Below are 54226 nucleotides of genomic sequence, written 5' to 3'. Positions count from 1 at the left end.
AATATCGGCGTTGTTGCTGCCGCACCTGACGCTGGTGGTCTCGCCATTGCTGGCGCTGATGCAGGATCAATTGGCGTTCCTGCAACGCCACGGCATTTCAGCGGGCAGCATTGATTCGGCGCAGAGCCGCGAAGACGCCAATGACGTGATGGCGCGTGCTCGAACGGGTGAATTGAAAATCCTTATGATCTCGGTGGAGCGCTTGAAGAACGAGCGCTTCCGCAATTTTTTGCAGCAGGTGCCGATCTCCTTGCTGGTGGTGGACGAGGCGCACTGTATTTCCGAGTGGGGCCACAATTTCCGTCCCGACTACCTAAAGCTGCCGGACTATCAACGGCAGTTCAACATCCCGCAAACCTTACTGCTGACGGCTACTGCGACGCCGAAAGTCATCGTCGATATGCAGAGCAAATTCGCCATCGCTCCAGAGGATGTGGTGACCACCGGTTTCTACCGGCCCAACCTCAATCTGTTGGTGGAACCGGTGCGCGGTCAGGACAAACGTCGGCGTCTGGTTGAGTGGATGAGCGAGCGCCCGGGGCAGCCCAGCATCGTCTACGTGACCTTGCAGAAAACCGCTGAACACATCGCCGAACACCTTGAACGCAACGGCATTCAGGCCGAGGCGTATCACGCCGGTTTGCCCCACGATAAGCGTGAAGCGATCCAGAAACGTTTCATGGCCGGGCAGTCCAATTGCATCGTCGCGACCATCGCTTTCGGCATGGGCATCGATAAGAGTGACATCCGTAATGTGGTGCACTTCGACCTGCCTAAATCCATCGAAAACTACAGTCAGGAAATCGGCCGCGCCGGGCGAGACGGGCAGCCCTCGGACTGTCTGGTGCTGGCCAACCGCGACAGCCTCAACGTGCTGGAAAACTTTGTCTACGGCGACACACCGGAGCGTGAAGGCATTCGTTATGTGCTCGACGAACTGAAGGCTTCGTTGCCGGACGGGCAGTGGGAGTTTTTGCTCGGGCCGTTGGCGGATCAAAGCAACATTCGTTCGTTGCCGCTGAAGACATTATTGGTGCAACTGGAGCTGCGTGGCTTGATCGCGCCGCGCTACGCCTATTACGCCGAGTACCGCTTCAAATACCTGGTGGAACCGGACGCGCTGCTCTCGCGTTTCGAGGGTGAGCGCAGGGATTTTGTCGCGGCGATTATCCAGACCTCCAATCGCGCACGCACATGGGCGACGGTGAGTTTCGACGCGATGTACGAACAGTATTCAGCCGAGCGTAATCGCGTGGTGACGGCGCTGGATTATTTTCAGGAGAAGGGCTGGGTCGAGCTTGAAAGCAAGCAGATGACCGAGGTCTACAGCCTGCTGCACAGCGACTTTGACAGTGACGTGTTGAGTGGCGAGTTGCACGATTACTTCACTCGACATGAACAGACCGAAGTGGCGCGGATTCACGCGATGCTTGAGGTTTTCGCCACCGAGCGGTGTTTGGGTTATCGACTGGCCGAGTACTTCGGTGACCACGATGCGCCCGAGCGTTGTGGGCATTGTTCGGTGTGTCATGGGCAGGTTGCACGCTTGCCGGCGCCGCCGGAATCGCCGCCGCTTGTGGATAGAAACTTCGCGGCGCTGTGTGGTGATTTTATCCACAGGCATGAACAACACACGGGCGTCATGCCGACAGCGGAACGGCTGACGCGGTTTTTGTGCGGGATCAGCGTGCCGCTGTTTACCAAGCTCAAGGCGCGGACGATTCCCGGGTATGCGGCACTGGAAGAATACCCCTACGCCGAGGTGCGCAGCTGGGCGCAAGACCACCTCTAACCCTTGTAGGAGCTGCCGAAGGCTGCGATCTTTTGATGTTGATTTTTTCAAGATCAAAAGATCGCAGCCTTCGGCAGCTCCTACATGAGTTCATCAAGACAAGGGCTCTATCCATCCGCTGAATGTCGATCATCACGGTAATAAACTTCAAAAAACGTCGTCGGCTGACTATGGTGAGACCAGTCTTTGGATCGCCAACAAGAGAACAATATGAGCCAGACATCCTTCGATATTCAGCAGGCCGCCGTGATCGGCGCGGGCACCATGGGCCGTGGCATCGTCATGTGCCTGGCCAATGCCGGCGTGACAGTACAGTGGGTAGATAACAACCCACAGATGCTTGAGCAGGCACTCGTCACCGTTGCCGACACCTATGCACACAACGTGCGACAGGGGCGGATTGATCAGGCCGAGGCTGATGCGCGTATCGCCCGGGTCAGTGCGGCGGCGGATTACGCGGCGATTCGCAATGTCGATCTGGTGATCGAAGCGGTGTACGAGAATCTTGAACTGAAGCAGAAGATCTTCCGCGAGCTGGATGGCTTGCTGAAGCCTGAAGCGCTATTGGCGAGCAATACATCGGCACTGGATATTGATGCGATTGCGGCGGCGACAAAACGTCCGGAACAAGTGCTGGGCCTGCATTTCTTCAGCCCGGCGCACATCATGAAACTGCTGGAAATCGTTCGCGGCGCGAAGACCTCACCAGCAGCTCTGAACGCCGCACTGGCCCTGGGCAAGCGCATGGGCAAAGTCAGCGTGGTCTCGGGCAACTGCCACGGTTTTATCGGCAACCGCATGCTGCATCCGTATGTACTCGAGGCGCGCAAGATGTTGCTTGAAGGCGCTTATCCACAGCAGGTCGATGCGGCGTTGCAAGGTTTCGGTTTCGCCATGGGGCCGTTTCGCATGTACGACGTGGTCGGCATCGATCTGGAATGGCGCGCGCGCGAGTTGGCCGGCAAGGGCCAGGATGCGCCAGAGGTGCAGGTGGATAATCGCTTGTGCGAAATGGGTCGATTCGGGCAGAAGTCCGGCAACGGCTATTACCATTACGAGCCGGGCAGTCGTCAGGCTGAGCATGATCCTGAGGTCGATGCGCTGGTGTTGCAGGTCAGCGAAGGCTTGGGCTTTCAGCGCCGTGAGATCGGCCCGGAGGAGATTCTCGAGCGCTCCCTGCTGGCATTGGTCAACGAAGGGGCGAAGATTCTTCAGGAAGGTATTGCCGAGTCTGCCCATGACATCGATCTGGTGTACCTGAATGGCTACGGCTTCCCGGCGGACAAGGGCGGGCCGATGGCCTGGGCGGATCAGCAGGGGCTGGCGGATATTCATCAGCGGCTGTTGGCGCTGGAGACGCGGCAGGGCGATCAATGGAAACCGGCGCGGTTGATTGGTGAGTTGGCGGCGCAGGGGAAGGGGTTTGCTGATCGCTGAGTGATTGGGTGCTTGGGGTGACGCTTTCGCGAGCAGGCTCGCTCCCACATTTGGAATGCGTTCCGAATGTGGGAGCGGGCTTGCTCGCGAAGGTCGCGCCTCGGTTTTAAATTAGACTCGCAACAATACCTTCAGGAATTGCTGATCAATGTCCAACCCGATGCCCCAACGCACCGACTACCCGCACTTCCAGCCCATCACCACACGCTGGCACGACAACGACGCCTACGGTCACGTCAACAACGTCACCTACTACAGCTTCTTCGACACAGCCGTGAACACTTACCTGATCCAGGTCGGTGGTCTGGATATCCATGACGGGGAAGTGGTGGGTTTCGTGGTCAGTTCGGCATGCGATTACTTCGCCTCGATCGCGTTCCCGGATCTGATCGAGATCGGTCTGCGAGTTGGCAAATTGGGCAACAGTTCGGTGCAGTACGAACTGGCGGTGTTCAAGGTCGGCGAAAGCGAGGCCTGTGCGGCCGGGCGATTCGTTCATGTGTTTGTGGATCGGGCAAGCAATCAGCCGGTGCCGATTCCGTCTGGATTACGTGATGCCTTACAGCGATTGGCGGTGTAAGACAAAAAAGATCGCAGCCTGCGGCAACTCCTACATTGATCTGTGTAGGAGCTGCCGCAGGCTGCGATCTTTTGATCTACGTGCCGCCAATCAGCAATTAGCGGTGGCGATAATACTTGTGATGCTTGCGATGGCCATAGGCATGGCCCCGACCACGGTGGTCATCGCGGTAGTAGCGACGGTTATCACGACCGCGATCGTAATGACGATCATCGTCATCGCTCTTGTTGCCCATGTAGTTACCCAACGCACCACCGGCACCGCCACCTGCGGCCGAACCGATCAGGCTGCCAGTGCTGCCGCCGAGGCTGCGACCGACCACGTTACCGCCAGCAGCGCCCAACGCACCGCCAATGGCTGCTTCGCCACGGCTGCGTTTGTCGGCGCCGACTGCGCTACCACCCGCGCCGCCCAAGGCTGCGCCAATGGTGGAACCTGTATTGCCGCCTAAAGACTGACCGACGACCGAGCCAAGAACCCCGCCCAATGCGCCGCCAACACCTGCTTCGGTGGTGCCGCCTGCCGACGCAAAACCACTGACCAGGCCAAGGGACAACAAGAGAATCTGGGAGAACTTCATAGAGGAGCCTCAAAGGGATGACGGCGCCGATCCTGAGGCTGTGTAACAAGCGTGACAATCGAAATCCGACGAATAGCACGACTTGTATACAATTTCGCAAGGTACTGTTTTGTATACGGAACTTATCTGATTTTTGCCGGTCTTTAACTACTTCGGACAGGCCGCTTTTGTGAAAAAGCGGCCTTTTTTGTGGGCAATCGGAAAGTGTTTGAACGCAGGAATGTATTGTCTGAACCGACGCCTTCGCGAGCAAGCCCGCTCCCACATTTGAAATGCATTCCAATGTGGGAGCGGGCTTGCTCGCGAAGGGCCAGTTCAAGCGCCGCGTTAAGCCGACTTGGCCATGATCAACCCCGTCTCACTCGCCGCTTCCAACCGGATCGCGATGAACTTCGACGTTGGCGTATGGCTGCCATCCCCGGTGCTCTCCAGCGGCACCAGCGGATTCACCTCTGGATAATATGCCGCCGCCTGCCCCGCCGGAATATCAAACGCCAGCAAGGTAAAACCCTTCACCCGACGCTCACGACCATCGTCCCACAGTGACACGATGTCAGCCTTCTGCCCCGGACGGAAGCCCAGGCGAATGATGTCCGCCTCGTTGGCAAACAACACATCACGCTGGCCCTTCACCCCGCGATAACGGTCATCGAGCCCATAAATCGTCGTGTTGTATTGATCGTGAGAACGCATCGATTGCAGGATCAGATCCGGCAGTTGCCCGGTGGCACGAGTGCGTTCGTGCACCAGATCCTTCGGCAGCATGTTCGCGCGGAAATTGGCGCGGCCCGACGGCGTGTTCCATTTGCGCGCACCAGCGCTGTTGCCCAGGTAGAAACCGCCCGGGTTTTTGACCTTCTCGTTGAATTCCTTGAAGCCCGGAATGGTGTCGGCGATCAGGTCGCGAATGCGCGCGTAATCGGCCACCAGCCAGTTCCAGTCCACCGGTTTGCTGCCCAGCGTAGCGGCGGCGATGCCGGCGATGATCGACGGCTCCGAGCGCATCTGGTTCGACAGCGGCTGCAACTGGCCGTTGGAGGCGTGAACCATGCTGAACGAGTCTTCCACGGTGACCGCTTGCGGGCCTTCAGTCTGGATGTCGATATCGGTGCGACCGAGGCACGGCAGGATCAGCGCGTCTTTACCGTGAGCCAAGTGGCTGCGGTTGAGCTTGGTGCTGATCTGCACGGTCAGGTCGCAATTGCTCAGCGCTTCGAAAGTGCGGGGGCTGTCCGGCGTGGCTTGAGCGAAGTTGCCGCCCAGACCGATGAATACTTTGGCGCGACCTTCGGCCATCGCATGAATCGCCTCGACCACGTTGTGGCCGTTATGACGCGGCACCTTGAACTGGAACCGCCGCTCCAGAGAATCGAGGAACGCCACCGGCGGACGCTCGTTGATGCCCATCGTCCGGTCGCCCTGCACATTACTGTGACCGCGAACCGGGCACAGGCCGGCGCCCGGTTTGCCGATGTTGCCGCGCAGCAGCATCAGGTTGGCGATTTCCTGAATGGTCGGCACCGAGTGACGATGCTGGGTGATGCCCATCGCCCAGCACATGATTACGTTTTTGCCTTTGGCGTACATGCGCGCGGCTTGCTCGATGTCCACGAGGGTCAGGCCGGATTGCTCGACGATCTGCTCCCACGGCGTGTCATCAACGACACCGAGATACTCCAGCACATTGGCGCTATGAGCATTGAGGAAGTCGTGGTCGAACACCGCTGGCGCGCCAGCCTTCTGCGCATCGCGTTCCCATTGCAGGAGGAATTTGGCCATGCCGCGCAACAGCGCCATGTCGCCGCCGAGTGCCGGACGGAAGTAGGCGGTGTTGGTCGGCTTGTCGCCGTTGGTGAGCATTTCGATCGGATGTTGCGGATGCTGGAAACGCTCCAGTCCGCGCTCTTTCAGCGGGTTGATGCACACCACTTGCGCGCCGCGTTTCACCGCTTCACGCAACGGTTCGAGCATGCGTGGATGATTGGTGCCGGGGTTCTGGCCCCAGACGAAAATCGCATCGGCGTGTTCGAAATCATCGAAGGTCACGGTGCCTTTGCCGACGCCGACACTTTGCGCCAACGCCACACCGCTGGCCTCGTGGCACATGTTCGAGCAGTCAGGGAAGTTGTTGGTGCCGAAGGCGCGCACAAACAACTGGTACAAATAAGCCGCTTCGTTGCTGGCGCGGCCCGAGGTGTAAAACTCGGCCAGATCCGGGCTCGGCAGACTTTGCAGGTGTTTGGCAATCAGCGCGTAGGCGTTGTCCCAACTGATCGGTTTGTAGCGATCGGTTTCGGCATCGTAGACCATCGGTTCGGTCAGACGGCCCTGATACTCCAGCCAGTAATCGCTCTGTTCCAGCAACGAAGTGACGCTGTGCTTGGCGAAGAACTTGGCATCGACGCGGCGCTTGGTCGCTTCCCAGTTCACCGCTTTCGCGCCGTTCTCGCAGAATTTGACCATGCCGCTTTCCGGCGAATCGCCCCACGCGCAACCCGGGCAGTCGAAGCCGCCGTTCTGGTTGGTCTTGAGCATCATGCGCAGGTTTTTCAGGGCGTTGTCGCTGGTCAACCAGGCCTGAGCCACACTGATCAGGGCACCCCAGCCGCCGGCTGCGCCTTTGTAAGGCTTGTAGCGCGGGACGGGTTTCTGGTCGGCTTGATGATGTTGGCTCACGCTTGATTCTCCATCGCGGGGCTATACACCCGCGGCGCACTTTTCTGCGGCAGGTGGATGAGATTGAGGTTGTGTCGACGGGCCCATTGCACGGCGAGGCCCGTGGGCGCGGACAGGCTGACCAGGGTCTGGATGCCGGCGCGCAACACTTTCTGGATCAATTCGAGGCTGCAACGGCTAGTGACAATTGCCAGTCCGCCTTCGGTGGATATCTTCTGGCGGATCAGTCCGCCGATCAGTTTGTCGAGCGCGTTGTGCCGGCCGATGTCTTCGCGACCGAGCAGCAATGCGCCGCTGGCGTTCATGAACACTGCCGCGTGTACCGCGCCGCAGTACTGACCCAAAGGCTGAAACGCACTGATGCGCTGACGCAAACCATCAAGCCATTCAATCGGTGGCAACGGCGCTCCGGGCAGCACTTTCAGATCAGGCAACGCCTGTTCCACCGCTTCGACGCCACACAATCCGCAACCACTGGTGCCAGCCATTTGCCGACGTTGCTGCTTGAGATTCCAGAAGGCGCGATTGGCGATGGTCACTTGCGCGTATTGCGCCGAGCCGGCGCCGGTCAGTTGCAGGTCATAGATGTCGGTCGCGTCTTCGATGATGCCGCTGCCGAGGCTGAAGCCGACGATGAAGTCTTCCAGGTCAGTCGGTGTCACCAGCATCACGGCTTGGCTGATGCCGTTGTAGGCGATCGCCAACGCGACTTCCTCGGCGAGCGCAGTGCTCGCCGACTCTTCGCGGGGAAGATCGCTGTAACTGTAGGTCTGGCTGGCGGCAGGCGCGGGTGTTTCGAGTGCAGGCGCCGCGCAAGTTGGGCGCTTGGCGTTCATGGCATCACCGACGGTTTGATTAACGTTAAGACTAGGCGCGTCAAGTTGTCGCGTCTAATCGCTACTGTCGATGTATTGATAGATGGCGTCGATCAAGGGAGCTTTTGCGTACGCATACGGTTACAGAGTCATTGGTCGGCTCGGAACCGGGTTTGCCTGACGTGGTCTAGGCTTGGGCATCTGGAACCCAAATCAAGGAGTGTGCGCTATGAGTCTTTTGAGCTTTGTGAAAGAAGCGGGAGAGAAGCTGCTGGATCTGCTGACCCCCGGTAACGCCAATGCCAGTGAGCAATTGAAGGATCACATCAGTAAGGTCGGGCTGGGCAATCCGAACGTGCAGGCAACGGTGGACGGCGACAAAGTCACCGTGACCGGTGAGGTAGCGAGCCAGGAAGAGAAAGAGAAAATCCTGCTCGCCGTGGGCAACATTGCCGGGGTTGGCAGTGTTGATGATCAGATCACCGTGAGCGGCCCGGTTGTGACGGCTGCGCAGTTTGTTGTGGTCAAGTCGGGTGACACCCTCAGCGCGATTTCACTGCGCGTGTACGGTGATGCCAACAAGTATCAAAAGATTTTCGATGCCAACAAACCGATGCTCAAGGATGTGAACAAAATCTATCCGGGTCAGACACTGCGTATTCCTGAGTAAACAGGAACCCCTGTAGGAGCTGCCGAAGGCTGCGATCTTTTGATCTGTTTTTTTTAAAAATAAAAGTCAAAAGATCGCAGCCTGCGGCAGCTCCTACAGTGGGGTCACAGGCCTGAGATGAGGTCGCGGTAGTCTTCGACTGCCGCGAATTCGGCCGTGTCCTTCGGGCCTTTGCGGCTGTCGGGTTGTTTGACTGCCAGCAAGTGCGCCACCCCAAAATCCCGCGCACTGCGCAGAATCGGCAAGGTGTCGTCGATGAACAGACTGCGTGCCGGATCAAAACCGATATCTGCCTGCAACGCGTCCCAGAACTGCGGGTTTTCCTTGGGGAAACCGTAATCATGCGAGCTGATCAGCCGCTCGAAGTACGGCGCCAGTTCAATCCGTTCCAGTTTCAGCGACAGTGAGTCACGGTGCGCGTTGGTGATCATGATCACCCGTTTACCGGCGCGTTTTATTGCTTCCAGAAAAGTATCCGCATCAGGACGCAAAGCGATCAGGTGCGCGGTTTCCTGTTTCAACTCACGCACTGACAGCTTCAGTTCGCTGCTCCAGAAATCCAGGCAATACCACTGCAACTGACCAGCATGGCGTTCGAACAGCGGCTGCAATTCCATCTCGGCCATCGCGCGGCTGACCCCGTGCAGTTCGGCGTAGCGCTGGGGCAGGTGTTCCAGCCAGAAATGGTTGTCGAAGTGCAGATCCAGCAGCGTGCCGTCCATGTCCAGCAGGACGGTATCGATGTCGGACCAGGGTAAAGAGGGCATGGCAACGTCTCGAACGGTAGAAAGATATCCGACGTAAACAATCGGGAAAGCCGCGTTATAGTAGCGCGTTCACGCCAAGGAGCTTTGCATGCGCCAGAAACCTACCGTACTCGCCCGCGAGATCGTCGCCACCAGTCGTCTGTTTTGCGTCGAAGAACTCAAGCTGCGTTTTTCCAATGGCGTGGAGCGCACCTACGAGCGGCTGGTCGGCAAGGGCGCCGGGTATGGCGCGGTGATGATTGTGGCGATGCTCGATGCCGAGCACGCGGTGCTGATCGAGGAATACTGCGGCGGTACTGACGAGTACGAATTGTCGCTGCCCAAAGGTTTGATCGAGCCGGGCGAAGACGTGCTGGCGGCGGCTGAACGTGAGCTCAAGGAAGAAGCCGGGTTTGGCGCGCGGCAACTGGAGCATCTGACCGAGCTGTCGCTGTCGCCCGGTTACATGAGTCAGAAGATTCAGGTGGTGCTGGCCACCGATCTCTACGAAGAGCGGCTGGAGGGCGACGAGCCCGAGCCGATGCGGGTCGACAAGGTCAATCTGCGTGATCTGTCGGCGCTGGCGCAAAATCCGCAATTCTCCGAAGGCCGCGCATTGGCGGCGCTTTATCTGACCCGTGACTTGCTGACGCAGCGTGGGTTCTTTCAGTCGTGAGTGACCTGTCGATGAATTTCCCCCATCCGTTGATGACGCCAGTGGTTGAACTGGCATTGCAGGCCGGCGAAGCGATTTTGCCGTTCTGGCGCGCAGGCGTTGAAGTCACCGCCAAGGCCGATGATTCACCGGTGACGGCGGCGGATCTGGCGGCGCACCATTTGATTCTGGCCGGGCTGACCGCGCTGGATCCGAATATTCCGGTGCTGTCTGAAGAAGACGCGAATATTCCCCAAAACGTACGCGCCGGATGGACGCGCTGGTGGTTGGTGGATCCGTTGGATGGCACCAAGGAGTTCATCAGCGGCAGTGAAGAATTTACCGTGAATATTGCGCTGATCGAGAACGGGCGGGTGGTGTTTGGCGTGGTGTCGATGCCGACCAATGGTCGCTTTTACGTCGGTGGCGCGGGGCTTGGCGCGTGGCGTTGCGACAAGGGCGGCACACCGGTTTCGATTCAGGTGCGTGATGTGCCGGGAACGGGTGAGGCGTTTACGGTGGTGGCCAGTCGTCGGCATTCCAGCCCCGAGCAGGAGCGATTGCTGTCGGGCTTGAGCGCCAGCCTCGGTGAACTGCAGTTGGCGAACATCGGCAGCTCGCTGAAGTTTTGCCTGCTGGCGGAAGGGGCGGCGGATTGCTATCCGCGACTGGCGCCGACTTCGCAGTGGGACACGGCGGCGGCCCAGGGTGTGCTGGAAGGGGCGGGGGGCGAGGTGCTGGATTTACGCGGTGAGGCGTTTTGTTATCCGGCGCGGGAATCGCTGTTGAACGAGTTCTTTTTGGCGCTGCCGGCGAAGGCTGCATGGCGGGCGAGGTTGTTGGAGTTGGCGCGCGGGTAAGTGGGCTGATCCAGAATCCCCCTCACCCCAGCCCTCTCCCCCAGGAGAGGGAGCCGATCTTCATGCGCTTCAAAACCTGAGTTCGACTCGATATCTCAGGTCGATGCAAATCGAGAGAACAACCCGGTCAGTCCCCTCTCCCCCGGGAGAGGGTTAGGGTGAGGGGCTTTTGATCGTCAGCGGTGCAACACGTATTGCCCGCTAAACGTCACCGCATCGACTTCACTCCCGACATTGACGATCCGCGTCTGCAACACCAACCGCGCCCGCCCATACCGCTGATACATCGCCAAAAACTTCTTCCACACCCGCTCATCAGGCGCCGGGCAAATCGCCGTGGCATCGCCCGTCACCGGCAGCGGATAACTGATCTGCCCTTCCTGAATGACGATGTGCCCATCGGTGATCCCTTCTTCTTTCAAGCGTAAATGCAGCCAGCCCCAGCCGGCCAGCACCGCGCCGCAGTAGAGACTGCCGCCGAACATGGTGCTCTTGTGGTTGACGTTGGGATCGAGCGGCAAATACAAGCTCAATTGCTGCTCGCGCCAGTCGAGCACCCGCAGGCCCATGTCGCGGGTCAGCGGAATGTCGTGATGAAGCACCGACTCCAGATAACGACTGTCTGTGCTCATTCGTTTTCATCCCCGTGACTGCTGTCGCCGAAGTTCAGACCGTGCTTGCGCAGTTTGTCGTGCAAGGTCTTGCGCGGAACGCCCAGTGCTTCGGCGAGGCTGCGCACCGAGCTGTGCGAGCGCGCCAGTTCGGCAGCAATCAGCGATTTTTCGAAGTGTTCCACTTGTTCGCTTAGCCCGCCTTCGACAACTGCAACAGTCACACCGTCGACACCTTCAACAGCACTGTTATCCAGCGCCAGTTCCAGACCGAGGGCAAAGCGTTCTGCGGCGTTTTGCAGTTCACGCACGTTGCCCGGCCAGGTGTGGCGCAGCAGCAAAGCACGTTGTGCCGGTTGCAATTCATGCGGCGGCAAACCGTGGCGGGCACTGGCTTCGTCGGCGTAATGCTGGAACAGCATCAGCGCATCTTCGCCACGTTCGCGCAGCGGCGGAATGCGCAGCGGCGCGACGTTGAGGCGGTAGTACAAGTCGGCGCGGAAACGCCCCTGATCGGCCGCCTGACGCAGGTCTTCCTTGGTCGCGGCGATGACGCGGATGTCCAGCGGGATCAGCTGATTGCCACCGAGTCGCTCGACCACACGTTCCTGGAGCATGCGCAGCAATTTCACCTGAACGTCCATGCTCATGCTTTCGATTTCATCGAGGAAAAGCGTGCCACCATTGGCGAATTCGAACTTGCCGATCCGGCGTTTCTGCGCGCCAGTGAAGGCGCCCGGCTCGTGGCCGAACAGTTCGCTTTCGACCACGGACTCGGCCAATGCGCCGGCGTTGATCGCCACAAACGGCCCGTTGCGTCGGCTCGACAAGTCATGCAGCGCGCGGGCGACGACCTCTTTGCCGGCGCCGGTTTCACCGAGGATCAGCACGTCAGCCTTGGTCGCCGCCAGTGCGCCAATCTGCTCACGCAGGCGCAGCATCGGCGCCGATTGGCCGACCAGTCGCGCGCTCAACTCATTGCGATCGCTGAGGGCCAGACGCAGGCTGCGGTTGTCCAGCACCAGTCGGCGCAGGGCTAACGCGCGGCGCACGCTGTCGAGCAGCGCATCGCTGGCGAAAGGTTTTTCGAGAAAGTCGTAAGCGCCGGCGCGCATCGCTTGCACCGCCAGCGGCACATCGCCGTGGCCGGTGATCAACAGCACCGGCAGTTCCGGATCCTGCGCATGCAGTTCGCTGAGCAGTTCCAGTCCGTCCATGCCCGGCATGCGAATGTCGCTGACCACCACACCGGGCCAGTCGCGTTCAAGTTGTGCGGCCAAACCTTTGGCTTCGGACAGCGGCAGGATTTTCAGGCCGGCCAGATCCAGAGTCTGGCCGAGGGCCTGACGCAGGTGCGGATCGTCGTCGATCAACACCACCTGAATGCGATTGTCGATGGTCATGCACTTCGATCCTCGGACGGTTGCAGGCTGACCCCGGGCGCACCGGCGCGCAGCCGCAGGGTGATCAAGGCGCCGCCTTGCTTGTGGTTGGCGAACGACAGTTCACCGCCGAAGGCGCGCATCAGGGTTTCGCAAATGGCCAAACCCAGACCAAGCCCCTGCGTGCGGGTCTTGGTGGTATAGAACGGCTCGCTGGCGCGGCCGAGGGCTTCCATGCAAAAGCCCGGGCCGTTGTCGCGAATGTACAGATTGACGCCCTCGGCGGTGGATTCGGCACTCAGCCACAATTTGCGCGGCGGGCCTTTTTCGGTGAGCGCATCGAGGGCGTTGGCCAATAGATTGCCGAGAACTTGGCGCAGACGGGTTTCCCCGGCTTCGACCCACAACGTAGCGGCGGGCAAATCGCGAATCAGCTCGACTTCCATGCTGCGCCGACGTTTGGCCAGCAGTGCCAGCGCATCGTCCAGCGCCGGTTGCAGGGCCACGCTTTCCGGAGCATGACGGTCGCGGCGGGCGAAGGCGCGCAGGTGGGCGATGATCGAGGCCATGCGCCCGGTCAGCTCGCTGATCAATTTGAGGTTGCCGCGCGCGTCGTCGGTGCGCTGATGATCGAGCAACACCTCGGCGTTTTCTGCGTAACTGCGGATCGCGGCAAGCGGCTGATTGAGTTCGTGACTGATGCTCGCCGACATCGTCCCTAGCGCCGACAGTTTGCCGGCCTGTACCAGGTCATCCTGCGCACGCACCAGTTCCTGCTGCGCCTGTTCGCGCTCCAGCACTTCCTGTTTCAGGCGCCGGTTGAGGCCTTCGAGGTCGCTGGTACGTTCGGCAACACGACCTTCGAGTTCGCGGCGCGCCTTGGCTTCGAAAGCGATGCGCTCCAGATAATGACGGCGACGCTGCATCATCAAACCGAGCAGCAACATCACCACCAGCAACGTCGCGCCACCGATAGCCACGACCGTGCGTACCGGACGATCGATCAACGTGCGCGGGGCAAGGATGCTGACGCTCCAGCCGGTTTCGGCGATGTCGTGGGTCTGGATCAGCCAGGCAGTGGGGCTGAGATTCAGCGGTCGAGGCTCGCGGGTTGGATAAGGCTGGATCGCTGTGATCGCAGAGCGTTCAGCTTCACTCAACTCGCGGGTCGAGCGGAAACGCCATTCCGGCCGCGAGGTAAGAATGACCACGCCGTTATGGTCAGTCACCAGCAGCTGTTCCGGAGTTTTGCCCCAAAGACTTTCGGTGTGATCGAGATCGACCTTGATCACCAATACGCCGATGATTTTCTCGCCGTTGCGCACGGCGGCGGCGAAGAAGTAACCGCGTTTGGCTGACGTGGTACCGAGCCCGAAAAAGCGCCCCAGACGCCCGGCCATGGCTTCACTGAAATACGGCCGGAAGGAGAAATTACGCCCGACAAAACTGTCGTGTTTATCCCAGTTGGAGGCCGCGAGCGTCTGCCCGCTGGTGTCCATCAGGTACATGACCTCGGCGCCGGTTTGCGCGGCGATATTTTTCAGCAGGCGATTGGCGTTGCCTTGGGTAACGCCGTCATCCGGCGCGCCGAGGACAGAGCGCAGCGCGGGTAGATCACCGAGGATCTGCGGCAACACTTCGTAGCGGTGCAGGGTGCCCAGCAGGTTGGCGACGTAGAGGTCGAGGGTCTGGCGATTCTGGCCGGCCAGTTCGCTGCGGTAATACCGCTCGGCAAGATGTTCCAGCGGCCACAACAGCGGCGCCAGACACAGAGCCAGCAACGCAAGGCTGCGCCAGCGGGGTCTGCGGGGAAGGGTTGGTTTCATGCCGAATGCGCCTGTGGGGAACAGGCGCATTATGCCTAGGCTCAGGCGAAGACGTCAGCGTCCTTGAGCAACGCGGCAACCTGATCCTTGGCGGACAGCTTCGGCGCTTCGTCCAGTTGCCAGTCGATACCCAGATCCGGGTCGTCCCAGCGAATGCTGCGCTCGGCCGACGGAGTGTAGTAATTGGTGGTCTTGTAGAGGAATTCAGCGAACTCGCTCAGTACCACGAAACCATGGGCGAAACCTTCCGGTACCCACAATTGACGGTGGTTGTCGGCAGACAGACGCACCGCTACCCACTTGCCAAAATTTGGCGAGCTACGGCGAATGTCCACAGCCACGTCCAGCACTTCCCCGACGGTGACGCGAACCAGTTTGCCCTGGGTGTTTTCCAGTTGGTAATGCAGACCCCGAAGGACGCCTTTCTGCGAGCGCGAGTGGTTATCCTGGACAAATTGTGTGTCCAGACCGGTTGCGTCCTGGAACGCCTTCGCATTGAAGCTCTCGTAGAAGAACCCGCGCTCGTCACCAAAAACTTTGGGTTCGATGATCAGAACACCGGGCAAGTCGGTGGTGATTACATTCATGAGGATTTTCCAGTGATGGGTGTGAATGGCCGACATTCTTGCGCAAAGTCTCGAGTGGCGCGAGTGTTCCAGTGGAAATTGCCGAGAAACGCTGTAACAACAGGAGGGGGTTGCGCATCCTCTGCAGCAATGGCGATATAGGCGCCTAATAAAATTTCAGGGGTTGTTTGCATGCCACTTGCCACGTTGTTTCACCGCGCCAGTTTGCCTAGCCCTCAGGTTTATGAGGCGCAAGCCCTGCAATGGCTCGCGGAACATTACGGGATCAGTGGCCGGTTAAAAGCCTTGGGCAGCCAGCAGGATCTCAACTTCCGGGTCGACAGTGAGCGCGGCCGCTTTGTCCTGAAAATCTGCCGTGGCGACTATTCGCTGGTGGAGTTGCAAGCCCAGCACGCCGGCCTCAAGTACCTCGCCGAACATTCCGCAGTCAGGGTGCCCAGCGTTATCGTCGCCAACAATGGTCAGGATTTGTTGACCTTGGAATCCGCTGGCGAATCGGTGCACGTGCGCTTGCTCGATTATATCGAGGGCCAGCCGCTGACCGATCTCGACCATTTGGGCAAAGAAGTCGTGGCCGGGTTTGGTCGGCTTTGCGGTGAGATGGATCTGGCGCTCGCAGGCTTTGATCATCCGGGCCTTGAGCGCACGTTGCAGTGGGATGCGCGCCACGCCAGCGCGTTGATCAACCATTTGCTGCCGGTGATCAAGGATCAGCATCAACGCGCATTGATCGCCGACGCTGCCGAGCAAGCAGAGCGCCGCTTGCAGCCGTTGCTCGAGAAGCTGCCGGTGCAGGCGATTCACATGGACATCACCGATGACAACGCGGTGTGGCAGCGTGATGCGCAGCGCCATTGGCAATTGCAGGGCGTCATCGATTTCGGCGATCTGGTGCGCACCTGGCGCATCACCGATTTGTCGGTGACCTGCGCTGCATTGCTGCATCACGCCGGAGGCGATCCGTTTGTGATTCTGCCGGCAGTGCAGGCCTATCACGCGGTCAATCCGTTGCAACACGAAGAGTTGCAGGCGCTGTGGCCGCTGATCGTTGCGCGGGCGGCGGTGCTGGTATTAAGTGGCGAGCAGCAGGTCAGTATCGATCCGGCCAACACCTACAGCCGCGATAACCTCACCCACGAGTGGGAAATTTTCCGCGTGGCGACCTCGGTGCCGCTGGCGCTGATGGAGGCGGCGATTCTGACGGCGGTCGGTCATTCCCTGCCGGCGATCAATAGCGAAGGTTTTGCCCCGTTGCTGCCGAGTCTGGTCGGGCGCGAATTTGCTTTGATCGATCTTGGCGTCTTGAGCGCGCATTTCGCGGCGGGCAACTGGGAGCAGGAAGGTATCGATCAGCGCCTGCTGACCGAAGCCGCTGCGGCGCATGGTCTGGCGGCGAGCCGTTATGGTCAGTACCGTTTGTCGCGCACGCGCCCTGACAGCGCCGATGAACCGGACACCTTCCCGCTGCACGTCGAATTGCGCGTGCCCAACGGCACTGCCGTCGAAGCACCGTTTGCCGGCGTGCTGCATCAAGCGGCGGACGGCGCGTTGCGCCTCGATGGCCCGCAACTCAGCGTACGTCTGTGGGGCGTGACACCTTCGGTGCACAGCGGCGCGGCGCTGGTCAAAGGTCAGGTGCTGGGCTCGGTCAGTGGCCCGCTGTTGGTTCAGCTTTGCCGTGGCGCGCAGCTGGAAGCGCCGCTGTTCTGCACGCCAACCCACGCGGCGGCCTGGCAGGCATTGTGTCCGTCGCCAGCCGCGCTGCTGGGGCTGGCCTGCGATGCCGAGCCGGAGCTGGATGGCAAAACCCTGCTTGAACGCCGTGACGCCAGTTTCGCCCGCACGCAAAAACATTATTACGTCGATCCGCCGCGCATCGAACGTGGCTGGCGCAATCACCTGATCGACATGCAGGGCCGCTCCTATCTGGACATGCTCAACAACGTCGCGGTGCTCGGCCACGGTCATCCGCGCATGGCCGCTGTGGCTGCGCGTCAGTGGTCGCTGCTCAATACCAACTCGCGTTTCAACTATGCGGCAGTCGCCGAGTTTTCCGAGCGCTTGCTGAAGCTAGCGCCGGAAGGTATGGATCGGGTATTCCTGGTCAACAGCGGCAGTGAGGCCAATGACCTGGCGATCCGTGTGGCATGGGCCTACAGCGGCGGTCGCGACATGATCAGCGTGCTGGAGGCTTATCACGGCTGGACAGTCGGCGCCGACGCGGTGTCGACGTCGATTGCCGATAACCCGAAAGCCCTGGAAAGCCGCCCGGACTGGGTACACCCCGTGACGGCGCCGAACACCTATCGCGGTGAATTCCGTGGCCTCGATTCGGCGCCGGATTACGTGCGCAGCGTTGAGCATCAGTTGCAAAAGCTCGCTGAGCAAAAACGCCAATTGGCCGGGTTTATCTGCGAGCCGGTGTACGGCAATGCCGGCGGCATCTCGCTGCCACCGGGTTATCTGAAACAGGTTTATGCCTTGGTGCGCGCGCAGGGCGGGGTGTGCATCGCCGACGAAGTGCAGGTCGGTTATGGGCGTATGGGTAAATTTTTCTGGGGCGTTGAAGAGCAGGGCGTGGTGCCGGACATCATCACCATGGCCAAAGGCATGGGCAACGGCCAGCCACTCGGTGCGGTGATTACTCGCCGGGAGATTGCCGAGGCGCTGGAGGCCGAAGGTTATTTCTTCTCGTCGGCGGGCGGCAGTCCGGTCAGTTGCCAGATCGGCATGGCGGTGCTGGACGTGATGGAAGAAGAAAAACTCTGGGAGAACGCGCAGGTGGTCGGTGGCCACTTCAAGGCGCGGCTCGAAGCGTTGATCGATAAACATCCGCTGGTGGGCGCGGTGCACGGTTCCGGGTTCTATCTGGGGCTTGAGCTGATCCGTAACCGCGAGACGCTGGAAGCGGCGACTGAGGAGACCGCGCTGCTGTGTGATCGTCTGCGTGAGTTGGGGATTTTCATGCAGCCGACCGGGGATGATCTGAATATTCTCAAGATCAAACCACCGATGGTGACGTCGCGCCAGAGTGTCGACTTCTTCGTCGACATGCTCGACCAAGTCCTCGCCGAAGGCCTCTGATCCCATGTAGGAGCTGCCGAAGGCTGCGATCTTTTGATCTTGATTTTTAAGAGCAAAATCAAAAGATCGCAGCCTTCGGCAGCTCCTACAGGGTTTCGGGGTTAATTCGATTTGTATCGGTCTTTATTGCGTTGAATTAGACGAAATACATTTTAGTAGCTTCTAAAGCCGATATTTATCGGCTATAAAGTCGCCATTGCCCCGGCATGGTGATCTCTTGTCCGGTGCGCACGTTTTCTTTTCGGTCGAATGGTCGACCGTCAAAGCACTTGCCCGGAGATGATTCATGAGCCGTATCGTTACCGTTGCCGCCACTCAGATGGCGTGTTCGTGGGATCTGGAAGCCAACCTCGAAATCGCTGAAAGGCTGGTGCGCGAAGCCGCCGCCAAGGGTGCGCAGATCATCCTTATTCAGGAGCTGTTCGAGGCGCCGTACTTCTGCCAGAAGCCGAACCCGGACTACCTGCAACTGGCGACGACGGTGGAAGAAAACGTCGCGATCAAACATTTCCAGAAAATCGCCAAAGAGCTGCAAGTGGTGCTGCCGATCAGCTTCTACGAGCTGGCCGGCCGCGCGCGTTTCAATAGCATCGCGATCATCGACGCCGACGGCAGCAACCTCGGGATTTATCGTAAAAGCCACATTCCGGACGGCCCGGGCTACCACGAAAAGTATTACTTCAACCCGGGCGACACCGGTTTCAAAGTGTGGAATACGCGTTACGCGAAAATCGGCGTGGGCATCTGCTGGGATCAGTGGTTCCCGGAAGCGGCGCGCAGCATGGCGTTGCAGGGGGCGGAAATCCTGTTCTACCCAACCGCGATCGGCAGCGAGCCGCACGACAAGACCATCTCGTCGCGCGACCACTGGCAGCGCGTGCAACAGGGCCATGCCGGCGCGAACTTGATGCCGCTGATTGCCAGCAACCGCATCGGCAACGAAGAACAGGACGGCTACGACATTACGTTCTACGGTTCTTCGTTCATCGCCAACCAGTTCGGCGAAAAAGTGCAGGAGCTGAATAAAACCGAAGAAGGTATTCTTGTGCACACTTTCAACCTCGACGAGCTCGAACACATTCGCAGCGCGTGGGGTTCATTCCGTGACCGCCGTCCGAACCTGTACGGCGCGTTGAAAACCCTCGACGGTTCCCTGGAGTCCTGATCCCGATGACCACATTGAAAAGTACCCCGCGCGCCGACGGCTTTCACATGCCGGCCGAGTGGGCGCCGCAAACGCAGACCTGGATGATCTGGCCCGAGCGCCCGGACAACTGGCGTCTGGGTGGCAAACCGGCGCAAGCCGCGCACGCAGCGGTGGCCAAAGCCATCGCGCGTTTCGAACCGGTGACTGTTGCCGTTTCCGCCGGCCAATACGAAAACGCCCGCGCCCGCCTCGACGTGCCGAATATCCGCGTGGTCGAGATGTCCAGCGATGACGCCTGGGTACGCGACAGCGGCCCGACCTTCGTCATCAATAACAGCGGTGAAGTGCGCGGTGTGAACTGGGACTTCAACGCTTGGGGCGGTTTCGATGGCGGTCTGTATTCGCCGTGGAATCGCGACTCGCAGGTCGGCGGCAAGATTCTCGAGATCGAACGCAGCCCACGCTATCGCACTGAAGGTTTTGTGCTCGAAGGCGGTTCGATTCACGTCGACGGCGAAGGCACGCTGATCACCACCGAAGAATGCCTGCTGAACCGCAATCGCAACCCGCACCTGGGCCGCGAAGAGATCGAAGCAGTGCTCAGCGCCAATCTGGCTGTGGATAAAATCATCTGGCTGCCGGACGGTTTGTTCAACGACGAAACCGACGGCCATGTGGATAACTTCTGCTGCTACGTGCGTCCGGGCGAAGTGCTGCTGGCGTGGACGGATGATCCACAGGATCCGAACTACCCGCGCTGCCAGGCTGCGATGAAAGTCTTGCAAAGCAGCACTGACGCCAAGGGCCGCCCATTCACGGTGCACAAAATGCCGATTCCGGGCCCGCTGTACGCGACCGAAGAAGAGTGCGCCGGTGTCGACCCGGTCGACGGTACGCAGGAGCGTAATCCGTCGGTGCGTCTGGCCGGTTCTTACGTGAACTTCCTGATCGTCAACGGCGGCATCATCGCGCCGAGCTTCGATGACCCGATGGACGCACCCGCCCTGGAAATTCTGCAGAACCTGTTCCCGCAGCACGAAGTGGTCATGGTGCCGGGCCGCGAACTGTTACTGGGCGGCGGCAATATCCACTGCCTTACCCAACAGCAACCCGCGCCGCACAAAGAGTGAGTTGAGTCGTAACAGCTTGAGTTGATTACCAAATCAGCCGGGTAATGATTAGCTCGCTAAGTATGAACAGAGGCCCGCAGCCCGAAAGGACGGCGGGCTTTTTTGTATCCACTTGTCGACAAATGCGAAACATTGGCATAGCTCTTGTATTCGTCTGGGGGCACTAGGGAGGGGGAAGAACTTCAATCGTTCTGTCATAAACCTTGGATAACGTAGCCGCTCACGAACGGGGAGAGAGCGCTGAAATGAACGCCGAAGTGAACGTAATCAGCGAGCGGACTTTGCATCCCATGGCCGTAAACGGCGAATCGCTCCACCGCGTTGCGCACTGGTTGAAATCCAATGGAACGCGTCAGATCAGGGTTCCTGATCCGCGCCGGATGATGATCGAGCGCTACCCCGCTGACCTGTTCAGCGAGGACGAACTGGAAGCGTTGTGGGATGTGCTGGAAGGATAAGAAGAACAACAGGGATGGGTGAAAGCGCTGCCGGGATGGCGGCGCTTTTTTTTATGGCGATACAAGTGAATGTGCTCGTGATGGCGGTCTATCAGGCATCTTACATATGAACTTTCCGAGCGCTACCGCGAGGAAAGTGATCACCATGAATAGGTCACAGTTATCAATACCGTCAGACTCGAATTCTTCTAGCTGACAGGATCCTCTGCCGGGGTGAGAACATAGAACTCTTCGATATTAGGAAGAGAATCACCTATAGCATTAAAGTAGAGATAGGCCGATATGGCTGAGGGGCCAGGTAGCAATTTTGACGTCGAGTGGCTTATTTCCCTGCGCACTTCATCCGCCAATGAGAAAGTCAGTGATATTTCATCATAGGCAAGTCCACGTCGCCAAAATTTAATGATGAGTTTTTCCCAGGGTCTGATATTACAAAACCCCTCTAGCTTCACGGGAAATTTATAAATTCCGTCAGCTTGCGGCGAAGTCCAACCACCATATTCGTTTTCATTTTTCATAGTAACCAGCATGAACGTGCTCCCGATGGTTAACAAAGAGTTGTCTCTTGTATCACCGCAGCAATCTTCGTACACCTGTAAAATGTGACAGTCCGGATGAGCGGTTTATCTGGTTAAGCTCGTATTGCAATATCGATGAAATCAGAACGAATAAGTCCCCGTCATCACAACACTACGCGGCGCCCCCGGCTGAATCTGCGCAGCACTTGTCGCCGACGAGTAATACTCGCGATCGGTAATATTGTTCAGCGCCCCGCGCAAATCCCAATCCTTCATCCGGTAACCCACCAGCGCATCCCAACGCCCATAACCCGGCAGCACGGTCGTATTGAGGTTATCGGCATAGCGCTGGCCAACCAGTGTCAGCCCGGTTTCGCCATACCAGCCCATCTCCGGTTTCCAGGTCAGGAACAAGCTGCCGTTGTGCTTGGCGACGTTGTTGATGCGTTTGCCTTCCAGGCCATTGTTATCCTTCTCGATCGTCGCGTCCTGCACGCCGACGCCTCCGCGCACGTACCAGTTACCGGCAATTTTGCCGGTGCCGGTCAGTTCAATCCCGCGTGAACGTTGAACACCGGTGAGCACGGTCACGGTCGGATCGTTTGGATCTGCGGTGCGGCGGTTGTAGAGCTCAAGGTCGTAGATCGCCAGCGTGGTGCTCAGGCGATCATCGAGCCAGTCGCTCTTCACGCCGATTTCTTTCTGCTTGGTCAGCTCCGGGCTCAGGTCATTGGAGTTGCCCGCTGCACCCGGGGTGATACCGATGAGACCGCCGCCCACTGGCGAGAAAGTTTTAGTCCATGATGCGTAGAACGAGTGATTGTGCAGCGGCGTCCAGACCAGGCCCACGCGCGGGCTGGTGCTGTGGCTGTCGCGGTCTTCGCTGATGTTTTTCAACTGGTTGGTCGACTCGATGTCGAAGGTGTCGTAACGCAAACCGGCGAGCACTTGCCATTGATCGTTCAGGCGCAATTGATCCTGCACGTACAGGGCGCGGCTTTCGACCTCGGTGTGAGTGTCGCTGGATACCCGCATGCGTCCGGTGTGGCGCAAATCGCGATTGGGGTTGTACAGATCCAGCGCTGGCACTGGCGAGCTGCCGGGGCCCGTGGTCGCCGCGTTGTACAGCTTCGGATCGCGGCGCTGGCTGCCGATCTCGATCCCGGTCAGCAGACGATGCTCCAGACCAAAGGTGTCGAAACCGCCTTCCAGCTCAATGTTGTTGTAGATGTTGCGGGTGGTCAGATCCTGCTGCCAGTGCTGACGCGTGACCTTGTTGGTCGCCGGGACATAACCGGTGAGGTAGGTGTTGTCGAAATCACTGTCGAGTTTGAACACGCCGAGGGTCTGGCGCAGTTGCCAGTTTTCGTTGATTTCGTAAGTGAGCTTCGAGCGCAACGACTGGGTTTTGTCGTCGATGAAATCGTGATCGTTGCCATAAGTGGTGTCGCGCCCGACATCGGCCGGACGACCGTTGACCCCTGGAATACCGCGATCCGGCGTGCGGTTGTAGCGGCTGTATTCGTACTGCACCAACCAATTCAGATCCGGGCTCAGTTGCCAGCTCATCGACGGCGCGAACAACTGGCGATTGCCACTGACACCATCACGGAAGCTGTTTTCATCCATGTTGCCCATGTTCAGGCGCAGGCTGATGTTTTCGCTCGGATCGGTGCTGAGGTCGGCGTACAGACTGCGCAAATCTTCGCTGCTGCCTTGGGCTTCAATCGTCGAGCGACGGCCGAATTCCGGCATCTTGCTCACGCGGTTGACGATGCCGCCCTGGCTGCCACGGCCATACAACACAGCGGCCGGGCCTTTGAGCACTTCGACGCGTTCGATGTTATGCATGTCGCGCTTGTACTGGCTGTCGTCGCGGATGCCGTCCAGATAAAAGTCGTTGCTCGCATCGAAACCCCGGATGCGCAGGCTGTCGAAGCGCGTGTCGGCGCCGCTGCTGACGTTGGGAATACCGCTCAACGCATCGCCAATGTCGTTGGTGCCGTAATTCGCCACATTGGCGGTCTTGATTGAATCGATGGCCTGCGGCACGTAGCGCACCGGCGTCGAGGTGCGGGTCGCGGTGTTGCTGACTTTGACGCGCGGATCATCATCCTCGGCTTCGGCAGCGCTGATTGATGTTTCAGGCAAGGTTGTAGGAGCCGCGTAGGAAAAACCGGCAGACAGCAGGGCAGACAGGCCAAAGCTGTAGGACGTCAGGCGAAAAGGGGCAGGCATTGAAGAAAACATCCGTAGGATTTTTAGGCTGTAGCGTGTAGGGCGCAGATGATAATGCTTGCTATTTACGTTCGTTAATTATTCCTGGGAATTTCCGCTGCTGGATTGTTTCGGATTGTGTCTCAGCCCATACAGCCCGCTCGGTCAGCGAAATTGAGTGGCTCGTGAGAGCGATCACGCGCACGATAAATCGCTGAAAAATCTTCCTCTGTGCTGCGTCAAAATCACTGGTTGTTACCGATTCCTTGCAACCGGCCATCAAAAAATTTACGTTTCTTAGACGAATTTCGCCTATTTAAAGACGATTCTTGAAATTGACACATTGTTCCGGGCGCGGCTACGATTCGGCCCAACGCCTGTGGCCAACCGCCATGACTCAAAATAATAAGAAGGCCCGCCACGACTTGGTCGTGGGCGGGTCTTTTTGTTTCGGGATGAAAAAAGAGTGCAAAAGCGCCGTTTCAGCCGTTCGACACAGCGCGTTTCAACCCGTAATAAGGAAAATAAAATGTTGAACAAGCGAATCAGCCTGATCGCTCTGGGGATGTTGAGCGCCACACAGGCCATGGCTAACGACCAGGCCGAGTCCAAGGGTTTTCAAGAAGACAGCAGCCTCAAAGTGCTGCTGCGCAACGCTTACATCAATCGTGACTACAAAGACGGTAACGACGACAAATCCGAGTGGGGCCAAGCGGCCATCGGTACGTTCTCGTCCGGCTTCACCCAAGGCACCATCGGTGTCGGTGTCGACGCTTTCGGTCTGTACGCACTGAATCTGGAACGCAGCGAAGATCGCAGCGGCGCCGGCGGTATCGACTTCTTCAAGAAGGGCGCCAGCGGCGCTCCGGCCGACGACCTGTCCAAGGGCGGCGCAGCGGTCAAATTCCGTCTGTCCAGCACCACCCTGACGTACGGTGACCAGATGCCGGCCCTGCCGGTGCTGAACTACGACAACTCGCGTCTGCTGCCGGAAAGCTACACCGGTACTTTGATCACTTCCAAAGAGATCAAAGGCCTGGAGCTGAACGCCGGTCGTTTCACCGCCGAATCGCGCAAGAGCGCGGAAGGCCGTGACAGCGGTGGTCTGAAGTCGATCAACGTATTGGGCGGTAGCTACCAGTTCACCGAACAGTTCAAAGCGGCGCTGTACGCTTCCGACGTCGAAGACGTGCTGAAGAAGCAATACGTGAACGCCAACTACGTGTTCCCGATCGACAAGGATCAATCGCTGACCCTCGACTTCAACGGCTACCGCACCAAGCTGGACAATTCCTACGTCCGCGAAAGCGGTGCAACCGGCGACGACAACAAGATCTGGAGCCTGGCCGCAACTTTCGTCACCGGCCCGCACTCGTTCACCGTGGCGCACCAGCGTTCCACTGGCGACAGCAACCTGGGTTACGCCTACGGCGGCTATCAGAAAGATCAGGGTCGTGTCGGCGACGGTGGCAACACCATCTACCTGGCCAACTCCTACTGGTCTGACTTCAACGCTGAAGACGAACGCAGCTGGCAGCTGGGCTACGGCCTCGACTTCAGCGCTTTCGGCGTGCCGGGTCTGAGCTACAACGTTGCTTACGTGCGTGGCGACAACATAACCACGTCCACCAGCGAAGGCGGCACCGAGCGCGAGATCTTCAACCAGTTCAAGTACGTCGTGCAAAGTGGCCCGGCCAAAGACCTGAGCGTGAAACTGCGCAGCTCGATCCTGCGCGTGTCGCAGAAGTCCAGCGAGTACAACGTCAGCGGCAACGAGCTGCGTGTGTTCGTGGATTACCCGATCAACATCTTCTGATGATCGATCGAATGTAAGAAACTTGAAAAAAACCCCGATTCGCTCGGGGTTTTTTTTCGACGGTTTTTCGATGAAAACCAGAAAAAAACCATGTTTTTGTCATGTAAAAGTAGTTTTTAAGTCGCTTCAAACTTCGTTTCAAACAGGGCTTTAAATGCCTGAAATTCTTTCTCATGGACGCAAATTCTCCACCTAATAGATTAGGCCGCTCAACGCAGTGGAGAATTGGGTAATGATCGTTTTGAACAGAGAAGTGGGCGAATCGCTACGGCGCGACAAATTTGTCAATGTCCAGGGTGGTGACTTCAATCTCTACGGTCATTTTGCCGACTTCGTCAGACTGACCAAAAGTTGGGAAAACATGGAGCCTGACAGCTACTACGGTCAGGCCGAAGCCGGCATGCGTTACCGTCGTTACAGCGACTTCGAGTACAACCCGAAAACCCGCGAGCTGACGCAACTTGAGCATCGCGCCTACGTGCAGTCGAAAGAGAACAACGCTTACGTCGGCGGCCTGGTACGACACTTCCAGGACTTCTCCGATGAAGTGATTTCGTCGCCAGTGATGCGCAGCCTGATCGACACCGATTTTGAAGTGTACAAAAGCGTGCTGCCGGAAGAGCTGCACGATGAAATCTGGCAGTGCCAGATCCATCAGATCCGTATCGAGATCAAACCCGGCAAACAACTGGAAATTACTCCGGAAGGGATTCACTGCGACGGTTACCCGTTCAGCGGCGTGCACTTCTGGGGCCGCAACAACGTCGAGGGTGCCGAGAGTCGTCTGTACGACATCCACGAGCATCAACTGGCGTCGACCACTTACCAGGAAATTCTCGACACCACTTACTTCCTCGACCGCGACATGCGCCACTACGTGACGCCTGCGCGCAACACGCACACCCATGCCATGGCGTATCGGCAGATTCTGGCGATTTCTTTCTCGCGGCCCGGGACCGCTTTCGACATTGTTCGCTAATCAGATCACCCCAATCGATGGCGTCGAGTGCTCGACGCCTGTGGTGCTGCGACGCGCCACGGCCAAGGATGCGCAGCGCATGGAGCGCTTCTTCCGCCAGTTCGACGAAGTGTCTTTCTGCGAATGGCAGGACGCCAAATGCCTGCGCGGCGTGCTGATTCAGAAAACCACCACGTCGTATCTCGCCTTCGACGTCGCCGGCGAAATCGTCGGCGCGGTGCTTGGCGGCATGCTCGGCAGTCGCGGCACGATCAATCATCTGGCCGTCAGCCCGCGCTATCGCAGCCAGGGCGTCGGTCAGCGTCTGGTTGAAGCGGCGTCGTCCGACATGAAACGTGTCGGCGTGTTACGGATGTTTCTGTTCGTCGACGATGCTAACCTCGCGGGCAAGCGTTTTTGGACTGCCCAAGGTTTTTGCGAGCCCCACGGCGAACGGACATTTGAGAGGGATCTATGAATGAACGGTCCGGCAGTGCGCCGCTGATGGTCACCCATCAGCCATCGCGCACATTTGCCGAAGCCAGCCCGGTCGTCGCCGGCTACTTCACGGTGTCGTTCGTGTTCGGGCTGATGGCCGTCAACGCCGGGTTGCCGATGTGGCTGCCGGTGGCGATGTGCCTGTTCGTCTATGCCGGCGCTTCGCAATTCGCCGCGCTGGCGCTGATCTCCAGCGGCGCGTCGCTGACCACCATTGTGCTGACTACTTTTTTGATCAACGCGCGACACATGTTGATGTCGGTCTATATGGCCAAAGCCCTGCGCGCGCTCGGTTTGAGCCGCATGGAGCGTTGGGCTTACGCCGGTGGCCTGACCGATGAATCCTTCGCTTTTCACAGTGTGAAACTCGGCACCGGCGCGCCGGTCAACGTGCGCTATCTGATCGGCTTCAACCTGTTCTGCCACACCTCGTGGGTGCTCGGCGGATTGCTCGGCGCGGTGTGTGCTCAGTACGCGGCGCACCTGATCAAATATCAGCTCGACTACGCACTGACGGCGATGATGCTCTACGTGCTGGTGTCACTGTGCAACACGCGCAACAAACTGATCGCCGCTGCGGCTGCGGTGATCTGCATGGGCGCCCTGAGCCTGGTCGGCAGCTCGCCGTTTAATGTGTTTATCGCCACGTTTGTGGGCTGCGGAGTGGGTGTATGCCTGACCAAACGTTCCTGATTCTGGTCGTTGTGCTGATGATGGCCGTGACCTTCCTGCCGCGCGCCTTGCCGCTGCAAATCAACACCGAGCACTGGCCGCCGTTTGTCGCGCGGGCGCTGGAATACCTGCCGGTGGCGATCGTCGCTGCGATCAGCCTGACTCCCTTGTTGATCAAGGATCAGCACATACAGCTCGATCGCCCGGAATTCTATGCCGCGATTCCGACGTTGTTATGTGCGTATTTCAGCAAAAACCTCTTTCTCAGTGTGGCGGTTGGGACGGCTGCGTATATTGCGCTCGGCTCGTTCATGTAACGGCAGATCGACAACATCGCTGAGTGCCTGGCGCGACAACTCCGAGTTGTTCACCGCAAGGCGCACTTCGAGGAAGTCCTCGAAACCCGGGAAAATCGTCAGGCCGTTCTTCTGCGCAGCCTCACGCGAGACCATGCCGACCGCGTCCATCTGCGTGATCAACGACAACGTCAGCGTTTCGCTGCACGAATAGACCATGCGCTGACCGTTCTCGTGATTGCCCAGCCCGGCGTCGAGAAAACGCAAAAAGCTGTGGGAATACGGACAATCTTCTGCAGGACGTACCTGAAACTTGTTGCCCAGCAACGTCAGCGGATCGTTCTCCTGCCCGCAATGCGCGCCGACCACCTGCACCTGCACCTCCGGCAAGACAATGCTCGGCAAACCCGGACGCTGCGGGCCGATCAGCACCGCGAGGTCAAAGTCTTCGTTCTTCAACTTGCTGAGATTTTCCATCGACTCGGCGTAGCTGAATTCCATCTGATAATCGGGAAACACCTCAATCAGGCGCCCGATCATTCGCCGATTGAAGTCAGTCGACAACGTGTTGTTCAACGCCACCTTCAACGTTCGCTGGCCCGGCACCTTCAGCGCCTCGACCTTTTCTTCCATCTGTCGCGTGGCAATCAGCACTTTGTCCATATACGGCGTCAGCTCAGTGCCTTGCGGCGTCAGCGTCAGCCCTTTGTTGGAACGACGAAACAAGCGGAAACCGAACTGCTCTTCGACCTTGTTCAACTGCGCGGCCAACGCCTGCACAGTCAGGCACGAATGCTCGGCTGCGGCCGACAAAGAGCCGGTCTGCACGATGCGCATCAGATTGCGTAAGGTTCTGCTATCCATGGGTAATGCCCTCTAAAGTGGGCTGGGTATTGTTGGTTACGAGACTGCCGATCCGGCGGCCATATGCTGGGTATATTCCTGTACCTGAGCATAGTTGTCGCGGGTTTAGTAGCGAATTGATGTCCCCGCCGATGGCTGGAGGCTGACACAGGATCGGGGTTTTTTGGGGGAGGGGGGTGAGGGGGGTCAAAAAATACTGACTTCGGATAACAATTCCTGATGATTTTCGGCATGTGGTTTTCGAAACAATTTGCTTCATATCTGGATTAAAAGATCACAAGTATCCGTATCTGTACTAGGCTGAAAGCGTATCTTTCATAAGGGAGGCGAACATGCCTACCTCATCTCCAGCCCTCACCCCACGAGAACAACTCGACGCCCCCGAGGCCGGTCGCGTTGCGCTGAAGTTCTTTTTCAACCTCATGGGGCGTTGGGGCTGCAGCGCTGAGCAGCAACGCACATTACTCGGCGGCGTTGGTAACACCACGTTCTACAAATACAAACATCTGCCAAATATCCGTCTGCCGAACGACACCCTTGAGCGCATCTCCTACCTGATGGGCATTCACAAGGCGCTGAGCATCATCTTCAGCAATAGCCGTGAGCGCGCGTACACCTGGGTCAGCAGCCCTAACACTGCCGCACCGTTCAATGGCCAAACGGCGCTGGATTACATGCTCGCCGGACGCGTGGTCGATATCGCCGATGTGCGCCGCTACCTCGATGGGGTGCGCGGTTGAAGGCGCCCGATTTGGTTGATGTGCCGTGGCCGCGAGCCTACCGGATCGTCAACAGCAGCTTCCCGCCGATTGCGCTGTTCGAAGACGTGCTCGATCCCGAAGATCTGGAAGTTGCCTACGCAATTGAAGCGCTGACCAATGATCGTCTGATAGAGCAGACCGGGGTTCTCGCCCGAGTGCGCCCCGAAGATCGACTCTCCGGCCCCGGCTCGACTCCGGTGATGGCTGCGTTTACTCATATCGGCAAACGCAGCCGTTTCTGCGACGGCACCTTCGGCGTTTACTACGCCGCAAGCAGTCAGGCGGCTGCCATCGCCGAGACCTGTTATCACCAAGAGCGATTTCTTGCGGCGACGCAAGAAGCGGATCTTGAGTTGACCATGCGCACTTACGTTAATCGGGTGGTTAAACCGCTGCACGATATTCGTCACGATCATCCCGAACTGCACAATCCGGATCCTGAGGCTTATGGGCCGTCTCAGGTTTTCGCCCGGCAACTGCGCGAAACCGAGTCATGGGGACTGCTCTATAACAGCGTTCGATCGCCGGGCCATGAATGCGTCGCCGCGTTTCGGCCGCCAGCGGTATCGATTCCGAAGCAGGGCAAGCATTTGCGCTATGTGTGGAGTGCGAGTCAGCAGAAGATTTCGTTTGTGTTTGAGATCAGCCAGGTCTGAAACGCAAAAAGCCCTCGCATCAGCGAGGGCTTCACGTGGCTGATTTACATCAACGGCTTGTCCGGCGGCGCATCCATTACTTTCACAACATCATCGATCAGCGCCTTGCTCAATTCCTGCAAATATTGCGAGGCACAGGCGTGAAGATCAGGATCGCGCCCGACTGAGGAGTCCGCAGTGAGCAGTCGTGAAATGTGAAGCAAGTGTGAGGCGTGGGAAAGGGCGGCGATCACCGGCACACCGCGATTGGCAAAACGAGGAGATCAGCGATGGTCGATGAACTGGAGCAATTCCAGCAGGACTTACTGGAGTCTGTACGTCAGATGAAGGCCGGTGAGGCCGCGCGCGTTACGCTGATGCCGATCTCTGCGGCGGAGAAACAAAGTGTCGAGGCATCAAGCGATATTGGATCGGAAAGCCTGATTTCCATTGAACCCGCCAGTTCAGGGCAAAGAGAAATGCTGCTCATCCGATTACATCTTTTTATGGGTACGCCATAATTATTGCCAGTTCATAATTTGGCATAAAGACGGAAATTTGAGCTGAAGCAGAAACGCTGCCAAAAATATAAACACCCCAGAAACAACAAAGCCCCTGCATTTCTGCAGGGGCTTCGTTTTGTATGGTGCCGGCACCAGGAGTCGAACCCGGGACCTACTGATTACAAGTCAGAGGGTTCAAGGATACCCTCTGATTTACGAATCTATACAAGCCTATACAGAGTGGGGCTTTCGGCCTATTCTTGCCTTTACGGGGTTACACGAAAACTCACCATTTTCGACCTGTTACGTAACCCCAGCGTAACCCCGTAACTGGCGAGGAAGACATGAGCAGCGAAGGTCATATCTCATTCAGCAAGGAACGACTGACCGCATTGCCGCCACCCGAGGCCGGCAAGCGCGCCACCTATCACGACACCAAGATTCAGGGGCTACAGCTTCGAGTCTCGTTCACCGGCGTCAAAACCTTTTCCGTCTATCGCCGCATGAAAGGCGGGCAGCCCGAGCGCGTCACGCTTGGCCGCTTCCCCACTATGACCGTCGAGCAAGCGCGCAAGCAGGCCGCTGCCATCAATGCCGAGATTGAGGCAGGGGCTAATCCGGCTGCTGTTCGCCGGGCCATCCGCGAAGAGCCGGTCTTTGCCGAGATGTTGGCCGAGATGCTGGAGAAGAAAAAAAAGCGTGACGGCTCTCCAATCACCGAGCGGACGAAAAAGGACTACCTCGACACCGCGCGTCTACACATGGCGGCCATCGCCAATCGCAAGCTGTCGCATATCAACCGATCCGAGGTGAAGGCGATTCACACCAAGGCGAGCAAGAAAAGCGCACGCCAAGCTGATAAAGCTGTCGCCATCATTTCGTCGGTCTTCAACTACGCAGCCGACCATGAACATTTCAGCGGCACGAACCCGGCCATCCGTATTCAGAAAAACATGGTGGTGTCGCGTGACCGCTTCGCGCAGGCCACCGAGCTCCCCTATTTGTTCGCCGCCATCGGCGAGTCGAGTTTGAGCGACTTCTTTCTGCTGGCGATGCTCACTGGTGCGCGCCGCTCGAACGTACAAGCAATGGCCTGGCGCGACCTCGACTTGGATGCTCGTGTCTGGCGCATCGAGATGACCAAGAATGGCACTCCGCAGAATGTCACTTTATCGCCTGAGGTGGTGACCGCACTCAAGGCTCGCAAGCGCACGAAAGGCACATCTCCTTTTGTGTTTCCCGGCGAGGGAAAGACGGGCCATCTGGTCGAGCCGAAAAAGGCATGGGCCGCCGTACTGCTGAGGGCCAGTCTGCGTCGCCTTCTCGATCATCTGGGCGAGCTCGGCAAGCTATCTGTCGAGGAGCGCCAACAAGCTGACCAGCAGATCACAACCGCGCCAGCCGCTGCGGAGAGGCGTTATCGATCCATTGCCGCCGCACTAAAAATCGATCCGGCGCTTTACGACATGACTGACCTGCGCATCCATGATCTGCGGCGCACACTCGGAAGCTGGCAAGCCAAGACAGGCGCATCGTTGGCAATCATCGGCAAATCGCTCAACCACAAGACCCATCAAGCCACGGCGATCTATGCCCGTCTCGATCTCGACCCGGTGCGCCAGTCTGTCGAGACGGCGACGAATGCCATATTGGAAGCTGCTGGAGTTAAGCAGACCGCTTCGGTGGTTTTGATTTCGAACCACAGTAGAAAGTAATCGAGCCGACACCCGCTCGAGGGGACACCTTGTCAACTTGTTACCTGAGGATTTTATGAGTCTGTACGAGCTGGAAGGCGCTGAGCTTGAAGTGGATTTAGAAAGCTCTGAATTTGAGGGCGTTTGGATCGACTATGGCAACTTCATCAGGATTGTGGAGCCAGACCAATATGGCGGACTCCCTCTGGATGACTTCGGAGGGTGGTTCGAGATCAGAGTAGAAGGTGTCTTTCTGAAATTGCCGGACAAAAGAGTATTGGCTTGCCTGACAACACCGGAGCGGAATGACATTCTTCGGCATCCCACCGGAAGGCCTTACGAGCCGGTACTCGCTTTCCCGGTTACATTAAGGGGGGTAAAGGTTTTCCTTGATTGGGCAACGGGTGTTGGCTATGACGTGCCCATCAATGAAGATGCGTTGCTTGAAGTGATTGAATTGCAGAAAACCCGGCTGACGCAGGATATCTCCGGCTCTTCCACGGTTACGAATCTGTCGGACGCATCACTGGCTGAGTATTACCGCCAGCAGCAACGAGGCTTTGCCACGAATAATCAGGAATACAATGGGGCGAGGGCATCTGAGCACCAACGATGGTGCGATGCTGCCGAGGACATCCGGAGAGAGCGGCAAAGGGCGGTCAGTGGGCGAGACCTTGCGAGGTTGGTGAAAGAGCGCCTCAACCTTCCGGACGCAGTAAGTACAATTCGTGCTCGTATATCAAAATCAAAATTGGTTCGAAAATAATGGATTGGCTACTTCGGTCTTAGCCAAAAAAGCCAGAAAAAATCAGCTCCGATCTATAAACCGATACGGAGCTTTCCCAATGCCCCCCAATACTGACGCCATCAAAGCCGAAATTCTTGCAGCACTTGGCTGTAACCAGCTCAACCCGCCCGTTCAAGTAGACGACAAGCAAGCGGCCGACGCTCTTGGCGTTAAACGGAACACTCTCGCAGTGTGGCGTTCGACCGGTCGCTACAACCTGCCTTTCCTCAAGGTAGGTCGCTTGGTGAAGTACCGCGTCAGCGACCTGGCAGAGTTCATGGCTAGTCGCACCTCCAGCCATACCGGCGAGGAGCGCGCGTAATGAAAAAGAGCCGCCCCCTTTCCCAGCAGAGCAGCCCATCCCAAGGCCAGTCTAACACCGCCCCTCTGAGCAAGATCGCCCGCATTCTGGCTCACCTGTTGACTGGTGCCAGTCTTAACCGTTTCGAGGCTGAAGGCTTGGGTGACCACTGCTTGAATACCACTATCTCCACGCTGGGCAAAACCCGTCACGGGCTGATCATTGATCGTCAGTACGAGCGCGTCCCAAATGGCTATGGCGATCCTTGCCTCGTGAAGCGCTACAGCTTGCCGTTCAGCGAACGCGAAAACGCCTACAAGGTTCTGGCTTACCTGAAACGCATCGCCCGCTTCAGCACGGAGGGCTAACCAATGCCGAACATTCGCACCCGCCTGGACGGGCTGGCCCCGGCTTGCCTGATGAAAGTGGCCGTCTGGATTCATCGCCATCCGCAGGTCATTGAGTTGCTGATGCTGGCCACTGTTATTGGCCTGATCGCGTTGGAGGACAACCTGAACAAAGCATTGGCGCTCTAATGACCGTCACCGTCGAAAAACTGCTCGCCCGAGGAGATGAAGTTTGTATCCAGGGTGGCCGGCTCGTCATTTGCCCGTCCAGTGGTAAGTCTGTACCACGGGACTGGCAGGACGAGAATTCTCCAGCTCTTCTGCGCGAAATCCTGCTTACTTTGAGGATGGATGCTTACGAGTATGACGGCTATTCGACTGGGCTCTATGGGCCTCACAGGGCCGGCGGCGTGACGGTACAGTTCCCGTCGTTTGTTGATGGCATGAGTACTCACGCCATCTTCAACGCGGACTTGAATCGCGAACGTACCACCAAGGCAGGGGCGAAAGGTTCGCCTCTGCCAAAAGGGCACTTTCGCATTAGCCCACGCAGCCATCTCTTTCAGCTCTGGCAATCAACCGGGCTTCCCACGCCCAAGAGTCTTTCTTCGCTTCATGATTATCTGGGCAACCTGCGGGGCATCCTGTTTGCAGCAGATCTTGTAGCCGGTCGCAAAAACCGATTGGACACTGGGACTTTCCGTCCCCTTTCCGTCACTACTACTGAGGTGCGCAAAGCTTTTCAGCCGGACAACGGACGGATAGCTACCGGACAAGTGACGGATAACTACCGGATAAGGATGCCGGATAAGGATTCGGCTCCAGCCCAGAAAAATCAAGCCTTTCAGCCGGAACCAAGTACGTGTAAAGAAAGCCACGTAAAAACGTTAATCAGTACAAACGTGTACACGGTAACCACTGAACCTGTCCATCCACGCAAACCACCAGAAGAACAAACAGATGAAGAATGGTTGGCTGATTACTTTTCAGAGACGGTAGAAAACACGTACTGATACGTAGCCACCGAAACCCCCATCACCATGCGAGCCGTTGCGGTCAGACCTTTCGGGTTGAGCCGCAGCCTCGCATTTCTTTTATGCGCGTAACTCGTTTCTATGGCTAGTCAGAAAAGTGCTCGGGGCGCAGCCATCCGCTTACGAGATTGCCCTCGCGCGCGTACTGCTCCGAAAAGTCTTAATCGTTATCGTTGATCACTTGAAAAAACGGAGCGAACGACTCCCAAAATACGCCCCCTTTAGCCTCTGCTGGATGATAGATACAGAGCTCTGTAGATGAGGCTGAGGTGCCCAGCGCTAATGGCTTTCGGTAACTCTTAAGCTCCGAGCGTTGTCGGTGAGGTAGTGCCGAAAGTGGTTTGATTTCGTTACCAACGCTGCTGGTGGTAGCAATCAAATACGGCCAAAAGGCGACTGTTTTGGAAACTTACTCTTGTGCATAACATATGGAAAACCGTATATTCGGTTATCCATATGTTAGGAGCGCCCATGATCACACCTACTGAAGTCTTCAAGAGCCTGGCCGACGAAACCCGAGTTCGCGCCACCCTGCTGATTGCTGATCAAGGTGAGCTCTGCGTCTGCGAGCTGATGTGTGCGCTTGATGATAGCCAGCCAAAAATCAGTCGCCACCTTGCACAGCTGCGCACCAATGGCCTGCTGCTCGATCGCCGTCAAGGCCAGTGGGTTTATTACCGCCTCAATCCAGATCTGCCCGATTGGGTTCATGAAATCCTGCAAGTCACGTCTAGGGCTAACTCCGGTTGGCTTCAGGACAACGCCGCTCGCCTGAAAAATATGGATGGCCGCCCTGTGCGCGAAGCCACCTGCTGCTGAACCCTGAACGAGTGAGTTTTTAATGTTTGTCGCTGTTTCTGTATTCGCCCTGACCCTCGTTCTTGTCATCTGGCAACCCAAAGGCCTCGGCGTAGGTTGGAGTGCCACGCTCGGCGCAGTGATCGCGTTGGCTGTCGGCGCTGTATCGCTGCAAGATATCCCCACGGTCTGGGCCATAGTCTGGAACGCAACAGCTACGTTCATTGCGGTGATCATCATCAGCCTGCTGCTGGATGAAGCTGGCTTTTTCGAATGGGCTGCTCTGCATGTGGCGCGTTGGGCGAAGGGTAGTGGTTACCGGTTGTTCGCGTTTTGCGTATTGCTCGGAGCTATGGTGTCTGCGGTGTTTGCCAATGATGGAGCTGCGCTGATTCTCACGCCCATCGTCATGTCTATGCTGCTGGCGCTGCGCTTTTCACCAGGTGCGACATTAGCCTTCGTGATGGCTGCGGGGTTCATTGCTGACACTGCGAGCTTGCCGTTAGTGGTGTCCAATTTGGTCAACATTGTGTCGGCCGACTTCTTCCAGTTGGGCTTTGCTGAATACGCTTCGGTCATGGTGCCAGTGAGTGTTGTCAGTGTGGCCGCGACGTTGCTAGTGCTGTTTGCCTACTTCCGAAAAGACTTGCCGCAAAGTTACGCGCTGGATGCGCTGAAGGAGCCCAAAACGGCGATCCGCGACCGGGCGACGTTCATCGTCGGCGGTTGGACGTTGCTGATATTGCTGGTTGGCCTTTTCGCACTCGAGCCACTGGGCATTCCAGTAAGCGCAGTGGCAGCAGTTTGTGCGGCGATTCTTTTTGCCGTTGCTGCCAAGGGGCACAAAATCTCTACTCGTCGCGTGCTGCGAGAAGCTCCGTGGCAGATCGTGGTGTTCTCCCTCGGCATGTACTTAGTGGTGTATGGCCTAAAGAACGCCGGGTTGACGGATCTAGTCGCCGGACTGCTTAACCGCCTCGCCGAACAGGGGCTGTGGAGCGCCACCCTCGGCACGGGATTGCTGTCCGCGCTGTTGTCGTCGGTGATGAACAACATGCCAAGTGTGTTGATCGGTGCGCTATCGATTCAGGCCAGTGACGCGCATGGCCTGGTTCGCGAAGCGATGATCTATGCAAACGTCATCGGCTGCGACCTCGGCCCGAAAATCACCCCGATCGGCAGCCTCGCCACGCTGCTCTGGCTACATGTGCTGGAGCGCAAAGGCATGCGTATCACCTGGGGTTACTACTTCAAGGTCGGTGTCTTGCTGACCCTGCCTGTTCTGCTAATTACCCTCTCGGCGCTGGCCTTGCGCCTCAGCCTTTAAAATCCGCCCGATGCGGAAGGAGCAATTCATGCGAATCCTATTCATGTGTACGGCCAACAGCTGTCGCAGCATCCTTTCAGAAGCAATGTTTAATCACTTGGCTCCTCAGGGTTTCAAGGCAGTAAGCTCCGGCAGTTTCCCCAAAGGCCAAGTACTCCCGCGCAGCTTGTCCACCTTGCAACAGGCCGGTATCTCTATTGACGGTTTGCGCAGCAAAGGCAATGACGCCTTCGAAGGCAACCCTCCGGATATTGTCATCACCGTCTGCGACAAGGCCGCCGGGGAAAGCTGTCCGGTGTATTTCGGCCCTGCGCTGAAGTCGCACTGGGGGTTAGAAGATCCGTCTGACGTGTCGGGTAACGAAGCTGCGATTGACGCTGCTTTTCGTGCCACGCTGGCGCTCATCGAGCAACGCTGTCGCGCCTTCCTCGAACTGCCCCTAAACACTCTCAGTCGCGATGAGCTCAAAACCGAGCTGGATCGAATCGGCGAGCTCTAAGGAGGATGTATGTCAGAGCTACTACCTAACCTCGACCTAACCTTGTTCGATAGTGTGCCAGCGTTGACGCAGGATCATCACAGACCACGAATTTTGCTTCTCTATGGATCGACTCGTGAGCGCTCTTTCAGTCGTTTGCTGGTAGAAGAGGCCGCACGCTTACTGGAACACTTCGGTGCTGAAACACGCATCTTCAACCCGTCCGGTTTGCCCCTGCCTGACGATGCGCCGGTCGATCATCCAAAAGTGAAAGAACTGCGCGATCTGATGCTTTGGTCGGAAGGCCAGGTCTGGTGCTCGCCGGAACGCCACGGTGCGATGTCGGCGGTGTTCAAAGCGCAAATCGACTGGGTTCCTTTAGAACTCGGCGCTGTTCGCCCGACCCAAGGCAAAACATTGGCGGTCATGCAGGTTTGTGGTGGTTCGCAGTCGTTCAATGTGGTCAATCAACTTCGTGTGCTGGGGCGATGGATGCGCATGTTCACTATCCCTAACCAATCTTCTGTACCGAAGGCCTACATGGAATTCGATGATTCCGGGCGGATGAAGCCTTCGCCGTTCTATGACCGTGTGGTCGATGTGATGGAAGAGTTGGTGAAGTTCACTGTTTTGCTGCGCGATCGGCAGGAGTTTCTAGTGGATCGTTATTCCGAGCGCAAGGAGAGCGCCGAGCAACTGATGGCTCGTGTAAACCAGCGTTCAATCTGAGGGGGTGCCATGTCTATTGAGCTGAGAGTGGCGCGTCCTGAGGACGCCGCAGATGTCCTGGCGATTTATGGCCCGATCGTCAGTAGTACCGCTATTTCATTCGAGGAGGTGGTGCCTACTGTCGAGGAGATGGGGCAGCGCATATTGGCGACGCTGCAAAACTATCCCTATCTGGTGGCTACTCGCGATAGTCGAGTTATTGGCTATGCGTACGCGAGCCAGCACCGGGCTCGCGCTGCGTATCGCTGGGCCGTTGATGTCACGGTGTACATCGCTAGCAGCGAACGTCGTGTGGGTGTCGGTCGGAGGCTTTACGAAGCGCTGTTGCCCATCTTGGCCAAGCAAGGCTTTCGCTCAATCTATGCAGGAATCTCACTGCCGAATGCCGGGAGCGTGGGACTGCATGAAAGTCTAGGATTCAATCACATCGGTACTTTCCCGGAGGTTGGCTACAAGCTCGGCAAATGGCATGACGTTGGCTATTGGCGCTTCGAGCTGTCAGGGGACTCAAATCCTCCAAGCGAAATACGCCGATTTTCAGAGCTCGCCGAATAATTCTCGCGGCGGCCCGGGGCGTTGCAATGGGCAGTTGCTGAAGGTGGTCAATCGAGGACTGTCTGCTTCTCGCCATAATTCGCTGTTCACGAACATGGAAACTCGCCCAATCGAAAGCTAGCGACTGAGCAAATCAACTCCTTCGATGCTACCGGTTCAGCTGATTACTTGTCTTTTTTCGGAGGCTGTACCTTCGGCATAGGAAGAGTGTTTTGAACGGGCGGCAGTCCCCGGTCATTGGTATGTGCTGGTCTCGATGGGGTCTGGCGAGGTGGCTGCGATTTGTTGTCACTCATTAGTTAACTCCGGGTAGTGGCTTTGGAAATATCGCCTCATCTGCGACTCGGCTTTGGTCATGAGACCTCCATTTTCAGGGACGACCATTCCAGAAAAGGCAGATTTCATTACCGCTGCTTTCTTTTTTCGTATCGCGAAACGTTTTTCGTTGATCTCTCGCTCAGTTAGCTCCCCTTGCGCTACATCGAACCAGCCTTTTTCTGCATCGTCGGCGAGCACAGATAGCTCTAGCCCTGCAACGCTGAGAGGCTTGATACGGGCCTTGAATGGAAGGAACTTGTACACGACCGATACGACCTGGCTGAGCATGATTAGAAGGCCCCAGACAAAGGCGTATTCTTTCCAAATAGCCCAGCCACCAATACTGCCGGCGGACGCTACGGCCAATACGATGCTGATTCCCCGCTCGATATTTTCAGATCTAATCTGATAGAGCTCGAGATAGTAGACATGTGCTTTAAGATTTTGCAGCTCCACCCAATATTGCGCTTGGTACATTCCTTGATTCCGTTTCCAATTGAAAAACTCGGTGCGGCTTCTCTGGGATCATACAGTCGCTTTGAGTGCTGGGAACACGAGCCCTAGGTCTTTTATTGGAAATTGATGCCTAATGGCGATCAGTGGTGTAGCGGCCACGATCGACGACAGCCGCCACGTTCTACCTTCAGCTTTTTAGCCCGCTCATCAGTTTTGCCGCGCTCCAGGCTGCGAGAGCTTTCTCCTGCATATCCCGCCAATTATCGAAGTCCGAATTTGCCGCTATGTACTCATCCCAAGGCTCATCTGGGATTGCCTGAAGGTCTTCGGATGTCTCTATCTTGTAGCCAGCGGATTCGCAAAACGAAAGAAAGTCTGGGCTTCCGGTATGTTTGGAAATGAACGCAGGATTAAGTAGATCCAACAGCAATACCTGCTTTGTCTCTCCGAGCTTTCGCGCGTTATCGGCCAGAGTCTTCAGTCCGCTCATATCACTTTTTATTGGCATCATCTTCATCCTTGTGTAACGGCTATGTTGTCAGAACGCTGAGCATAGCCACTTGCCTGCCAGATAGTTTCCACGAGACGTCATATCTCGAAGGTTAAAAGCTGAAGTGGCAGTTTGCGGGCGTCTGTCAGTCTATGAAGTCTCACCTTCGGTGGCGAATTGACATTAACGAAAATCTAGCCTAAACAAACCATGTACGTGAATGCGCTTATACAGAACCAAGGAGAGGATAGTGCCAAGTCTCGATAATCATGTATTCGCCGCGCTCACTCATTATCGGACGTTGATCTCTGGGCATTTTAATTGCCCTGTCCTTGCTTACTCGGGGCCAATTCACCCGGCGGTGCTTAATGCGTATGTGGCCGCAGTCGAGGAGGTAGTGAGGCAGGTACAGCCGAGCCATGCCGAAGGGAGGATCTGCATAATCCTTTCAACGCCTGGCGGAGTTGTAGAGGCGGTCGAAAAAATGGTCGAGGTCACTCGGCATCATTTTGCAGAGGTTTTTTTCGTAGTCCCCACTGCTGCCATGTCCGCGGGCACTATTTTTTGCATGTCGGGGGACAAGATCTTTATGGATTACGCATCATCTCTTGGGCCGATTGATCCGCAGGTTCCCCTATCCGACGGACAGCTTGTGCCCGCTTTGGGCTATATCGACAAGGTTAACGAGTTGATCGATAAGTCTGCGCAAGGGAGGATGACAGACGCCGAATTTATGATGCTTCAGCGCCTGGATTTAGCGACGCTTCGCAGATACGAGCAGGCACGGGATCTTTCGGTCAGCCTGCTGAAGCAGTGGCTGGTGAAGTATAAATTCAAGGATTGGACACATCATTTGACCACTACAGCTGGTCAGCCGGTCACCGCTGAAGAGAAGGAGGCCCGCGCAGAGCAGATAGCCAAGGATCTAAGCGACAATAATCGCTGGCATTCACATGGGCGGATGATCGGAATCAACACCCTTACCAGCGGTCTGAAGTTGAGAATCGAAGACTATACGCAAGATGTTGAGCTCAGGCAGAATCTCCGCGTTTATTCGGAGCTACTCACGGAGCACGCTGAAAGACAGCAGTCCGCTTTCATGCTTCACTACACATGACCAACCTGCGAGGGAAACGATGATGACGCTCGACAAAAGAACTGCAGAGACGCTTGCGAAGGAAGCGGCTAGTCGCGCAGGTGAGCGGGCGCAACGTCTAGACCAGATTAACGATCGTTTTGATCGTCTAGTCAAAACGGGAGCCGTTCAGCCCGAAAAATATAACATTGCGCCAATCAATCCCTCATCGATGGCCAATTTTTTCGTGATCAGCTGACCATTCCCCCTAAGCCCGGCACAGCTCCGGGCTTATTGCCTGTCTCCCTCTTGCTCATTTTTGTATCCGAACCGACCTTTCGCTTGACGATTGCCGATAACTCCACGAGGGATCGGCAGCTGTGGTGGACAGCTATCGTCTGAACAATCATGAGTTGAGCAATTCGCTCACAGCAGATTGCCCATGAGCGCCAATCGTACGGAAACCCCGGCACTCGGACTTTCTTAACCAATACGAGCGTGGAAGAAATAGCAGAAGCGATTTGCGCATCCTGGGAATCTCCGTACCAGCGCATCCTCTCAACCAAACACAGCGGCGAATTATTCAGTGGGCTTGAATCGCGGCTTCTCGTCCAGTGAGCGGGGCATGGCTCAATCTGGGCGACTTCGGCAGGGAAAAATGGCGAATCGAAATAGCTGGCGATTTATCTGAAACGTAACCCCGGCGTAACCCCGGATCAGAAACGAAAAAGGCCCGCATCGCTGCGAGCCTTGTTCTATATGGTGCCGGCACCAGGAGTCGAACCCGGGACCTACTGATTACAAGTCAGTTGCTCTACCAACTGAGCTATACCGGCGTGTGGGCGACGATTATAGCGACTGGATAATTTCTGTAAACCCCTGAATTCAGACTATTTTTGCATCGCTGCAAATCAGGCCCTGCGCAGTACATTTCGCAGCGTTTGCACTGCCTTCACAGTGCGGCTGTTTTGCAGGGCCAACAACTGCGCTTCGGCCTGCTCGGCGCGGTGCAGGGCGTCGACGAGTTGTTGGGCGGTGTCGAGTTCGCCGGGGCTCAGTGGGTGGGCGAGGGCGTGGCCTTGGCAGAGCTGGAAGTTGTCGAGGTTGCACGGTGGGATGTCGAAGGCGGGTTTGAGGCTCAGGTGTTCATCGGCGAGGAACCAGGTGTTGAGGCCGTCGAACAGGATCGACTGGTAGCCGGCGTCGGTGACCAGGTGTTCCCACGTGTGGTCGCGTTGCCATGGGGTTTCGATGACGATGATCCATGGGCGGAAGCGGCTGAAGTCCATGCCGCGCAGGACGGTTTCTTCGTGGCCTTCAACGTCGATTTTGAGGAAATGGATCGGTCGGTCGGCGGCGTATTGTTCGCAGATCGAGGTCAGTGTGCGCGCTTTGACGGTAAGGCTGCGCACGTCCATGCCGAGGTCTTTGCGTTGCTGGGCGACGGCGGGGTCGGCGGTGGAGAGGCCGGTGCCGGGAATGCCGTAGAAGGTCATTTCGCCGGGCTGGTCGCTGGCGACGCATTGCACCGTCGCGTCGCGTGGTCGCGCTTGGCACAGCGCGTCGTAATAATTTTGCATCGGTTCGACGTTAACGCCGCGCCAGCCGTGATCGTAGAAGGCTTTGGTGACGGAGTCGTGGCTCGGGTCGTTGGCGCCGACATCGATGTAGAAGCCGTGCTCGAACTGTTTGAGTGCGCGCCACAGGCGGACGTCTTCAAAATTCTGTGCGTAAGAAATGAACGTCACGGTCGCTTCCTGTCGGTCAGATTTTTCTTGTTTGAATGTGCGCTGCCGGCGCGCTGTGACCCTGTATAGCAAGGGTGGCAAGCCGCTGCAATTATTCGCCGGCCGCTGCTGATTTTCGGCGGTTATGTCGTTTTGATTGGCGGCTTATGCACAACTGAGTGGCCTGACTACTCGCTTAGGCCGGTTTTTGTGGACGCGTTCTCATTTTGTTCGCAAATCCCTGTTTTATCGGTTTTTTCTTTATGTGAACAAAAAATGACCAGAGCTGTTTCAGCACCGAAACAGGCGTGGATATTGGATTCGAGTAAAATCCATCAACAGAGTTATCCACAGGCTGGCGGTGGTTTATTCGCGTTCGGCCAACAACAGGAAATTGCGCGGAGTCAGCGCTGATTCGCAGAAAGTGCCGAGGCGTACGGCGTATCCCTGTTCGGTGAGGAAAAGTGCCCGATCGAGGTTCAGCCAAAGCTCCAGTGGTCGTCGGAATAATCCGCGCAGCAACTCCAGGTTGCGCACTTCGGCCAATCGTTGCCATCCCGCCGCTTCCAGTGCGGCCCAATCTGGCGTGCCGACTGTGGATAACTCTTTGAGATCGGCCAGATCGCAGCAGTAATCGGCGAACGGTTTGTCCAGCCAAGCGCTGGGCAGGGAGGGCGTTGGCAAGTATTCGTCGACGCCGCGCACTTGCCGTTGCAGCAGGTCGAAAGCAAGGCGACGGGCCATTGAGGTGTCGCGCTGACGTCGGACGCGTGCACCGGCGGTGACGGTTTCGCTCATCGGCAGCGCCAGATCTTCCAGCGAGAGCTGTAGGAGCGATAACAGTCCGGCGTGGGACAACGGCTGATACTCGCTGCGGCTGATGCGGTTGTAGCAGCAAGGCGCGATCGCCATTTGCTGGCAACCTGCGGTGCTGGCCAGTTGCATCAAGCGCACATGCAGATCACCGCAGGCGTGAAGGGCGACGGGCGTGTGATTCGCGCTCAATACGGCAGAGGCGTCCGCCGCCAGTACATCCTGTTCCACGTGCAAAGCGTGCAGATGATGACGCTGACTCAACGCCTGTCCGCTGGCGACCAATTGAGGATCATATTCAACGCAAGTCAGTTGCTGCTCGGAGCCCAACAAGCGTCGCCCCAAATGACCCTTGCCCGAACACCAATCCAGCCAATGCTTCGGCTGCGAAGCAAAGGACAAACGACTGGCAAACGCCTCGATCTGCTGGCACTTGCGCCCCGGTACATCGACATTCAAGCGATGCCCCGCAGCTTCCAGCGCATGTTCCGGCAACTCGCCAACCACATTCAACTCAGCCGACAACGCCGCCAATGAAGCGAACGGCTCCGGCGCATCAGCAAGATCAGCAGGGTGGTTATGAGCGTTTTCCGCGTCGTCCAGCGACCGTCCGCGTAGCCACGAGGACAATTCCGGGTAGGACGCTTCCCAAGCAAGCGAAAGATGGGTGAACGGTCGAGGTTTCCACAGCGCCTGATGCTCAATCAAAAAAGCATCCAGCGCGGTGAAGCGGGCGAGTAAGTCCTCGCCCGTCAGCACGTAGGAAGAATCAACGCCCTTGGCAGGCATCGACGCGCAGCCAGCGCTCCAGCAGCTTGAAGCCGCGCACGAGCACGTAAGCCATCAGCAGATAGAACACGCCCGCCGCGAAGAAGATCTCCACCGGCAGATAGGTGCGCGCAATGATCGTGCGCGCCATACCGGTGAGTTCCAGCAGGGTCACGGTGCTGGCCAGCGCGCTGGCCTTGAGCATCAGGATCACTTCGTTGCTGTAGGCCGGCAGGCCGATGCGCGCCGCGCGCGGGAGGATGATGTAGAACATCGCTTTCGGCTTGGACATGCCCAAGGCTCGCGCCGCTTCGATCTCGCCCGGCGGAATCGCCTGAATCGCCCCGCGCAGGATCTCGGCGATGTACGCCGCCGTGTGCAGGGTCATGGTCACCGTGGCGCACCAGAACGGATCGCGCAGATACGGCCACAACGCGCTTTCACGTACCGCGTCGAACTGCGCCAGGCCGTAATAAACCAGGAACAGCTGAACCAGCAATGGCGTGCCACGGAAAAAGAAGATGTAGGCGTAAGGCAGCGAGCGCACGTACCACAGCTTCGAAGAGCGGGCGATGCCCAGCGGAATTGCCAGCAGCAGGCCAGCGAGTACCGCGATGGCTACCAGCTCCAGGGTCAGGGTCGCGCCCTGCGCCAGTTTCGGCAGCCACTTGATGATGACTTCCCAGTTCATTTAAGCGCTCCTCGCAAAGCCGCGAGCGGCGCGTTTTTCCAGGAAGTGCATGCCGGTCATCGCCAGCACGGTCAGGCCCAGGTACATGATCGCGGCGACCATATAGAAGGTGAACGGTTGTTTCGACACGGTCACGCCGATTTGCGCGTGACGCATGATTTCTTCCAGGCCGATCACCGAGACCAGCGCGGTGTCTTTCATCAGGATCATGAACAGATTGCCCAGGCCGGGCAGGGCGATACGCCACATCTGCGGCATGATCAGCCGGGTGAAGATCCGCCATTTCGACAGGCCCAGGGCCTGGCCGGCCTCACGGTGGCCTTTGGGGATGGCGAGAATCGCACCACGAAACACTTCCGTGGCGTAAGCGCCGAAGCACAGGCCGAGGGCGATGACACCGGCGGCGAAGGCATTGAGTTGCAGGTCGGGGTTGCCGAAGAACTCACCGAGGGCGCGCATCAGGTTGACCGTACCGAAGTAGATCAACAATACCCAGAGCAATTCCGGGACGCCGCGCACGAGGGTCGAATAAGTGCCGCCAAGCCATTGCAGCGGCTTGTACGGGGAAGTCTTGGCCAAGGCGCCGAGCAGACCGAGCACCAGTCCCAGGCACAGGGCCGTGAGGGCCAGTTGGACGGTCATCAGCGCGCCGGCAGCGAGGGCCGGGCCGAATCCGTAGAGGTCGATAATCATGGAATTCTGTTCAAATTGCGGCAGGCAAAGTCGGGAGCCGGCGCCGTTGCATCACGGCGCCAGTCCCACAGGTCAGGATCAGTAGATGCTGAACGGGAAGTACTTGTCGTTGATCTTCTTGTAGGTACCGTCGGCGACGATTTCCTTCAGGGCAGCGTTCAACTTCTCACGCAGTGGGTCGCCTTTACGCACAGCGATGCCGATCTTGTCGCTTTCTACGACCGGGTCACCTTTGAACTCGTAGTTCTTGCCGGCGTCGCTTTTCAGCCAGTCGTAGTTGGCGTACTTGTCGGCGAGGATCGCGTCGACACGACCGGAGGTCAGGTCGAGGTAGGCGTTTTCCTGGGTGTCGTAGAGGCTGACTTTGATGTCATCGGCGTAGGTGTCTTCCAGCCAGGTACCGGCCAGGGTTGCACGCTGAGTACCGATGGTCTTGCCTTTCAGCGAGTCCTTGTCGGTTTTGAAGTCGACGTTTTTCGGTGCGATGAACTGCAGCTTGTTCGAGTAGTACGGGTCGGTGAAGTCGACCGCGCCTTTGCGCTCTTCGGTGATCGACAGCGAGGAGATCAGGAAGTCGAACTTCTTCGCGTTCAGGGCCGGAATGATGCCGTCCCAGTCGGACGTGACCACGCTGCACTCGACTTTCATCTTCGCGCACAGAGCGTCGCCGATGTCTTTGTCGAAGCCGACCACGTTGCCGCTGGCGTCTTTGTTGTTGAACGGCGGGTAAGCCGCTTCGATGCCCATCTTCAGGGTTTCAGCCATGGCACCGGCGCTGAACGCGAGGGTGACGGCGGCGGCCAGGAAGACCTTCTTGAAATTCTGCATGCATGTTGCTCCGTTAGCGGTTGCTGGACATGAATTGTTTGCAGCGCGCCGAAAGCGGGTTTTCGAACACCTGCTGAGGCGATCCTTGCTCTTCTATCAGGCCCTGATGAAGGAACACCACTTCGCTGGAGACCTGACGGGCGAAGCCCATTTCGTGGGTCACCAGCAGCATGGTGCGGCCTTCTTCGGCCAATGCGCGGATAACACTAAGTACTTCCTGAACCATTTCCGGGTCAAGCGCCGAGGTGGGCTCGTCGAACAGGATTACTTTCGGTTGCATCGCCAGCGTGCGGGCAATCGCCGCGCGTTGTTGCTGACCGCCGGACAATTGCGCCGGGTACGCATGGCGTTTGTCGGAGATGCCGACCTTGGCCAGCAGCGCTTCGGCGACTTCGATCGCTTCAGCTTTGCTCTGACCGAGCACGCGACGCGGGGCCTCGATGATGTTGTCGAGGATGCTCATGTGCGGCCACAGATTAAAGTTTTGAAACACAAAACCAATCTCGGAGCGCAGGCGGTTGATCTGTTTGCCGTCGGCGGCAACCAGTTCGCCATTCTTGGCGGCCTTGAGCTTGAGTTCTTCACCGGCCACCAGAATCTGGCCCTGATGCGGGTTTTCCAGCAGGTTGATGCAACGCAGGAACGTGGACTTGCCGGAACCGGAGGAACCGAGGATCGAGATCACATCGCCGTCGCGGGCGGTCAGCGAGATGCCTTTGAGCACCTCAAGCTGTCCGTAGCGTTTGTGCAGGTTGCGGATTTCAAGCGCGGGCGTGGCCTCAGCCATGTGCGTTCCTCATATATGTTGCGCTCCAGCTGTTGGGTGGCCTTCCTGGCGAGGCGGCCAAGCTAGCATAGCGTTTCAATGGCAGCCAACAGCGCTACGAGCGGTTAACGGGTGGCAGGTGGCAGGTTGTCGCATCGGCACAGCAGACTGTCGCCCCATCAACAACCGAACGGGTGTTTGATCGTGCAAACCCGTGGGTGTCGCGTAAAAAAAGGCGCGATGTTGCCAGCTTTGGCGGGGTGTTGGAAGCGCTATCCGGCCGAACGTACAGGTTTCGCTCTTTTATTGTGCATCCCACACTTTTTCAGTGTGTTTCTGGTGCGCTGATTTGTCTTGAAAGTGAGTCGCAGGGTAACGTTCTGGCGAATAGCCATTAATCTCAAGGACTTGCGATGACCGTCCGGTCGCACGCAAAGCCGCGATCCAGAAGACTTTGAAACATTTTGGCGCATTTATTGCGTGCAGAATCCGGAACGCCCTGTTGGTTTCTTTTTACGAGAAAGAACACACCAGACAGGACGGACTGAATCGCTTTCCTCGCAAAGGTAGTTTCGATGAGCAGTACCCCAAGCTCCAATGGCCTTGAACAAGGGCTCAAACCGCGTCATGTGACCATGTTGTCGATCGCCGGTGTGATCGGCGCCGGTCTGTTCGTTGGCTCCGGCCACGCCATCGCTGCCGCCGGCCCTGCCGTGCTGCTGGCTTACGCCGCCGCCGGTACCCTGGTGGTGTTAGTGATGCGCATGCTCGGCGAAATGGCTGTTGCCTCGCCGGACACCGGTTCGTTCTCGACTTACGCCGACCGTGCCATCGGGCACTGGGCCGGTTTCACCATCGGCTGGTTGTACTGGTGGTTCTGGGTATTGGTGATTCCGCTGGAAGCCAATGCCGCCGCGACCATCCTCCACGCATGGTTCCCGGGCGTAGGCATCTGGGCTTTCGCACTGATCATCACCATGTTGCTCACGGTCACCAACCTGTTCAGCGTGAAGAATTACGGCGAGTTCGAATTCTGGTTTGCGCTGATTAAAGTGCTGGCGATCATCGGCTTTATCGGCCTTGGCCTTGCCGCCATTTTTGGCTTCCTGCCGAACAGCCAGGTCAGCGGTGTGTCGCACCTGTTCGACAGCGGCGGCTTCCTGCCGAACGGCATGGGCGCGGTGCTGGGTGCAATCCTGACCACCATGTTCTCCTTCATGGGTACCGAGATCGTGACCATCGCGGCCGCGGAATCGAAGAACCCGGGCAAGCAAATCTCCAAGGCCACCAACTCGGTGATCTGGCGGATCGGCTTGTTCTATCTCGTGTCGATCTTCATCGTTGTGGCCTTGGTGCCGTGGAACGATCCTACGCTGGCCAACCTCGGTTCCTACCAGACCGTGCTTGAGCGCATGGGCATTCCTAACGCGAAAATGATCGTCGACATCGTCGTTCTGGTCGCGGTGACCAGCTGCCTGAACTCAGCGCTCTACACCTCGTCGCGCATGCTCTTCTCCCTCGGCAAGCGTGGCGATGCCCCGGCCATGTCGACCCGCACCAACAAAAGCGGCACGCCTTACTGGGCGGTGATGTTGTCGACTGGCGCAGCGTTCCTCTGCACGTTCGCCAACTACGTGGCCCCGGCCGCCGTGTTCGAGTTCCTGCTGGCCAGCTCCGGCGCGATCGCACTGTTGGTGTACCTGGTAATCGCCTTCTCGCAACTGCGTATGCGCAAACAGCGCATGGCACGCGGCGAGAAAATCGTCTTCAGCATGTGGCTGTTCCCGGGCCTGACCTACGCGGTGATCATCTTCATCGTCGCGGCCCTGACGATCATGCTGTTCCAGGAAGCGCATCGCGTGGAGATCCTCGCGACTGGCCTGCTGAGCCTGATGGTGGTGGCTGCCGGTCTGCTGGTCGCACGCCGTCGCAAGCTGGAAAAACGTGGCGCGGTGGTGTTGAACTGATCCGTAACGCGTAATGCAAAACGGCCGCTGTCAGTGATGACTAGCGGCCGTTTTTGTTTTTGAGCGATGTTTATTCGCTCTTGTCTTCCTGTGCTTCCACCGACTTGCCATAAGCATCCAGCGCAACCCCGAAATCGGTGATGAACTGTGGCTCGCTCAGCCAGGCCTGGGCTTCTTCGATCGTTACGCCTTCGGCCCACATGCGGTAGTCGATCAGCATGTCGGCGGCCAGGTGAGTGGCGGCCATGCCTTCGTTGTCGGCGTTTTCCATGTCCAGCAGTTCAGGATGATCAACGATGACGAACGCCAGTTCGCGCAGCAGGGTCAGCAGCATTTCGTTGCGGCTGATGGCTTCGGCGTCGCGCATTTTGCTGAACATCGCCAGGACGTATTCCGGCACCGGCTCGGCGAGGTGGTCGAGGTCTTCGTCCTGTTCCAGTGGCTTGCGGCCGACCATACGGATTTGTTTGGCTTTTGCCTTGGCGCGTTTGGCGCGTTTCTGTTGCTTGTTCAGGGATGCCATGGGAGCTCAGTTCTTCTGTTGGGTGTTTGCGGCGATCGCGTCGGACGCCGCCACATAGTCGGCCTGGAAGGCCGGTGATTCGATCCATGCCAGCGCGCCGGCCTCGTCGGTTTCCTGCGACCACTGGCGATACTCGATCAGCGCGGCGAGGATGAAGTCCATCGCGCCTTCTTCGCCTTCCTGCTCGTAAACCAGTTCCAGCAGCGGGTCTTCGAGGAAGGCGGTGCACAGGGCTTGCTGGCTGATCTTCTCGGCGTCGATCATTTTCTTGAACAGCTCGGTCAGATCCACCGATTCGAAGTCGATGCGGTCGTCGTTTGGATCCAGCTCGACCGGCGCTTCAGCGCGTTTGGTGCGGTTCTGCTTGGCCTTGGCTTTGGCCCGGGTGGCGCGTTTTTGCTGCTTGTTGGCGGAGGCCATGATGTGTTCCGTCGTGCGTTGAGAGGGCTCAGCTGCGCGGGACTTGCCGCCCCGGTGTGTCGGGGGCCAGTGCGCCGGTTTGCAGCCAGGTCAGAGCGATGGGCCATAGTGTGGCTTGGTATGCGCTGCGAAAAAAGGCGAAATGTCCGACTTGTTGTTCGCCGATGTCTTGCGGCTCGATGCGCAGGTGGGTTTTTGAAGCGTTGCTGAAGTAGCCGAGCAGGCGTTCGATGGCCGCAATCGTGCCGTAGGGATCGTCGCTGATGCTGATGGCCAGCGTCTGCGCGCGGACATTGGCGAAGGGCAGGGTGCCGGTTTTTTTCATCAGTGCGCGACCGCTTGGGCGCTCTTCGAATCGCGGGGCAGGCGTGCTCCAGTCGCGCACGACGCCCGTCGGTGTGTCTTCCAGCCAGCCGAAGCGTTTGCCGGGGAAGTAGCCGCAGAACAGGGTCATCAACGGCATCAGCAGATGCCATTTGCCAAACATGCGCCAGCGATGCTCGGGTGCGTAATCTCGCCAGTAGGCAAACTGCGCGCCGACAGTGACCAACCGTCGGATAACTCGCCCGGATTCAGCCAACCCCGCCGCGCAACCGCCAAAACTGTGCCCGACCACGTCAATCGGCTGACCGGGAAACTCACGTTGCGCACGCTTGAGCATCGCCTCGAAATCCAGCGCGCCCCAATCAGTCCACGAAGCGTTCAGGCCTTTGATCGAAGCCTGTCGCGATTCGCCGATGCCGCGGTAGTCGTAGGTAATGACGTCGAAGCCATTGGCGAACAGATAGGCGGCGAATCGCGAGTAGTGGCGGCAGCGCACGGAGGTGGCGGCGTTGATGATGACCACCGGGCGCTGGGCATCGGGGGATGTGTGACGCCAGGTGAAACCGCCCAGCACGTACCCGTCGGCGGCCGATTCTTTGAAAGGCTCGCTTTGAGCAGTATTCAAAATCGGCGACCTTGACTGCACATCCTGCGTTGCGGGCATGTCCTGACAGCTCATGACTCTCGACCTTGACGGGTAAGCTGCCAACGATAGTCTCCGCGCCGCCTGGGAACAATCCGTAGGGTTTATTCAGTGGATTGAGTCAGCATGCGTTCTTCGATCAAGGCCTGTTCGCGATTGAGTTCTGCGCGCAACTCTTCTTCACTCGGCAATATCGTTTTGTAACTGCTGGCGAACAGTTGTTCGTTGCCTTTGAGCATTGAATAACGCGCCACCGAATCGTTGCTTTCGGCAGACAAAATTATCCCGACTGTCGGCTTGTCGCCCTCGCTGCGCATCAGCTCGTCGTACATGCGCACATACATGTCCATCTGCCCGACATCGCGGGCGCTGAGCTTGCCGCGTTTGAGATCGATGATCACAAAGCATTTGAGCAGGTAGTTGTAGAACACCAGATCGATGTACAGATCGACGCCGTCGGTACTGATGCGTTGCTGGCGAGCAACGAAGGAAAAGCCTTTGCCCAGTTCGAGCAGAAAACCCTGCAGGTGATCGATGAGAGCCTGTTCGAGACTGCTTTCCCTGACCTTGCCGGCTGAGGGCAGGCCGAGAAACTCGAGCATGACCGGATCGCGAATGAATTCACGCGGATTACATTTCATCGCTTCGATGTTGGTGGTGGCTTCTTCGATCACGTCGGCTTTGTCTCGACTCATGAGGAGCCGCTCGTAGTAGAGGGTGAGAATCTGGCGATCGAGGGCGCGGCTTGACCAGTTCAGATTGGCGCACTCGTCCATGTACCAATGCCGCGCTTTTTCATTGTTCACTCCCAACAGCCTACGGTAGTGAGTCCAGCTCAATTCGGAACGCACTGCGTTCCAAATTGGAAACAGCTGATAAAAGCTGCGCATGTAGCGCAGATTACGTTCATCAAACCCTTTACCAAACTGCGCCGTCAGATCCTTCGCCAGCAAGGCAAGCAACTGCTTGCCATAGCCCGCACGCTGGGCGCCCTGTTGCTCAAACTCAACGATATGCCGGCCGATCTGCCAGCAGGTCTGCACTTGAATCGTATCAACCGCTCGCAGCACTTTTTGCCGTGCCTGACGAATCAACTCGCCAAGCTCCCCCAGCAATGAATCGATTTTCGGGTCTTGCGTGTCAGCAGGTTTTAACTGGCTCATCGGGTCTTCCGCTTCATTGTGATCAGACGCAAAAGCATGCCCGGCGTCGCCGTTTGAGTATGTCGGGAGAGACGGTGAAATCCGCAGGAAGAGGCGATTGGTCGTGCAGGACGCTGCCGAGGAAAAGGACGTTGGCGGGCAGGGTCTGTAGTCCATTTCATACGAACGCCAAGTGCTAGCGGTATTTACGTCGGGCCCTGCTAGCGGGTTTGCCGATACGCGTCAGTCGATGCCACGCCACACCTGCGACCAGCAGCAATCCGCCGAAAAAGCCTTCAAAAATGATATGAAACCAGTACGCGCCCGGTTGCCCGGCGAGGGTGTAGACCTTGGCCGGCCCGCCGCGAGTGACGGTGGTGATGGTGTCGTGAATCAAGCCGTCGATGACCGAGTAGCACAGCAGCGCGCCGGTGCTGATCAGAAACACGCTGATCATGATCGCCAGTCCTCTCGACACCAGGCTTTCCTGAGGTGGCGGCGGATGGGGCAGGGGGATGCGAGTGCGTTTCTGGTTCATCGCGGGGATGACCCTCTTCCGTAAGGGGCGGCTACGGTAGCGCGGATCACAGCCGATGGAAAAGCGCCGACATTGAAAACGCACTGCGCAATGTTGAGTTGGTCGATGGCTCATTGGGCGGCTGAAATGGAAAAAACCTGCGATCTCTGGGGATCGCGGGTTTTTCATGGTTGAGGCGCAGTGTTCTTCAGTTTCTTTGAACTGAACGATCAAATCGTCATTGCTACTGATTTGCTTAAGGGTAAAGGCAGTGGCCGGGGTCGAGCCAAACCACATAAAAGACATGATCCAAGAAAAATCCGTGAACTCTGCCGTGGGCATTACTGCTGACGGAAAACTGGTAGGGAGGGCTTCCTCTAAGCTGTTCATTCAAGGCTTGAAAACCTTCAGGCTCAGAGGTTGTGTTCCAGACAATGGGATGTGCGCGAAGGGAGTTGGAGCGGCCAGAGTGTATTTCTTGAACAGTAAAATCACTCACCGCTGAAAGCCGTTCAATGACCTTGCAGAAATAGGCTGCTTCGCATTGTGAGTAGCGGAATTTTTTATGATCCCTTTCGATGTGCCTGAAGGAAAAACTGATGCGCTTCTGAGGATCCGGCGATCCCGCGCGCATTCTTCCAGGTCTGATGAGGCTTCCTGCCTTCATACCCATAACTGCTTCCTTAACCTGCTTTTGACATCTCTGTATAAAACAGCCGAGTCAGGCCCTTGTCGATATTGGATGTGCAGGTTGCGTCTGGAGGCAAATCACCTCGTGCCGCTTTCCATGGCTGTTCTTGATGAGTGAGCTGCTCAAGCTCGTAACCCGAGAGGCCACCGAAAACTTTGTAGACCTCATCAAGAAAAGTCTTAATTTTTTCTGATAGCTCAGGCAGCTGAATTTCTTGAGAGATTGGATTCCAGCGGTAGTGATTGAACCTGAAGTAGACCTCGCGCAGAACCGGGCCGTGTACCCAGGCTTCAAAATGTTCTGGAACCAGCTCCTCTCCATCGTTCAAAACCATGTGCCAAGCGTCAGCGTAAAACATCAGCTTTTGTAGCTTTAGGGGTGTCAGCACGTCGCCATGTTCCTTGGCGAACCACAGCAGGTAGTCTGCGACTCCATTTGCAGTGCAAGCAGCCATAAGGCCTCCTGGGAAATTATGTAAAGCGCGGCAGCGATCATCGACCGCCGTGAAGCGCCGTCAATGTGGTGGCGGTTGACGGCGTTTTTGGAGTTT

At 57.6% G+C, this 54226-nt stretch carries 57 protein-coding genes, 1 tRNA gene and 2 pseudogenes (1 of these 60 running past the window's edge); 32 read left to right on the top strand and 28 right to left on the bottom strand.

Going from position 1 to position 54226, the window contains the following annotated elements:
* The 3 genes from ACZZ0D_RS22865 to ACZZ0D_RS22855 all read left to right on the top strand — a co-directional run.
* Window positions 1-1792: the 3' portion of a RecQ family ATP-dependent DNA helicase gene (locus ACZZ0D_RS22865; RefSeq protein ID WP_463554356.1), read on the top strand. 137 nt of this gene lie to the left of the window's left edge; 1792 of the gene's 1929 nt are visible here — the last part of the coding sequence; the start codon falls outside the window, past its left edge; its stop codon occupies window positions 1790-1792.
* Window positions 1793-2002: 210 nt separating this feature from the next.
* Complete coding sequence (locus tag ACZZ0D_RS22860; protein WP_463554355.1) at window positions 2003-3229, top strand: 3-hydroxyacyl-CoA dehydrogenase; 1227 nt, start codon at window positions 2003-2005, stop codon at window positions 3227-3229.
* A gap of 148 nt (window positions 3230-3377) precedes the next feature.
* Window positions 3378-3809 carry an acyl-CoA thioesterase gene (locus ACZZ0D_RS22855; RefSeq protein ID WP_463554354.1) on the top strand — a complete coding sequence of 144 codons (432 nt, stop codon included), beginning with the start codon at window positions 3378-3380 and terminating at the stop codon, window positions 3807-3809.
* Between the two features lie 97 nt (window positions 3810-3906).
* Here the strand turns inward: ACZZ0D_RS22855 and ACZZ0D_RS22850 are convergent, their stop codons facing one another.
* From ACZZ0D_RS22850 to fdhD, 3 genes are all read right to left on the bottom strand, one after another.
* On the bottom strand, window positions 3907-4389 hold the full coding sequence (locus ACZZ0D_RS22850) for a glycine zipper domain-containing protein (RefSeq protein ID WP_053116541.1): 483 nt from the start codon (window positions 4387-4389) through the stop codon (window positions 3907-3909).
* Window positions 4390-4716: 327 nt separating this feature from the next.
* On the bottom strand, window positions 4717-7065 hold the full coding sequence (locus ACZZ0D_RS22845; protein ID WP_401240916.1) for an FdhF/YdeP family oxidoreductase: 2349 nt from the start codon (window positions 7063-7065) through the stop codon (window positions 4717-4719).
* The gene (fdhD, locus tag ACZZ0D_RS22840; protein ID WP_463554353.1) at window positions 7062-7901 is read right to left on the bottom strand and encodes a formate dehydrogenase accessory sulfurtransferase FdhD; all 840 of its coding nucleotides are present in this window, start codon (window positions 7899-7901) and stop codon (window positions 7062-7064) included. Before fdhD ends, ACZZ0D_RS22845 begins: the two co-directional genes overlap by 4 nt.
* 208 nt (window positions 7902-8109) lie before the next feature.
* On the opposite strand from fdhD, the gene lysM reads away from it, so the two are divergent.
* Window positions 8110-8550, top strand: coding sequence for a peptidoglycan-binding protein LysM (lysM, locus tag ACZZ0D_RS22835; RefSeq protein WP_463554352.1), 441 nt, complete (start codon window positions 8110-8112; stop codon window positions 8548-8550).
* A 104-nt stretch (window positions 8551-8654) separates the two neighbouring features.
* On the opposite strand, the gene yrfG is transcribed toward lysM, so the two are convergent.
* Window positions 8655-9317 (bottom strand): GMP/IMP nucleotidase, encoded by a 663-nt coding sequence (yrfG, locus tag ACZZ0D_RS22830; protein ID WP_212544767.1) that lies wholly within the window; start codon window positions 9315-9317, stop codon window positions 8655-8657.
* A gap of 88 nt (window positions 9318-9405) precedes the next feature.
* Between yrfG and nudE the strand changes: the two genes are divergently transcribed.
* Both nudE and cysQ read left to right on the top strand, forming a co-directional pair.
* A complete protein-coding gene (gene nudE, locus ACZZ0D_RS22825; RefSeq protein ID WP_053116546.1) occupies window positions 9406-9972 on the top strand; it encodes an ADP compounds hydrolase NudE in 567 nt (188 codons plus the stop codon).
* A gap of 11 nt (window positions 9973-9983) precedes the next feature.
* Entirely contained in the window at window positions 9984-10811 is an 828-nt protein-coding gene (gene cysQ / locus ACZZ0D_RS22820) for a 3'(2'),5'-bisphosphate nucleotidase CysQ (protein WP_463554351.1), read from the top strand.
* 176 nt (window positions 10812-10987) lie between these two features.
* Here cysQ and ACZZ0D_RS22815 read toward each other — a convergent pair whose 3' ends face one another.
* Genes ACZZ0D_RS22815 through rfbC form a run of 4 tightly spaced genes read right to left on the bottom strand, consistent with a single transcriptional unit; the run spans window position 10988 to window position 15217 of the window.
* On the bottom strand, window positions 10988-11443 hold the full coding sequence (locus tag ACZZ0D_RS22815) for a YiiD C-terminal domain-containing protein (RefSeq protein ID WP_463554350.1): 456 nt from the start codon (window positions 11441-11443) through the stop codon (window positions 10988-10990).
* A complete protein-coding gene (locus ACZZ0D_RS22810) occupies window positions 11440-12825 on the bottom strand; it encodes a sigma-54-dependent transcriptional regulator (RefSeq protein ID WP_212544770.1) in 1386 nt (461 codons plus the stop codon). The genes ACZZ0D_RS22815 and ACZZ0D_RS22810 overlap by 4 nt, the downstream gene beginning before the upstream one ends.
* The gene (locus ACZZ0D_RS22805; RefSeq protein WP_159812021.1) at window positions 12822-14630 is read right to left on the bottom strand and encodes a sensor histidine kinase; all 1809 of its coding nucleotides are present in this window, start codon (window positions 14628-14630) and stop codon (window positions 12822-12824) included. Before ACZZ0D_RS22805 ends, ACZZ0D_RS22810 begins: the two co-directional genes overlap by 4 nt.
* A 41-nt stretch (window positions 14631-14671) precedes the next feature.
* Window positions 14672-15217, bottom strand: a complete 546-nt coding sequence (gene rfbC, locus ACZZ0D_RS22800) for a dTDP-4-dehydrorhamnose 3,5-epimerase (protein ID WP_463554349.1) — start codon at window positions 15215-15217, stop codon at window positions 14672-14674.
* Window positions 15218-15388: 171 nt separating this feature from the next.
* Between rfbC and ACZZ0D_RS22795 the strand changes: the two genes are divergently transcribed.
* The 4 genes from ACZZ0D_RS22795 (at window position 15389) to ACZZ0D_RS22780 (ending at window position 21036) form a co-directional block, all read left to right on the top strand.
* On the top strand, window positions 15389-18301 hold the full coding sequence (locus ACZZ0D_RS22795) for an aminotransferase (RefSeq protein WP_463554348.1): 2913 nt from the start codon (window positions 15389-15391) through the stop codon (window positions 18299-18301).
* Between the two features lie 286 nt (window positions 18302-18587).
* Window positions 18588-19466: an N-carbamoylputrescine amidase gene (gene aguB / locus ACZZ0D_RS22790; protein WP_034151905.1), complete on the top strand. Its 879-nt coding sequence runs from the start codon at window positions 18588-18590 to the stop codon at window positions 19464-19466.
* A gap of 5 nt (window positions 19467-19471) precedes the next feature.
* A complete protein-coding gene (gene aguA / locus ACZZ0D_RS22785) occupies window positions 19472-20578 on the top strand; it encodes an agmatine deiminase (protein ID WP_463554347.1) in 1107 nt (368 codons plus the stop codon).
* Window positions 20579-20823: 245 nt separating this feature from the next.
* Window positions 20824-21036, top strand: coding sequence for a hypothetical protein (locus tag ACZZ0D_RS22780; RefSeq protein ID WP_053116553.1), 213 nt, complete (start codon window positions 20824-20826; stop codon window positions 21034-21036).
* A 188-nt stretch (window positions 21037-21224) separates the two neighbouring features.
* Here the strand turns inward: ACZZ0D_RS22780 and ACZZ0D_RS22775 are convergent, their stop codons facing one another.
* Together ACZZ0D_RS22775 and ACZZ0D_RS22770 are read right to left on the bottom strand one after the other, a co-directional pair.
* Window positions 21225-21566 (bottom strand): hypothetical protein, encoded by a 342-nt coding sequence (locus ACZZ0D_RS22775; protein WP_400650008.1) that lies wholly within the window; start codon window positions 21564-21566, stop codon window positions 21225-21227.
* Window positions 21567-21695: 129 nt separating this feature from the next.
* Window positions 21696-23792: a TonB-dependent receptor gene (locus ACZZ0D_RS22770; RefSeq protein ID WP_463554346.1), complete on the bottom strand. Its 2097-nt coding sequence runs from the start codon at window positions 23790-23792 to the stop codon at window positions 21696-21698.
* A gap of 508 nt (window positions 23793-24300) precedes the next feature.
* Here ACZZ0D_RS22770 and ACZZ0D_RS22765 point away from each other — a divergent pair.
* From ACZZ0D_RS22765 to ACZZ0D_RS22745, 5 genes are all read left to right on the top strand, one after another.
* Complete coding sequence (locus tag ACZZ0D_RS22765; RefSeq protein WP_053116556.1) at window positions 24301-25587, top strand: OprD family porin; 1287 nt, start codon at window positions 24301-24303, stop codon at window positions 25585-25587.
* A 232-nt stretch (window positions 25588-25819) separates the two neighbouring features.
* Window positions 25820-26566, top strand: a complete 747-nt coding sequence (locus ACZZ0D_RS22760; RefSeq protein WP_463554345.1) for a 2OG-Fe dioxygenase family protein — start codon at window positions 25820-25822, stop codon at window positions 26564-26566.
* A 79-nt stretch (window positions 26567-26645) separates the two neighbouring features.
* Window positions 26646-27023, top strand: coding sequence for a GNAT family N-acetyltransferase (locus ACZZ0D_RS22755; protein ID WP_053116558.1), 378 nt, complete (start codon window positions 26646-26648; stop codon window positions 27021-27023).
* Window positions 27020-27736: an AzlC family ABC transporter permease gene (locus tag ACZZ0D_RS22750; protein WP_053116559.1), complete on the top strand. Its 717-nt coding sequence runs from the start codon at window positions 27020-27022 to the stop codon at window positions 27734-27736. Before ACZZ0D_RS22755 ends, ACZZ0D_RS22750 begins: the two co-directional genes overlap by 4 nt.
* Window positions 27715-28032 carry an AzlD domain-containing protein gene (locus ACZZ0D_RS22745; protein ID WP_053116560.1) on the top strand — a complete coding sequence of 106 codons (318 nt, stop codon included), beginning with the start codon at window positions 27715-27717 and terminating at the stop codon, window positions 28030-28032. Before ACZZ0D_RS22750 ends, ACZZ0D_RS22745 begins: the two co-directional genes overlap by 22 nt.
* Here the strand turns inward: ACZZ0D_RS22745 and ACZZ0D_RS22740 are convergent.
* On the bottom strand, window positions 27949-28875 hold the full coding sequence (locus ACZZ0D_RS22740) for a LysR family transcriptional regulator (protein ID WP_212549965.1): 927 nt from the start codon (window positions 28873-28875) through the stop codon (window positions 27949-27951). The two genes, ACZZ0D_RS22745 and ACZZ0D_RS22740, sit on opposite strands and share 84 nt — an antisense overlap.
* 332 nt (window positions 28876-29207) lie before the next feature.
* Between ACZZ0D_RS22740 and ACZZ0D_RS22735 the strand changes: the two genes are divergently transcribed.
* Both ACZZ0D_RS22735 and ACZZ0D_RS22730 read left to right on the top strand, forming a co-directional pair.
* A complete protein-coding gene (locus ACZZ0D_RS22735) occupies window positions 29208-29615 on the top strand; it encodes an MbcA/ParS/Xre antitoxin family protein (protein WP_463554344.1) in 408 nt (135 codons plus the stop codon).
* Window positions 29616-29626: 11 nt separating this feature from the next.
* Window positions 29627-30292 carry an RES family NAD+ phosphorylase gene (locus ACZZ0D_RS22730; protein ID WP_463554834.1) on the top strand — a complete coding sequence of 222 codons (666 nt, stop codon included), beginning with the start codon at window positions 29627-29629 and terminating at the stop codon, window positions 30290-30292.
* Window positions 30293-30336: 44 nt separating this feature from the next.
* On the opposite strand, the pseudogene ACZZ0D_RS22725 reads toward ACZZ0D_RS22730, so the two are convergent.
* A pseudogene (locus tag ACZZ0D_RS22725) lies at window positions 30337-30540 on the bottom strand (DUF3077 domain-containing protein); the annotation flags it as partial.
* 21 nt (window positions 30541-30561) lie between these two features.
* On the opposite strand from ACZZ0D_RS22725, the pseudogene ACZZ0D_RS22720 reads away from it, so the two are divergent.
* From ACZZ0D_RS22720 to ACZZ0D_RS22665, 12 genes and pseudogenes are all read left to right on the top strand, one after another.
* Window positions 30562-30702: pseudogene (locus tag ACZZ0D_RS22720) on the top strand (helix-turn-helix domain-containing protein); the annotation flags it as partial.
* 416 nt (window positions 30703-31118) lie between these two features.
* Entirely contained in the window at window positions 31119-32489 is a 1371-nt protein-coding gene (locus ACZZ0D_RS22715; RefSeq protein ID WP_463554343.1) for a tyrosine-type recombinase/integrase, read from the top strand.
* 55 nt (window positions 32490-32544) lie between these two features.
* Window positions 32545-33234, top strand: a complete 690-nt coding sequence (locus tag ACZZ0D_RS22710; RefSeq protein WP_463554342.1) for a hypothetical protein — start codon at window positions 32545-32547, stop codon at window positions 33232-33234.
* A gap of 79 nt (window positions 33235-33313) precedes the next feature.
* Window positions 33314-33577, top strand: coding sequence for a helix-turn-helix domain-containing protein (locus ACZZ0D_RS22705; protein WP_463554341.1), 264 nt, complete (start codon window positions 33314-33316; stop codon window positions 33575-33577).
* Window positions 33577-33924 carry a hypothetical protein gene (locus tag ACZZ0D_RS22700; protein ID WP_463554340.1) on the top strand — a complete coding sequence of 116 codons (348 nt, stop codon included), beginning with the start codon at window positions 33577-33579 and terminating at the stop codon, window positions 33922-33924. Before ACZZ0D_RS22705 ends, ACZZ0D_RS22700 begins: the two co-directional genes overlap by 1 nt.
* A 3-nt stretch (window positions 33925-33927) precedes the next feature.
* Window positions 33928-34092, top strand: coding sequence for a hypothetical protein (locus ACZZ0D_RS22695; protein ID WP_463554339.1), 165 nt, complete (start codon window positions 33928-33930; stop codon window positions 34090-34092).
* Window positions 34092-34916, top strand: coding sequence for a hypothetical protein (locus ACZZ0D_RS22690; protein WP_463554338.1), 825 nt, complete (start codon window positions 34092-34094; stop codon window positions 34914-34916). The genes ACZZ0D_RS22695 and ACZZ0D_RS22690 overlap by 1 nt, the downstream gene beginning before the upstream one ends.
* A gap of 492 nt (window positions 34917-35408) precedes the next feature.
* Window positions 35409-35756 (top strand): metalloregulator ArsR/SmtB family transcription factor, encoded by a 348-nt coding sequence (locus tag ACZZ0D_RS22685; protein ID WP_463554337.1) that lies wholly within the window; start codon window positions 35409-35411, stop codon window positions 35754-35756.
* Between the two features lie 22 nt (window positions 35757-35778).
* A complete protein-coding gene (locus ACZZ0D_RS22680; RefSeq protein ID WP_463554336.1) occupies window positions 35779-37062 on the top strand; it encodes an arsenic transporter in 1284 nt (427 codons plus the stop codon).
* Between the two features lie 28 nt (window positions 37063-37090).
* Window positions 37091-37561, top strand: coding sequence for an arsenate reductase ArsC (locus tag ACZZ0D_RS22675; protein ID WP_463554335.1), 471 nt, complete (start codon window positions 37091-37093; stop codon window positions 37559-37561).
* Window positions 37562-37570: 9 nt separating this feature from the next.
* Entirely contained in the window at window positions 37571-38269 is a 699-nt protein-coding gene (arsH, locus tag ACZZ0D_RS22670; RefSeq protein WP_463554334.1) for an arsenical resistance protein ArsH, read from the top strand.
* Window positions 38270-38278: 9 nt separating this feature from the next.
* Complete coding sequence (locus tag ACZZ0D_RS22665) at window positions 38279-38824, top strand: arsinothricin resistance N-acetyltransferase ArsN1 family B (RefSeq protein ID WP_463554333.1); 546 nt, start codon at window positions 38279-38281, stop codon at window positions 38822-38824.
* Between the two features lie 288 nt (window positions 38825-39112).
* On the opposite strand, the gene ACZZ0D_RS22660 is transcribed toward ACZZ0D_RS22665, so the two are convergent.
* A complete protein-coding gene (locus ACZZ0D_RS22660; RefSeq protein ID WP_463554332.1) occupies window positions 39113-39619 on the bottom strand; it encodes a hypothetical protein in 507 nt (168 codons plus the stop codon).
* A 166-nt stretch (window positions 39620-39785) separates the two neighbouring features.
* The gene (locus tag ACZZ0D_RS22655; protein WP_463554331.1) at window positions 39786-40106 is read right to left on the bottom strand and encodes a hypothetical protein; all 321 of its coding nucleotides are present in this window, start codon (window positions 40104-40106) and stop codon (window positions 39786-39788) included.
* 232 nt (window positions 40107-40338) lie between these two features.
* On the opposite strand from ACZZ0D_RS22655, the gene ACZZ0D_RS22650 reads away from it, so the two are divergent.
* The gene (locus ACZZ0D_RS22650; RefSeq protein ID WP_463554330.1) at window positions 40339-41205 is read left to right on the top strand and encodes an SDH family Clp fold serine proteinase; all 867 of its coding nucleotides are present in this window, start codon (window positions 40339-40341) and stop codon (window positions 41203-41205) included.
* 22 nt (window positions 41206-41227) lie between these two features.
* Window positions 41228-41422 carry a hypothetical protein gene (locus ACZZ0D_RS22645; RefSeq protein ID WP_171017051.1) on the top strand — a complete coding sequence of 65 codons (195 nt, stop codon included), beginning with the start codon at window positions 41228-41230 and terminating at the stop codon, window positions 41420-41422.
* 501 nt (window positions 41423-41923) lie between these two features.
* On the opposite strand, the gene ACZZ0D_RS22640 is transcribed toward ACZZ0D_RS22645, so the two are convergent.
* The 7 genes from ACZZ0D_RS22640 to ACZZ0D_RS22610 form a co-directional block, all read right to left on the bottom strand.
* A tRNA-Thr gene (locus ACZZ0D_RS22640) sits at window positions 41924-41999 on the bottom strand.
* 75 nt (window positions 42000-42074) lie between these two features.
* The gene (locus ACZZ0D_RS22635; RefSeq protein WP_463554329.1) at window positions 42075-42911 is read right to left on the bottom strand and encodes an FkbM family methyltransferase; all 837 of its coding nucleotides are present in this window, start codon (window positions 42909-42911) and stop codon (window positions 42075-42077) included.
* Between the two features lie 345 nt (window positions 42912-43256).
* Window positions 43257-44492: a methyltransferase gene (locus tag ACZZ0D_RS22630; protein ID WP_463554328.1), complete on the bottom strand. Its 1236-nt coding sequence runs from the start codon at window positions 44490-44492 to the stop codon at window positions 43257-43259.
* Complete coding sequence (locus tag ACZZ0D_RS22625) at window positions 44473-45162, bottom strand: ABC transporter permease (RefSeq protein ID WP_463554327.1); 690 nt, start codon at window positions 45160-45162, stop codon at window positions 44473-44475. Before ACZZ0D_RS22625 ends, ACZZ0D_RS22630 begins: the two co-directional genes overlap by 20 nt.
* Window positions 45163-45855 carry an ABC transporter permease gene (locus tag ACZZ0D_RS22620; protein WP_007909165.1) on the bottom strand — a complete coding sequence of 231 codons (693 nt, stop codon included), beginning with the start codon at window positions 45853-45855 and terminating at the stop codon, window positions 45163-45165.
* A 78-nt stretch (window positions 45856-45933) separates the two neighbouring features.
* Window positions 45934-46683 (bottom strand): ABC transporter substrate-binding protein, encoded by a 750-nt coding sequence (locus tag ACZZ0D_RS22615; protein ID WP_463554326.1) that lies wholly within the window; start codon window positions 46681-46683, stop codon window positions 45934-45936.
* A 13-nt stretch (window positions 46684-46696) separates the two neighbouring features.
* Window positions 46697-47470 (bottom strand): ABC transporter ATP-binding protein, encoded by a 774-nt coding sequence (locus ACZZ0D_RS22610; protein WP_053116575.1) that lies wholly within the window; start codon window positions 47468-47470, stop codon window positions 46697-46699.
* 554 nt (window positions 47471-48024) lie between these two features.
* On the opposite strand from ACZZ0D_RS22610, the gene gabP reads away from it, so the two are divergent.
* On the top strand, window positions 48025-49416 hold the full coding sequence (gene gabP, locus ACZZ0D_RS22605) for a GABA permease (protein WP_053116576.1): 1392 nt from the start codon (window positions 48025-48027) through the stop codon (window positions 49414-49416).
* Window positions 49417-49486: 70 nt separating this feature from the next.
* On the opposite strand, the gene ACZZ0D_RS22600 is transcribed toward gabP, so the two are convergent.
* The 7 genes from ACZZ0D_RS22600 to ACZZ0D_RS22570 form a co-directional block, all read right to left on the bottom strand.
* Window positions 49487-49939 carry a hypothetical protein gene (locus tag ACZZ0D_RS22600; protein ID WP_008080542.1) on the bottom strand — a complete coding sequence of 151 codons (453 nt, stop codon included), beginning with the start codon at window positions 49937-49939 and terminating at the stop codon, window positions 49487-49489.
* 6 nt (window positions 49940-49945) lie between these two features.
* Complete coding sequence (locus ACZZ0D_RS22595; RefSeq protein WP_053116577.1) at window positions 49946-50359, bottom strand: hypothetical protein; 414 nt, start codon at window positions 50357-50359, stop codon at window positions 49946-49948.
* Between the two features lie 28 nt (window positions 50360-50387).
* On the bottom strand, window positions 50388-51362 hold the full coding sequence (locus ACZZ0D_RS22590; RefSeq protein ID WP_463554325.1) for an alpha/beta hydrolase family protein: 975 nt from the start codon (window positions 51360-51362) through the stop codon (window positions 50388-50390).
* 68 nt (window positions 51363-51430) lie between these two features.
* Window positions 51431-52489 (bottom strand): PDDEXK nuclease domain-containing protein, encoded by a 1059-nt coding sequence (locus ACZZ0D_RS22585; RefSeq protein WP_282356697.1) that lies wholly within the window; start codon window positions 52487-52489, stop codon window positions 51431-51433.
* Window positions 52490-52664: 175 nt separating this feature from the next.
* Window positions 52665-53006 carry a hypothetical protein gene (locus ACZZ0D_RS22580; RefSeq protein ID WP_463554324.1) on the bottom strand — a complete coding sequence of 114 codons (342 nt, stop codon included), beginning with the start codon at window positions 53004-53006 and terminating at the stop codon, window positions 52665-52667.
* Window positions 53007-53241: 235 nt separating this feature from the next.
* A complete protein-coding gene (locus tag ACZZ0D_RS22575; RefSeq protein ID WP_463554323.1) occupies window positions 53242-53658 on the bottom strand; it encodes a hypothetical protein in 417 nt (138 codons plus the stop codon).
* A gap of 10 nt (window positions 53659-53668) precedes the next feature.
* Complete coding sequence (locus ACZZ0D_RS22570) at window positions 53669-54130, bottom strand: Panacea domain-containing protein (RefSeq protein WP_463554322.1); 462 nt, start codon at window positions 54128-54130, stop codon at window positions 53669-53671.
* Between the last annotated feature and the right edge of the window lie 96 nt (window positions 54131-54226).

Source organism: Pseudomonas sp. AC193 (assembly GCF_979258075.1).
Note: the sequence above shows the minus strand (reverse complement) of the source record. Positions and strands in the feature narration are given on the sequence as shown.

What these genes read in the sequence shown, in the direction of transcription:
- ACZZ0D_RS22620 (WP_007909165.1), bottom strand. Translation starts at nt 45,855, where the DNA reads ATGATTATCGACCTCTACGGATTCGGCCCGGCCCTCGCTGCCGGCGCG.
- ACZZ0D_RS22805 (WP_159812021.1), bottom strand. Translation starts at nt 14,630, where the DNA reads ATGAAACCAACCCTTCCCCGCAGACCCCGCTGGCGCAGCCTTGCGTTG.
- gabP (WP_053116576.1), top strand. Translation starts at nt 48,025, where the DNA reads ATGAGCAGTACCCCAAGCTCCAATGGCCTTGAACAAGGGCTCAAACCG.
- cysQ (WP_463554351.1), top strand. Translation starts at nt 9,984, where the DNA reads ATGAATTTCCCCCATCCGTTGATGACGCCAGTGGTTGAACTGGCATTG.
- ACZZ0D_RS22690 (WP_463554338.1), top strand. Translation starts at nt 34,092, where the DNA reads ATGACCGTCACCGTCGAAAAACTGCTCGCCCGAGGAGATGAAGTTTGT.
- ACZZ0D_RS22750 (WP_053116559.1), top strand. Translation starts at nt 27,020, where the DNA reads ATGAATGAACGGTCCGGCAGTGCGCCGCTGATGGTCACCCATCAGCCA.
- ACZZ0D_RS22585 (WP_282356697.1), bottom strand. Translation starts at nt 52,489, where the DNA reads ATGAGCCAGTTAAAACCTGCTGACACGCAAGACCCGAAAATCGATTCA.
- ACZZ0D_RS22685 (WP_463554337.1), top strand. Translation starts at nt 35,409, where the DNA reads ATGATCACACCTACTGAAGTCTTCAAGAGCCTGGCCGACGAAACCCGA.
- nudE (WP_053116546.1), top strand. Translation starts at nt 9,406, where the DNA reads ATGCGCCAGAAACCTACCGTACTCGCCCGCGAGATCGTCGCCACCAGT.
- ACZZ0D_RS22850 (WP_053116541.1), bottom strand. Translation starts at nt 4,389, where the DNA reads ATGAAGTTCTCCCAGATTCTCTTGTTGTCCCTTGGCCTGGTCAGTGGT.
- ACZZ0D_RS22615 (WP_463554326.1), bottom strand. Translation starts at nt 46,683, where the DNA reads ATGCAGAATTTCAAGAAGGTCTTCCTGGCCGCCGCCGTCACCCTCGCG.
- ACZZ0D_RS22595 (WP_053116577.1), bottom strand. Translation starts at nt 50,359, where the DNA reads ATGGCCTCCGCCAACAAGCAGCAAAAACGCGCCACCCGGGCCAAAGCC.
- ACZZ0D_RS22625 (WP_463554327.1), bottom strand. Translation starts at nt 45,162, where the DNA reads ATGAACTGGGAAGTCATCATCAAGTGGCTGCCGAAACTGGCGCAGGGC.
- ACZZ0D_RS22760 (WP_463554345.1), top strand. Translation starts at nt 25,820, where the DNA reads ATGATCGTTTTGAACAGAGAAGTGGGCGAATCGCTACGGCGCGACAAA.
- ACZZ0D_RS22610 (WP_053116575.1), bottom strand. Translation starts at nt 47,470, where the DNA reads ATGGCTGAGGCCACGCCCGCGCTTGAAATCCGCAACCTGCACAAACGC.
- ACZZ0D_RS22735 (WP_463554344.1), top strand. Translation starts at nt 29,208, where the DNA reads ATGCCTACCTCATCTCCAGCCCTCACCCCACGAGAACAACTCGACGCC.
- ACZZ0D_RS22815 (WP_463554350.1), bottom strand. Translation starts at nt 11,443, where the DNA reads ATGAGCACAGACAGTCGTTATCTGGAGTCGGTGCTTCATCACGACATT.
- ACZZ0D_RS22665 (WP_463554333.1), top strand. Translation starts at nt 38,279, where the DNA reads ATGTCTATTGAGCTGAGAGTGGCGCGTCCTGAGGACGCCGCAGATGTC.
- ACZZ0D_RS22675 (WP_463554335.1), top strand. Translation starts at nt 37,091, where the DNA reads ATGCGAATCCTATTCATGTGTACGGCCAACAGCTGTCGCAGCATCCTT.
- ACZZ0D_RS22590 (WP_463554325.1), bottom strand. Translation starts at nt 51,362, where the DNA reads ATGAGCTGTCAGGACATGCCCGCAACGCAGGATGTGCAGTCAAGGTCG.
- ACZZ0D_RS22600 (WP_008080542.1), bottom strand. Translation starts at nt 49,939, where the DNA reads ATGGCATCCCTGAACAAGCAACAGAAACGCGCCAAACGCGCCAAGGCA.
- ACZZ0D_RS22630 (WP_463554328.1), bottom strand. Translation starts at nt 44,492, where the DNA reads ATGCCTGCCAAGGGCGTTGATTCTTCCTACGTGCTGACGGGCGAGGAC.
- ACZZ0D_RS22795 (WP_463554348.1), top strand. Translation starts at nt 15,389, where the DNA reads ATGCCACTTGCCACGTTGTTTCACCGCGCCAGTTTGCCTAGCCCTCAG.
- ACZZ0D_RS22775 (WP_400650008.1), bottom strand. Translation starts at nt 21,566, where the DNA reads ATGCTGGTTACTATGAAAAATGAAAACGAATATGGTGGTTGGACTTCG.
- ACZZ0D_RS22745 (WP_053116560.1), top strand. Translation starts at nt 27,715, where the DNA reads ATGCCTGACCAAACGTTCCTGATTCTGGTCGTTGTGCTGATGATGGCC.
- rfbC (WP_463554349.1), bottom strand. Translation starts at nt 15,217, where the DNA reads ATGAATGTAATCACCACCGACTTGCCCGGTGTTCTGATCATCGAACCC.
- ACZZ0D_RS22770 (WP_463554346.1), bottom strand. Translation starts at nt 23,792, where the DNA reads ATGCCTGCCCCTTTTCGCCTGACGTCCTACAGCTTTGGCCTGTCTGCC.
- ACZZ0D_RS22755 (WP_053116558.1), top strand. Translation starts at nt 26,646, where the DNA reads ATGGAGCGCTTCTTCCGCCAGTTCGACGAAGTGTCTTTCTGCGAATGG.
- aguA (WP_463554347.1), top strand. Translation starts at nt 19,472, where the DNA reads ATGACCACATTGAAAAGTACCCCGCGCGCCGACGGCTTTCACATGCCG.
- ACZZ0D_RS22700 (WP_463554340.1), top strand. Translation starts at nt 33,577, where the DNA reads ATGAAAAAGAGCCGCCCCCTTTCCCAGCAGAGCAGCCCATCCCAAGGC.
- aguB (WP_034151905.1), top strand. Translation starts at nt 18,588, where the DNA reads ATGAGCCGTATCGTTACCGTTGCCGCCACTCAGATGGCGTGTTCGTGG.
- ACZZ0D_RS22705 (WP_463554341.1), top strand. Translation starts at nt 33,314, where the DNA reads ATGCCCCCCAATACTGACGCCATCAAAGCCGAAATTCTTGCAGCACTT.
- ACZZ0D_RS22740 (WP_212549965.1), bottom strand. Translation starts at nt 28,875, where the DNA reads ATGGATAGCAGAACCTTACGCAATCTGATGCGCATCGTGCAGACCGGC.
- ACZZ0D_RS22575 (WP_463554323.1), bottom strand. Translation starts at nt 53,658, where the DNA reads ATGGGTATGAAGGCAGGAAGCCTCATCAGACCTGGAAGAATGCGCGCG.
- ACZZ0D_RS22655 (WP_463554331.1), bottom strand. Translation starts at nt 40,106, where the DNA reads ATGCCAATAAAAAGTGATATGAGCGGACTGAAGACTCTGGCCGATAAC.
- ACZZ0D_RS22855 (WP_463554354.1), top strand. Translation starts at nt 3,378, where the DNA reads ATGTCCAACCCGATGCCCCAACGCACCGACTACCCGCACTTCCAGCCC.
- ACZZ0D_RS22765 (WP_053116556.1), top strand. Translation starts at nt 24,301, where the DNA reads ATGTTGAACAAGCGAATCAGCCTGATCGCTCTGGGGATGTTGAGCGCC.
- ACZZ0D_RS22695 (WP_463554339.1), top strand. Translation starts at nt 33,928, where the DNA reads ATGCCGAACATTCGCACCCGCCTGGACGGGCTGGCCCCGGCTTGCCTG.
- ACZZ0D_RS22660 (WP_463554332.1), bottom strand. Translation starts at nt 39,619, where the DNA reads ATGTACCAAGCGCAATATTGGGTGGAGCTGCAAAATCTTAAAGCACAT.
- ACZZ0D_RS22860 (WP_463554355.1), top strand. Translation starts at nt 2,003, where the DNA reads ATGAGCCAGACATCCTTCGATATTCAGCAGGCCGCCGTGATCGGCGCG.
- ACZZ0D_RS22810 (WP_212544770.1), bottom strand. Translation starts at nt 12,825, where the DNA reads ATGACCATCGACAATCGCATTCAGGTGGTGTTGATCGACGACGATCCG.
- ACZZ0D_RS22780 (WP_053116553.1), top strand. Translation starts at nt 20,824, where the DNA reads ATGAACGCCGAAGTGAACGTAATCAGCGAGCGGACTTTGCATCCCATG.
- fdhD (WP_463554353.1), bottom strand. Translation starts at nt 7,901, where the DNA reads ATGAACGCCAAGCGCCCAACTTGCGCGGCGCCTGCACTCGAAACACCC.
- yrfG (WP_212544767.1), bottom strand. Translation starts at nt 9,317, where the DNA reads ATGCCCTCTTTACCCTGGTCCGACATCGATACCGTCCTGCTGGACATG.
- ACZZ0D_RS22645 (WP_171017051.1), top strand. Translation starts at nt 41,228, where the DNA reads ATGACGCTCGACAAAAGAACTGCAGAGACGCTTGCGAAGGAAGCGGCT.
- ACZZ0D_RS22710 (WP_463554342.1), top strand. Translation starts at nt 32,545, where the DNA reads ATGAGTCTGTACGAGCTGGAAGGCGCTGAGCTTGAAGTGGATTTAGAA.
- lysM (WP_463554352.1), top strand. Translation starts at nt 8,110, where the DNA reads ATGAGTCTTTTGAGCTTTGTGAAAGAAGCGGGAGAGAAGCTGCTGGAT.
- ACZZ0D_RS22680 (WP_463554336.1), top strand. Translation starts at nt 35,779, where the DNA reads ATGTTTGTCGCTGTTTCTGTATTCGCCCTGACCCTCGTTCTTGTCATC.
- ACZZ0D_RS22715 (WP_463554343.1), top strand. Translation starts at nt 31,119, where the DNA reads ATGAGCAGCGAAGGTCATATCTCATTCAGCAAGGAACGACTGACCGCA.
- arsH (WP_463554334.1), top strand. Translation starts at nt 37,571, where the DNA reads ATGTCAGAGCTACTACCTAACCTCGACCTAACCTTGTTCGATAGTGTG.
- ACZZ0D_RS22570 (WP_463554322.1), bottom strand. Translation starts at nt 54,130, where the DNA reads ATGGCTGCTTGCACTGCAAATGGAGTCGCAGACTACCTGCTGTGGTTC.
- ACZZ0D_RS22580 (WP_463554324.1), bottom strand. Translation starts at nt 53,006, where the DNA reads ATGAACCAGAAACGCACTCGCATCCCCCTGCCCCATCCGCCGCCACCT.